General features: G+C 66.3%; 52 protein-coding genes and 1 pseudogene (2 of these 53 only partly in view). 28 read left to right on the plus strand and 25 right to left on the minus strand.

The window, feature by feature from the left end; translation table 11 throughout:
- The 4 genes from AC5RWX_RS08610 to AC5RWX_RS08625 all read left to right on the plus strand — a co-directional run.
- Positions 1-33: the final stretch of an ABC transporter substrate-binding protein gene (locus AC5RWX_RS08610; protein WP_494097269.1), read on the plus strand. Its footprint begins 867 nt before the window's first position; 33 of the gene's 900 nt are visible here — the last part of the coding sequence; its start codon lies beyond the left edge, outside the window; it ends in the stop codon at positions 31-33.
- Between the two features lie 83 nt (positions 34-116).
- On the plus strand, positions 117-1,148 hold the full coding sequence (locus AC5RWX_RS08615) for an amino acid ABC transporter permease (protein ID WP_493939422.1): 1,032 nt from the start codon (positions 117-119) through the stop codon (positions 1,146-1,148).
- Between the two features lie 2 nt (positions 1,149-1,150).
- Complete coding sequence (locus AC5RWX_RS08620) at positions 1,151-1,894, plus strand: amino acid ABC transporter ATP-binding protein (RefSeq protein WP_493944541.1); 744 nt, start codon at positions 1,151-1,153, stop codon at positions 1,892-1,894.
- A gap of 1 nt (position 1,895) precedes the next feature.
- Positions 1,896-2,651, plus strand: coding sequence for a type 1 glutamine amidotransferase (locus AC5RWX_RS08625; protein WP_493939420.1), 756 nt, complete (start codon positions 1,896-1,898; stop codon positions 2,649-2,651).
- A gap of 73 nt (positions 2,652-2,724) precedes the next feature.
- Here the strand turns inward: AC5RWX_RS08625 and AC5RWX_RS08630 are convergent, their stop codons facing one another.
- Complete coding sequence (locus AC5RWX_RS08630; protein WP_493939419.1) at positions 2,725-3,366, minus strand: TetR/AcrR family transcriptional regulator; 642 nt, start codon at positions 3,364-3,366, stop codon at positions 2,725-2,727.
- A 102-nt stretch (positions 3,367-3,468) separates the two neighbouring features.
- On the opposite strand from AC5RWX_RS08630, the gene AC5RWX_RS08635 reads away from it, so the two are divergent.
- Complete coding sequence (locus AC5RWX_RS08635) at positions 3,469-4,512, plus strand: agmatine deiminase family protein (protein ID WP_493939418.1); 1,044 nt, start codon at positions 3,469-3,471, stop codon at positions 4,510-4,512.
- Complete coding sequence (locus AC5RWX_RS08640) at positions 4,512-6,230, plus strand: amidase (RefSeq protein ID WP_493939417.1); 1,719 nt, start codon at positions 4,512-4,514, stop codon at positions 6,228-6,230. Before AC5RWX_RS08635 ends, AC5RWX_RS08640 begins: the two co-directional genes overlap by 1 nt.
- A gap of 37 nt (positions 6,231-6,267) precedes the next feature.
- On the opposite strand, the gene AC5RWX_RS08645 is transcribed toward AC5RWX_RS08640, so the two are convergent.
- Positions 6,268-7,161 carry a LysR substrate-binding domain-containing protein gene (locus AC5RWX_RS08645; protein ID WP_493939465.1) on the minus strand — a complete coding sequence of 298 codons (894 nt, stop codon included), beginning with the start codon at positions 7,159-7,161 and terminating at the stop codon, positions 6,268-6,270.
- 130 nt (positions 7,162-7,291) lie between these two features.
- On the opposite strand from AC5RWX_RS08645, the gene AC5RWX_RS08650 reads away from it, so the two are divergent.
- Positions 7,292-8,632 carry an MFS transporter gene (locus AC5RWX_RS08650; RefSeq protein WP_493939416.1) on the plus strand — a complete coding sequence of 447 codons (1,341 nt, stop codon included), beginning with the start codon at positions 7,292-7,294 and terminating at the stop codon, positions 8,630-8,632.
- Positions 8,633-8,716: 84 nt separating this feature from the next.
- Positions 8,717-11,053, plus strand: coding sequence for an arylsulfatase (locus AC5RWX_RS08655; RefSeq protein WP_493939415.1), 2,337 nt, complete (start codon positions 8,717-8,719; stop codon positions 11,051-11,053).
- Between the two features lie 62 nt (positions 11,054-11,115).
- Here the strand turns inward: AC5RWX_RS08655 and AC5RWX_RS08660 are convergent, their stop codons facing one another.
- Positions 11,116-12,096 carry a formylglycine-generating enzyme family protein gene (locus AC5RWX_RS08660; protein WP_493939414.1) on the minus strand — a complete coding sequence of 327 codons (981 nt, stop codon included), beginning with the start codon at positions 12,094-12,096 and terminating at the stop codon, positions 11,116-11,118.
- A gap of 78 nt (positions 12,097-12,174) precedes the next feature.
- Between AC5RWX_RS08660 and AC5RWX_RS08665 the strand changes: the two genes are divergently transcribed.
- Entirely contained in the window at positions 12,175-13,005 is an 831-nt protein-coding gene (locus AC5RWX_RS08665; protein WP_493939413.1) for a helix-turn-helix domain-containing protein, read from the plus strand.
- Positions 13,006-13,014: 9 nt separating this feature from the next.
- Here AC5RWX_RS08665 and AC5RWX_RS08670 read toward each other — a convergent pair whose 3' ends face one another.
- The 3 genes from AC5RWX_RS08670 to AC5RWX_RS08680 form a co-directional block, all read right to left on the minus strand.
- Positions 13,015-13,542 (minus strand): VOC family protein, encoded by a 528-nt coding sequence (locus AC5RWX_RS08670; RefSeq protein WP_493939412.1) that lies wholly within the window; start codon positions 13,540-13,542, stop codon positions 13,015-13,017.
- Between the two features lie 178 nt (positions 13,543-13,720).
- The gene (locus tag AC5RWX_RS08675) at positions 13,721-14,497 is read right to left on the minus strand and encodes a VOC family protein (RefSeq protein WP_493939411.1); all 777 of its coding nucleotides are present in this window, start codon (positions 14,495-14,497) and stop codon (positions 13,721-13,723) included.
- A gap of 86 nt (positions 14,498-14,583) precedes the next feature.
- Positions 14,584-15,174 (minus strand): TMEM175 family protein, encoded by a 591-nt coding sequence (locus tag AC5RWX_RS08680; RefSeq protein WP_493939410.1) that lies wholly within the window; start codon positions 15,172-15,174, stop codon positions 14,584-14,586.
- 574 nt (positions 15,175-15,748) lie between these two features.
- Here AC5RWX_RS08680 and AC5RWX_RS08685 point away from each other — a divergent pair.
- The 6 genes from AC5RWX_RS08685 to ligM all read left to right on the plus strand — a co-directional run bounded on the left by AC5RWX_RS08685 (position 15,749) and on the right by ligM (position 21,532).
- Complete coding sequence (locus AC5RWX_RS08685) at positions 15,749-16,483, plus strand: PIG-L deacetylase family protein (RefSeq protein WP_493939409.1); 735 nt, start codon at positions 15,749-15,751, stop codon at positions 16,481-16,483.
- Positions 16,480-17,175 carry a 4-carboxy-4-hydroxy-2-oxoadipate aldolase/oxaloacetate decarboxylase gene (locus AC5RWX_RS08690; protein WP_493939408.1) on the plus strand — a complete coding sequence of 232 codons (696 nt, stop codon included), beginning with the start codon at positions 16,480-16,482 and terminating at the stop codon, positions 17,173-17,175. The genes AC5RWX_RS08685 and AC5RWX_RS08690 overlap by 4 nt, the downstream gene beginning before the upstream one ends.
- Positions 17,165-18,334 (plus strand): 4-oxalomesaconate tautomerase, encoded by a 1,170-nt coding sequence (locus AC5RWX_RS08695; RefSeq protein WP_493939407.1) that lies wholly within the window; start codon positions 17,165-17,167, stop codon positions 18,332-18,334. The genes AC5RWX_RS08690 and AC5RWX_RS08695 overlap by 11 nt, the downstream gene beginning before the upstream one ends.
- Positions 18,331-19,293, plus strand: coding sequence for a VOC family protein (locus AC5RWX_RS08700; RefSeq protein WP_494062762.1), 963 nt, complete (start codon positions 18,331-18,333; stop codon positions 19,291-19,293). Before AC5RWX_RS08695 ends, AC5RWX_RS08700 begins: the two co-directional genes overlap by 4 nt.
- Before the next feature lie 51 nt (positions 19,294-19,344).
- Complete coding sequence (locus tag AC5RWX_RS08705) at positions 19,345-20,025, plus strand: GntR family transcriptional regulator (RefSeq protein WP_493939405.1); 681 nt, start codon at positions 19,345-19,347, stop codon at positions 20,023-20,025.
- 100 nt (positions 20,026-20,125) lie between these two features.
- On the plus strand, positions 20,126-21,532 hold the full coding sequence (gene ligM, locus AC5RWX_RS08710) for a vanillate/3-O-methylgallate O-demethylase (protein ID WP_493939404.1): 1,407 nt from the start codon (positions 20,126-20,128) through the stop codon (positions 21,530-21,532).
- 140 nt (positions 21,533-21,672) lie between these two features.
- On the opposite strand, the gene AC5RWX_RS08715 is transcribed toward ligM, so the two are convergent.
- Entirely contained in the window at positions 21,673-23,178 is a 1,506-nt protein-coding gene (locus AC5RWX_RS08715) for an aldehyde dehydrogenase family protein (RefSeq protein ID WP_493939403.1), read from the minus strand.
- A gap of 179 nt (positions 23,179-23,357) precedes the next feature.
- Positions 23,358-23,540, minus strand: coding sequence for a hypothetical protein (locus AC5RWX_RS08720; protein WP_493939402.1), 183 nt, complete (start codon positions 23,538-23,540; stop codon positions 23,358-23,360).
- Positions 23,541-23,612: 72 nt separating this feature from the next.
- On the opposite strand from AC5RWX_RS08720, the gene AC5RWX_RS08725 reads away from it, so the two are divergent.
- Both AC5RWX_RS08725 and AC5RWX_RS08730 read left to right on the plus strand, forming a co-directional pair.
- Entirely contained in the window at positions 23,613-25,076 is a 1,464-nt protein-coding gene (locus AC5RWX_RS08725) for a protein adenylyltransferase SelO (RefSeq protein WP_493939401.1), read from the plus strand.
- Between the two features lie 183 nt (positions 25,077-25,259).
- Entirely contained in the window at positions 25,260-25,961 is a 702-nt protein-coding gene (locus AC5RWX_RS08730) for an endonuclease/exonuclease/phosphatase family protein (protein ID WP_493939464.1), read from the plus strand.
- Positions 25,962-25,994: 33 nt separating this feature from the next.
- On the opposite strand, the gene AC5RWX_RS08735 is transcribed toward AC5RWX_RS08730, so the two are convergent.
- Positions 25,995-26,732, minus strand: coding sequence for a polysaccharide deacetylase family protein (locus AC5RWX_RS08735; RefSeq protein WP_494097270.1), 738 nt, complete (start codon positions 26,730-26,732; stop codon positions 25,995-25,997).
- A 179-nt stretch (positions 26,733-26,911) separates the two neighbouring features.
- Positions 26,912-27,919, minus strand: coding sequence for an EamA family transporter (locus AC5RWX_RS08740; RefSeq protein ID WP_494097271.1), 1,008 nt, complete (start codon positions 27,917-27,919; stop codon positions 26,912-26,914).
- Positions 27,920-27,965: 46 nt separating this feature from the next.
- On the opposite strand from AC5RWX_RS08740, the gene AC5RWX_RS08745 reads away from it, so the two are divergent.
- Positions 27,966-28,463 (plus strand): MarR family winged helix-turn-helix transcriptional regulator, encoded by a 498-nt coding sequence (locus AC5RWX_RS08745; RefSeq protein WP_493939398.1) that lies wholly within the window; start codon positions 27,966-27,968, stop codon positions 28,461-28,463.
- Positions 28,464-28,669: 206 nt separating this feature from the next.
- Complete coding sequence (gene treS, locus AC5RWX_RS08750; RefSeq protein ID WP_493939397.1) at positions 28,670-31,075, plus strand: maltose alpha-D-glucosyltransferase; 2,406 nt, start codon at positions 28,670-28,672, stop codon at positions 31,073-31,075.
- Between the two features lie 155 nt (positions 31,076-31,230).
- Here treS and AC5RWX_RS08755 read toward each other — a convergent pair whose 3' ends face one another.
- The 4 genes from AC5RWX_RS08755 to AC5RWX_RS08770 all read right to left on the minus strand — a co-directional run bounded on the left by AC5RWX_RS08755 (position 31,231) and on the right by AC5RWX_RS08770 (position 34,417).
- On the minus strand, positions 31,231-31,827 hold the full coding sequence (locus AC5RWX_RS08755; protein ID WP_493939396.1) for an NADPH-dependent FMN reductase: 597 nt from the start codon (positions 31,825-31,827) through the stop codon (positions 31,231-31,233).
- Positions 31,828-31,978: 151 nt separating this feature from the next.
- Positions 31,979-32,797 carry a hypothetical protein gene (locus AC5RWX_RS08760; protein ID WP_494097288.1) on the minus strand — a complete coding sequence of 273 codons (819 nt, stop codon included), beginning with the start codon at positions 32,795-32,797 and terminating at the stop codon, positions 31,979-31,981.
- 224 nt (positions 32,798-33,021) lie between these two features.
- The gene (locus AC5RWX_RS08765) at positions 33,022-33,369 is read right to left on the minus strand and encodes a GNAT family N-acetyltransferase (protein ID WP_493939395.1); all 348 of its coding nucleotides are present in this window, start codon (positions 33,367-33,369) and stop codon (positions 33,022-33,024) included.
- Positions 33,370-33,403: 34 nt separating this feature from the next.
- Entirely contained in the window at positions 33,404-34,417 is a 1,014-nt protein-coding gene (locus AC5RWX_RS08770) for a pirin family protein (protein ID WP_493939394.1), read from the minus strand.
- An 87-nt stretch (positions 34,418-34,504) separates the two neighbouring features.
- Here AC5RWX_RS08770 and AC5RWX_RS08775 point away from each other — a divergent pair, with 87 nt between their 5' ends.
- A complete protein-coding gene (locus tag AC5RWX_RS08775) occupies positions 34,505-35,128 on the plus strand; it encodes a DedA family protein (RefSeq protein WP_493939393.1) in 624 nt (207 codons plus the stop codon).
- A gap of 47 nt (positions 35,129-35,175) precedes the next feature.
- On the opposite strand, the gene AC5RWX_RS08780 is transcribed toward AC5RWX_RS08775, so the two are convergent.
- Together AC5RWX_RS08780 and AC5RWX_RS08785 are read right to left on the minus strand one after the other, a co-directional pair.
- On the minus strand, positions 35,176-36,450 hold the full coding sequence (locus AC5RWX_RS08780) for an ArgE/DapE family deacylase (RefSeq protein ID WP_493939392.1): 1,275 nt from the start codon (positions 36,448-36,450) through the stop codon (positions 35,176-35,178).
- A 132-nt stretch (positions 36,451-36,582) separates the two neighbouring features.
- On the minus strand, positions 36,583-37,353 hold the full coding sequence (locus AC5RWX_RS08785) for an MFS transporter (protein ID WP_494097272.1): 771 nt from the start codon (positions 37,351-37,353) through the stop codon (positions 36,583-36,585).
- Between the two features lie 253 nt (positions 37,354-37,606).
- Between AC5RWX_RS08785 and AC5RWX_RS08790 the strand changes: the two are divergent.
- Positions 37,607-38,194, plus strand: a pseudogene (locus AC5RWX_RS08790) (MFS transporter); the annotation flags it as partial.
- On the opposite strand, the gene AC5RWX_RS08795 reads toward AC5RWX_RS08790, so the two are convergent.
- A complete protein-coding gene (locus tag AC5RWX_RS08795; RefSeq protein ID WP_494097289.1) occupies positions 38,092-38,661 on the minus strand; it encodes an RsbRD N-terminal domain-containing protein in 570 nt (189 codons plus the stop codon). The pseudogene AC5RWX_RS08790 and the gene AC5RWX_RS08795 sit on opposite strands and share 103 nt — an antisense overlap.
- A 162-nt stretch (positions 38,662-38,823) precedes the next feature.
- On the opposite strand from AC5RWX_RS08795, the gene AC5RWX_RS08800 reads away from it, so the two are divergent.
- Positions 38,824-40,518 carry an amidohydrolase gene (locus AC5RWX_RS08800; protein ID WP_493939389.1) on the plus strand — a complete coding sequence of 565 codons (1,695 nt, stop codon included), beginning with the start codon at positions 38,824-38,826 and terminating at the stop codon, positions 40,516-40,518.
- Entirely contained in the window at positions 40,515-41,768 is a 1,254-nt protein-coding gene (locus AC5RWX_RS08805; RefSeq protein WP_493939388.1) for a M20 family metallo-hydrolase, read from the plus strand. The genes AC5RWX_RS08800 and AC5RWX_RS08805 overlap by 4 nt, the downstream gene beginning before the upstream one ends.
- A gap of 18 nt (positions 41,769-41,786) precedes the next feature.
- Here the strand turns inward: AC5RWX_RS08805 and AC5RWX_RS08810 are convergent, their stop codons facing one another.
- Genes AC5RWX_RS08810 through AC5RWX_RS08825 form a run of 4 tightly spaced genes read right to left on the minus strand, consistent with a single transcriptional unit; the run spans position 41,787 to position 45,603 of the window.
- On the minus strand, positions 41,787-42,230 hold the full coding sequence (locus AC5RWX_RS08810) for an ATP-binding protein (protein ID WP_493944523.1): 444 nt from the start codon (positions 42,228-42,230) through the stop codon (positions 41,787-41,789).
- A complete protein-coding gene (locus tag AC5RWX_RS08815; protein ID WP_493939386.1) occupies positions 42,223-42,555 on the minus strand; it encodes an STAS domain-containing protein in 333 nt (110 codons plus the stop codon). The genes AC5RWX_RS08810 and AC5RWX_RS08815 overlap by 8 nt, the downstream gene beginning before the upstream one ends.
- Positions 42,539-44,488 (minus strand): glycosyltransferase family 2 protein, encoded by a 1,950-nt coding sequence (locus AC5RWX_RS08820; protein WP_494097273.1) that lies wholly within the window; start codon positions 44,486-44,488, stop codon positions 42,539-42,541. The genes AC5RWX_RS08815 and AC5RWX_RS08820 overlap by 17 nt, the downstream gene beginning before the upstream one ends.
- Entirely contained in the window at positions 44,485-45,603 is a 1,119-nt protein-coding gene (locus AC5RWX_RS08825) for a SpoIIE family protein phosphatase (RefSeq protein ID WP_493939384.1), read from the minus strand. The genes AC5RWX_RS08820 and AC5RWX_RS08825 overlap by 4 nt, the downstream gene beginning before the upstream one ends.
- Before the next feature lie 84 nt (positions 45,604-45,687).
- Between AC5RWX_RS08825 and AC5RWX_RS08830 the strand changes: the two genes are divergently transcribed.
- The gene (locus AC5RWX_RS08830; RefSeq protein WP_493939383.1) at positions 45,688-47,418 is read left to right on the plus strand and encodes a sensor histidine kinase; all 1,731 of its coding nucleotides are present in this window, start codon (positions 45,688-45,690) and stop codon (positions 47,416-47,418) included.
- A 99-nt stretch (positions 47,419-47,517) separates the two neighbouring features.
- On the opposite strand, the gene AC5RWX_RS08835 is transcribed toward AC5RWX_RS08830, so the two are convergent.
- Positions 47,518-48,741 carry a glycine cleavage T C-terminal barrel domain-containing protein gene (locus tag AC5RWX_RS08835; protein WP_493939382.1) on the minus strand — a complete coding sequence of 408 codons (1,224 nt, stop codon included), beginning with the start codon at positions 48,739-48,741 and terminating at the stop codon, positions 47,518-47,520.
- Positions 48,742-49,173: 432 nt separating this feature from the next.
- Here AC5RWX_RS08835 and AC5RWX_RS08840 point away from each other — a divergent pair, with 432 nt between their 5' ends.
- Positions 49,174-49,695: a CarD family transcriptional regulator gene (locus tag AC5RWX_RS08840; RefSeq protein WP_493939381.1), complete on the plus strand. Its 522-nt coding sequence runs from the start codon at positions 49,174-49,176 to the stop codon at positions 49,693-49,695.
- 119 nt (positions 49,696-49,814) lie between these two features.
- On the opposite strand, the gene AC5RWX_RS08845 is transcribed toward AC5RWX_RS08840, so the two are convergent.
- Positions 49,815-50,618: a pullulanase X25 domain-containing protein gene (locus tag AC5RWX_RS08845; protein ID WP_493939380.1), complete on the minus strand. Its 804-nt coding sequence runs from the start codon at positions 50,616-50,618 to the stop codon at positions 49,815-49,817.
- Positions 50,619-50,763: 145 nt separating this feature from the next.
- Positions 50,764-51,804, minus strand: a complete 1,041-nt coding sequence (locus AC5RWX_RS08850) for an NAD(P)-dependent alcohol dehydrogenase (RefSeq protein ID WP_493939379.1) — start codon at positions 51,802-51,804, stop codon at positions 50,764-50,766.
- Between the two features lie 103 nt (positions 51,805-51,907).
- On the opposite strand from AC5RWX_RS08850, the gene AC5RWX_RS08855 reads away from it, so the two are divergent.
- Positions 51,908-52,606, plus strand: coding sequence for a TetR/AcrR family transcriptional regulator C-terminal domain-containing protein (locus AC5RWX_RS08855; RefSeq protein WP_493939378.1), 699 nt, complete (start codon positions 51,908-51,910; stop codon positions 52,604-52,606).
- A 152-nt stretch (positions 52,607-52,758) separates the two neighbouring features.
- Here the strand turns inward: AC5RWX_RS08855 and AC5RWX_RS08860 are convergent, their stop codons facing one another.
- Positions 52,759-55,353 (minus strand): ATP-dependent Clp protease ATP-binding subunit, encoded by a 2,595-nt coding sequence (locus AC5RWX_RS08860; RefSeq protein WP_493939377.1) that lies wholly within the window; start codon positions 55,351-55,353, stop codon positions 52,759-52,761.
- Between the two features lie 202 nt (positions 55,354-55,555).
- Between AC5RWX_RS08860 and AC5RWX_RS08865 the strand changes: the two genes are divergently transcribed.
- Both AC5RWX_RS08865 and AC5RWX_RS08870 read left to right on the plus strand, forming a co-directional pair.
- A complete protein-coding gene (locus AC5RWX_RS08865) occupies positions 55,556-55,975 on the plus strand; it encodes a LexA family protein (protein WP_493939375.1) in 420 nt (139 codons plus the stop codon).
- A protein-coding gene (locus tag AC5RWX_RS08870; RefSeq protein ID WP_493939374.1) for a Y-family DNA polymerase crosses the window boundary here: on the plus strand, positions 55,968-56,297 show its beginning. 978 nt of this gene lie beyond the right edge of the window; the window shows 330 of its 1,308 coding nt (coding positions 1-330); the start codon lies at positions 55,968-55,970; the stop codon falls past the right edge of the window. Before AC5RWX_RS08865 ends, AC5RWX_RS08870 begins: the two co-directional genes overlap by 8 nt.

Consider the following 56,297-nt stretch of genomic DNA (forward strand, 5'->3'; position numbering starts at 1 on the left):
GCCACGATCCCCATTTGGGACGACATCAAATGACGGGTGTTTTCCCGCCCATAACTTCCTCCCCTCGGACGGGAGGCGTAAAAGACGCCAAGCCTGCCGATGCAACAAGTACGGTATTGCTGGCCGCCACCGTCGTCTTCATTTTGGCCCTCGGCCTAGCTGCCTACACCGCGGCGATGTTGAACGCGGCCGCGGTAGAAGGGCTCTGGACCATCATCCTGACCAGCGTCGGGGCCGTACTCGTGGCGCTGGCCCTTGTGACAGGAATCCCGCTCGTGCGCGGGCATCGTTACGCCAGGGCAGGTGCCGCGGCGCTGGGGGCCGGCGACCTGGTGGAGGGACGGCGCTTACGGTTCCGGGGAGCCAACTGTGGCTGGATCACGCTCGGTTCGTCGATGCCGGTCAGCATTGTCAGCGTCTTCGTGTTGTTCCTGCTGGCGAACGATCACGCAGTCCAGTCCACCTTCTTCGACATCTCCTTCATGGCGCAGAGCTTGGGCGACGTGGCCAAGGCCTTCACCAACAACATCATTATTGCCGTCACGGCTGAGTTGTTCGTCCTGATTTTCGGTCTGGTCATTGCCATCGCAAGGATGGCGCCCGGCCAGGCCGGCAGGCCCATCCGCTGGCTCGCGATGATGTACGTGGACGTGTTCCGCGCGATCCCATCGATTATCGTCATTTACCTCATCGGGTTCGGGCTGCCACTGGCCAACGTGCCGTTGCTCAGCGATATGAGTCCCATGTGGGCGGCGATCTTCGCGCTGACCTTGACCTACAGCGCGTATGTGGCCGAAGTCTATCGGGCTGGCATTTCAAGCATTCATTGGTCGCAGGTATCGGCGGCCCGGTCGCTCGGGCTCAGCTACGGCAAGACTCTGCGTTTCGTCGTTGTTCCGCAAGCGTTCCGGCGCGTGTCGCCGCCGCTGCTCAACGACTTCATCGGGCTGCAGAAAGATACCGCGCTCGTCACGATCATCGGAACGGTGGACGCATTCACGCAGGCTAAAACGTACGCCAGCAACTACTTCAACCTGTCATCGGTCACCGTCGTCGCGATTCTGTTCATCCTCATCACTATTCCGCAGACCCGGTTTGTTGACCGGCTCCTGGAGCAGGACGAGAAAAAACAGCGGCTGCAAGGATAATCATGCCCTTTCTTGAAATGAACAGCGTGGTCAAGGCCTATGGAGACAACATTGTCTTGCGCGGCGTCGACCTGCACATCGACAAACACGAGGTTGTCTGCCTCATCGGCGCTTCGGGTTGCGGAAAGTCGACCCTGCTGCGCTGCGTCAACGCGTTGGAAACAATCCAGGGCGGAGAAATCCATTTGGACAACGACGTCGTGTCCGGTGAAGGGATTGACGTCAATGCCTTGAGGCGCAGGGTGGGCATCGTCTTCCAGAGCTTCAATCTATTCCCCCACATGACGGCCCTGGACAACGTAACTCTCGCCCCGATCCGGGTATTGGGAGTGGCGAAAGCGGAAGCGGAGAAGCAGGCAAACGAACTGCTCGCGCGGGTGGGATTGGACCACAAGGCCAAGGCCTTTCCGGATCAGCTGTCCGGTGGCCAGCAGCAGCGGGTGGCCATCGTGCGCGCGCTGGCAATGAATCCGGACGTGCTGCTGCTCGATGAGATCACCTCCGCCCTTGATCCGGAACTAGTCGCCGAGGTGCTGAACATCGTCCGGGATCTGGCCAACGATGGACTGACTATCCTCATGGCCACCCACGAGATGTCATTCGCCCGGGAAGTCTCCAGCCGGGTGGCATTTCTCCATGAGGGGCAGGTCTTGGAGGTCGGGCCGCCCGAACAGATTTTCGGCAACCCGGCGGAACCCAGGACGCAGGAATTCCTGAAGAAAATCATTGCTGCAGGGAGGCTCTGAGATGTCCGCAGCCGCCGAAGGCGGCAGGCTCAAAATCCTCATCGTCGAGCACGAACGCAGCGCCGACGCAGCGCTGGTCGGCGAACGGCTGGCCCGGGCCGGGGTGGAAACGACCGTCGTGGGGCCGGAAACTGCGCACTCAGTGCCCACTTCCAGCGTTGGCTGCGACGGGATAGTCGTGCTAGGTGGCACGCCAGGACCCGTTGACGACGAGACCGCACCGTGGCTGCCTGGAGTCCGCGCCTTGGTGAAGGACGCCTTGGTAAGGCAGGTCCCGCTTTTGGGAATCTGCCTCGGCGCCCAACTGCTCGCCCATGTCGCCGGTGGACGAGTGGACACGATCGCCGCCGGACCGGAGGTCGGGCTTGTCGAGATGCACCTGACTCCCGAGGGGGCCGCCGATCCGCTGCTTCACGGCCTCGACGGACCGCTGCAGGCGCTCCAATGGCACTGGCTTGAAGTGGCCGTGCTTCCAACGGGATCTGTCGCCCTGTGCTCGAGCGACGGATGCCGCAACCAAGCGTTCCGGGTCGGCCCAAATGCTTGGGGCGTCCAATTCCATCTGGAAGCAGTCGCCCGCACGGCAAGTCAATGGAGCCTTGAGAGCGGGGACATTCTGGCTGATCTGGGCATAAACCCGGAGCCAGATATTATTGCGCGATTCACTAAAGCCGAACCGGCGCTCCGAGAACTGTGGTCGCTTGTCACAGACCGCTGGATCGAAGTGGTCCGCGACCACGCGCACGTGGACGCGTAACCAAGCTGTCCCGGAGTACGTGCTGGGGCCCCAGCACAGCCGTGGCGAAGGAAACTTCTGAACACGGCGCCGCTTATATGCCTGCAACTGGCGGAGCGGCTGGCAGCAATGACGACGAGGCTGCGCCCACCATCACCTCGACGGCGCGGGCGAGGTGGGTGTGGCGGTCTGCGACGCCGTTCCAGCGCACCAGGGCCTGGGCGTTCAGCCCATCGATCATGCCCAGGATCTGCCACGCCACGGATTCCGCATCCTGTGTGGTGAAGTCGCCGGATGCAACGCCGGCGGCAATCAGGTCCCGGACGACCGCCTGCCAAGCATCCATCTGGTCCCGCACGCTCACCGCCAGCGCCTCGTTGCGGCGGCCCAGCGACCAGGCCTCCACCCACACCGCCGTCACATCGAGGCGGTGTTCGTCGAGAAGGGTCTCGAGCAGCAGGCTAAGGCCCTGCCGCGGCGTCGGCATCCCGGCCACCAGCGCGGAGACCTCGTCGGTTTCCGCAGCAACAATGCTGGAGAATGTCGCGGCCACCAGCATGTCAACGGAGGGGTGGTAGTGCGCCACGAGGCCCGGGGCAACGCCGGCACGCTGGGCGACGTTGCGCAGTGTGATGGCGGAAAGTCCCTGATCCAAGGCGATGTTCCGGGCAGCTTGGGCGAGCTCCGCGGCGCGTTCGACCGGTGCTTTGCGCAGGGCTTGTCGGGTGTTTGACATCACAAACCAGTCTAAAGTACCTTGCTCGTTATTGATCAGTTGATCAATAACGATGCCGGCAGGAAGCAAGGCCTTCCGAGCGCAGCGACAACAGGGGGTTCCATGACGTGGCGCATGCCGGCGGAGACTGCGCCGCACGAGCGGACCTGGATGGCGTTTCCCCGAGAAGGGCTGACGCTGGGCGAGGACGCAGCCTCGGCCGAGGAAGCCTATGAAGCCTGGACCGCCGTGGCCCACGCCGTCGCTGAGTTTGAGCCGGTGGCCATGGTGGTGGACCCGACCGAACGGAAGCGTGCCGACCGCATGTTGGGCAGCGGAATCGAACAGCTCGAAGCGCAGTTGGATGAGTTCTGGATGCGGGACATCGGACCGACCTTCGTGGTCCACGATGCGCGTCCCGAGGTGCTCGGCGCGGTGGACTGGACCTTCAACGGTTGGGGCGCACCGGCCTGGGCCGAGTGGGAGAAAAGCCGCGAGATCGGGAGGTTCGTTGCGGCGCAGGCCAATGCCGCTCTGGTCACCTCCTTGCTGGTCAACGAAGGCGGCGCCATCCATGTTGACGGCGAAGGCACGGTGCTGGTGACGGAGACCGTCCAGTTGGACCCCGGCCGGAATCCGTATGCGGACAAGGAGAGGGTCGAAGCAGAACTGGCCCGCACCCTGGGCACCACCCACACCGTGTGGGTGCCGCGTGGACTGACTAGGGACTACGAGGACCTGGGCACGCGCGGCCATATCGACATGGTGGCTGCCCTGCCCGCGCCGGGACGGCTCCTGCTGCACAGCCAGAACAACCCGGCACACCCCGACTTTCAGGTGACCCGGTCGCTGAGGTCCTTCTTCGAGACCCAGGTGGATGCGGCAGGAAAACCTTTCGACATCATTGAATTGCCCGCGCCAGAGACGCTTCAGGACGACGGCGGGTTCGTCGACTGGAGCTACGTCAACCACTTGGTGGTCAACGGGGGTGTGATTGCCTGCGGTTACGGCGAGGAACGGGCGGATGCGCTTGCAGCCGAAATCCTTGCCGAAGCCTATCCCGGCCGCCGCGTGGTCACGGTGGATGCCCGGCCCATCCTGGCCCGTGGTGGCGGTATCCACTGCATCACTCAGCAGCAGCCCAAGCTCGGCGCAGCGGCGGCGTGATGGGCGCGTTCGACGTGGTGGAGGCCTCGATTGCGCAACTGCGCGAGGCGCTGGAGACCGGGCAGACAACCAGCGAGGAAATCACCCAGGCCTACCTGGCGCGCATTGCCGCCTACGACCAGTCCGGCCCCCGGCTGAACGCCGTCGTCGTCATGAATCCTGCGGCGCTCGCGGAGGCCCGCGCTTCGGATCAACGGCGCTTTAGCGGCGAAACGCACGGCCCGCTGGACGGAATTCCCTATACGGCCAAGGACAGTTATCTGGCCACAGGTCTCACCGCCGCAGCCGGCTCGCCCGCCTTCGAGCACTTGGTAGCCCAGCGCGACGCGTTCGCCATCGAACGCCTGCGCGCGGCCGGAGCCGTGCTCATCGGGCTGACCAATATGCCGCCAATGGCCAACGGAGGCATGCAGAGAGGCCTCTACGGGCGTGCCGAAAGCCCTTATAACGCCAACTTCCTCACCGCAGCCTTCGGGTCCGGTTCGTCCAACGGGTCCGGGACGGCGACGGCGGCAAGTTTCGCTGCCTTCGGACTTGCCGAGGAAACCTGGTCCAGCGGGCGTGCCCCGGCGTCGAACAACGGGCTCTGTGCCTACACCCCCTCACGCGGCGTCATTTCCGTGCGGGGCAACTGGCCGCTGGTTCCCACCATGGACGTGGTGGTGCCGCACACCCGCTGCATGGCCGACCTGCTTGAGGTGCTGGACGTTATCGTGGCGGACGACCCGGAAACGCGCGGCGACTTCTGGCGCGCCCAGCCCTGGATGCCCATCCCTGCCGCCTCGTCGGTCCGGCCCGACTCCTATCCCGGCCTTGCGCCCCGCGGACTGCAGCAGGCACGCCAGATGCTGCAGGGAAAACGCTTCGGCGTCCCGCGCATGTACACCAACGCTGACCCCGAGGCCGGCACCGGCGAACAGTCCGGCATCGGCGGTGCCACCGGGCAGCGGATCGAGACCCGGGCATCGGTCATCGAGCTATGGGAGGCCGCACGGCGGGACCTCGAGGCAGCGGGCGCAGAGGTGGTCCCGGTGGACTTTCCGGTCGTCTCCAACTATGAGGGCGATCGGCCGGGCGCCGCCACGATCGGCACCCGCGGGCTGGTCAGTCCCGCGTACCTGCGACGCGAAATCCTGGATCTCTCCGCGTGGGCATGGGAGGACTTCCTCGCGGCCAACGGGGACCCGGCACTCCATTCCCTGGCCGGCGTGGACGGTGCGCGGATTTTCCCGCACCCCGAAGGCGCCCTGCCGGACCGCTACGACAATTTCGACGACATAGCGGCTTATCCTGCGCATGTGCGGGAACACGGCGTCTTGTCCTTTACCGACATTCCCGATTTGGCCGAAGGACTCCGGGGACTGGAAGAGACCCGCCGGCTTGACCTGGAAATGTGGCTGGACCACCACAGACTGGACGCGGTCATCTTCCCTGCGGTAGCCGACGTTGGCCCCGCGGACATGGATACCAACGCGGCCGCGGCCGATCTTGGTTGGCGCAACGGCGTCTGGGTCGCTAACGGCAATCTGGCCCTGCGCCACCTCGGCATCCCTACCGTCACCGTGCCCATGGGCACGACGGCGGACATCGGCATGCCCGTGGGCCTCACCTTCGCCGGGCGCGCCTATGACGACAACACCCTGCTGGCCTTGGCGGCCGCCTTCGAAGCCACCGGTTCCCGCCGCACCGAGCCGCCGCGGACCCCGCGGCTGGGCTGAAAGCCTGGATCCGTTCCCTGGGATGGGGTGCGCCGTGTCAGGGAGCCGGCTCGGGGCGGGCCGCCTCGGCCTGGCGCAGCACCTCGACGGCAGCGGCAACCCGACGCGGGGGAGTGTGGCCGGCCGGCAGCAAGGCAACGATGGCGTTGCGGGCGTGCTTGTCGGCGATCGGCCGGTGCACCACCTGCAGCCCGTCAAAGGTTGTGCCGTCCACCGGAGGGCTGTTGGCGAACGAGTAGCCAAGGCCGCGGGCGACCATACTGCGGATGGTCTCCATGTTGGCGCTGGTCCAGCGCACGTTGAGTTCCAATCCGGCCTGGCGGGCCACGGTGGTCAGCCGTTCGATGGTCGGCGGAACGTCCAGCAGGATCGCAGGTTCGGCGGCGATGTCTTTCAGCTGCACGGCGGGCTGTTTCGCGAGCCGGTGGTCTTGCGGCAGTACCACCTGGAGCTGAATGTCCTTGATGGGCTCCCGGTGAAGATCGTCGTCGGCCTGCAAAGCGTAGACCAATGCGACGTCGAGCCGGCCTTCGCGCAAGCCTTCCTGAACGGCTCCCGCAGAGCTTTCGGTGAAGCGCAGGTCCACCTCCGGATGGTGTTTGGTGAAGTGCTCGGCAAGCGGCGGCACCAGCCGCGGCGAGAGCGTCTGGCTGCAGCCCACCCGCAGCGGGCCGCGGATCTGTCCCAGGTTGTCGGAGATGGACGCGGCCGCTTCGGTCACCCGTTCAAGCACCGCCCGGGCGTGTGCGGCGAACTCGATTCCTGCCGGCGTCAGCGCGACCTGGCGTGACCGGCTGCGCACCAGCAAGTCAGCTCCCAAGGACTTCTCGAGTTGCGCGATGGCCATCGAGGCAGCAGCCTGCGAGGCGTGGCAGGCCGCCGCTGCTGCGGTAACAGACCCGTGGTCCACCACGGCGACAAAGTATTCCATCTGTCTCAACGTCAGATCCGACATAAGCCCTCTTGATGCATCGTATTGGAACAATTGATTTTCTATATTATGTGTTCTGCAGCACACTTGAAGCAATCAGGCCCGACCCCAACCCTTCGAGGAGTTCCACGTGCAGCAAACCAGCAACACCAGCACGGCGGTAAAGGCTCCGGCAACGCAGCCGGAAGCAAAAGATTCGCTGAACACGCGGGAGATGCGGCGCATCCTCTCGTCAAGCTTCGTTGGCAGCGCCATCGAGTACTACGACTTCATCCTGTACGCCACGGCGGCGTCGATTGTCTTCGGGCACGTGTTCTTCGCCAATCTCGGCGATGGCTTCGCGCTCTTCGCCTCCTTCGCAACGCTGGCGGCCGGCTACGTGGCCCGCCCGCTGGGAGGCGTGGTCTTCGGCCACTTCGGTGACCGGATCGGCCGCAAGAAGATGCTGGTGCTTTCCATGCTGATCATGGGTGTGGCCACCATGATCATCGGCATGCTTCCGCCGACGGCACAGGTGGGGATCGCGGCCCCGATCGCTCTGGTCATCCTTCGTCTGGTCCAAGGCGTCGCGGTGGGCGGCGAATGGGGCGGCGCCGCATTGATGGCCCTCGAACACGCGCCGAAGACCAAGCGCGGCTTCGCCACTTCCTTCGCGAACGCCGGCGGACCCGCCGGTGCCATTCTGGCCACGCTGGTGGTCTCCGCGGTCTCGGCTGCCACCGGCGACCAGTTCCTGGAGTGGGGCTGGCGCATTCCGTTCCTGCTCAGCGCCGTCCTAATCGTCGTCGGCATGGTGATCAGGCTGAAGGTGGCCGAATCGCCGATGTTCGCCAAACTGGAGGACGCGAGCGAGAAGCGCAAAATGCCGCTTCTGGATGTGCTGCGGAACCACCCGAAGGCCGTGGTCCTGGCGCTCGTGGCCACGATGAGTTTCTACTGCTGCCAGGGTTTGCTCACCGTCTGGGGCGTCTCAGTGGCGGTGGAGAACGGTGTGGACCGCTCCGGGGTGCTGAACTGGAAGGCCGCCGGCGCGGTGATGACCCTGATCGTGACGTTCTGGGCCGCCCGGATGAGCGACCGCGTGGGCCGCAAGAAGATACTGGTGATCGGCGGCATTACCGGCATCGTCCTCGCCTACCCGCTGATCACGCTGATGGACAACGGCACCATGTGGGGCTTCGCGGTCGCCATCGTGGTGGGCAACGGCCTGGTCCAGGGGCTGCTGTACGGGCCGATCGGTGCCTTCGTTGCGGAGCAGTTCCCCACCCACGTGCGCTACACCGGCGCTTCGCTCGCCTACCAGGGAGCTTCGGTTCTCGGCGCCGGCTTCACGCCGATGATCGCCACCGGCCTGGTTCTCGCCGCCGGTGGAGGAATCACGCTCGTGGCAGCCTTCTGGGCCGTGGTCATCGCCGCGGGCACGGCGGCGGTTTTGATGACCCGCGAAAGCCACCGGGCCGAAATCGGCTGACCCGAACGCCGTTGCACTAACCCCAGCCGTCCACCGAAGCTGCTTTGCGGCGGGGTGGACGGCGGCACCACCGAAGGAAACACCATGAACGATCATCTCCACAGCGGGCCGCACCCGGTGCGCGACTACGCCGGGTTCGAAGGCACCGTTGCGCAGAAAGCCAGCGAGTCGGTCGCGGCGTGGAAGCCGGCCACGCGCGCCCGCGAAGGTGCGCCGAACGTTGTCGTGATGTTGATGGATGACATGGGCTACAGCGACATCGCCCCGTTCGGCGGCGAGATCGACACCCCGGCGCTGGCCGAGATCGCCGAGCACGGCTACCGGCTGGGCAATTACCAGACCCCGCCGATGTGCGCTCCGGCGCGGGCCGCGCTGCTGACCGGCATGAATCCGCACCGGGCAGGTTTTGCCTACGTGCCGCACATGGATCCGGGCTTCCCGAACTCGGCCATGGAACTGCCGGCGGATGCGCCGACGCTGGCGGAGAACTTCCGGGCGGCCGGGTACGCCACGTTCATGGTGGGCAAATGGCACCTGACGGTGGAGTCCAAGATGCACGACGCCGCGGAGAAGTCCTCGTGGCCGGTGCAGCGCGGCTTCGACCGCTACTACGGCTGCATGGACGGCTTCACCTCGCTGTTCCACCCGCACCGGCTGGTACGGGACAACAGCCAGGTGGTGGTGGACGAATACCCGGAGGACTACTACCTTACCGATGACCTGACCGACCAGGCGCTGGGGATGATTTCCGAGTTGCGCGGCAGCGACGCGGACAAGCCGTTCTTCCTCTACTTTGCGCACACCGCCGTGCACGGACCGGTCCAGGCCAAGGCTGCGGACATGGAGAAATACCGTGGCCGGTACGAGTCCGGCTGGGACCACATCCGGTCGCAGCGGTTCGCCCGGCAGGTTGAGCTGGGGCTGTTTCCGGAAGGCACCCGCTGCGCCCCGCGCAATACCGAGCCCGGCGCCGACGTGGTGCCGTGGGATTCGCTCAGTGCCGAACAGCAGGCGCTGTTCGCGCGCTACATGGAGGCCTACGCCGCAGCGGTGGACAACGTGGACCAGAACCTGCGCCGGCTGACGGACCACCTGAAGGCGCTGGGCGAGTATGAGAACACGATCATTGTGTTCACCTCGGACAACGGCGGCACGTCCGAGGGCGGCGACACCGGCACGCGCAGCTACTTCAGCCGTTTCTCCGCACCGCGCTCCGGGCTGCCCCAGGACTGGCAGCCGGACGTGCCGCGGGATCCGGAGCTGATCGGCGGCCCGCAGACCTACGTGCACTACCCGCGCGGCTGGGCCTACGCGTCCAACACCCCGTTCAGGATGTACAAAACCTTCCCGCATGCCGGCGGTGTCCGGGTGCCCATGCTGCTGTCCTGGCCTGCCGGCCTGCCCCGCACCGCGGACGACGACGGCGTCCGCCACCAGTTCGCGCACGCCGTGGACATTGGACCCACCCTGCTGCAACTGGCCGGCGTCGAGCCGCTGGCCGAGCGCAACGGGCTGCCGGCACGGGAAACCGACGGCGTGCCGTTCGGCAACTGGCTGCGGAATCCCGCGGAGGCGTCAAGGCATACCGTGCAGTACACCGAGCTCAACGGCCGCCGCGGTTACATCGCGGGGAGCTGGAAGGCGATTGCCCCGGAGCCCAACGGTCCCGGCTGGAAGCAGGACGGCTGGGAACTGTACGACCTGGCAGCCGACCCGACCGAGCTGGACAATGTGGCCGCGGAACATCCGGAGAAGGTGCGTGAGCTGGCGGCGAAGTGGGAGGCCGATGCCTGGTGGAACCAGGTCTACCCGCTCAACGACGACGGCTCGTTCAACCGCAACCGGCCGGCCAGCGAACTGCTCCTGGAACAGCCGGTGACGTTGTACCCCGGCGCGCCGACGCTGGAACGCTACCGCTCCGCCAAACTGGTCCGGCTGCGCTCCTTCACCATCGACGCGCAGGTGGAGATGGCGGACGGTGACGGCGGCGTGCTGGTGGCGCACGGCGACCAAGGCGGCGGCTACGTACTCTTCGTCGAGGACGGCCGGCTGGTCCTGACCTACAACGAATACGGCGAGGTCAAACGCATCGGCGCCCCGATCGAAGCCGGGCTCCATGAGATTCGGGTGGACTTTGCCGCGCTGCCCGACTTCAAGTGGGCGATCAGCCTGCAGGTCGACGGGCGTCAGGTGGCGGTCCTGCCCGAGGTCTTCCAGCTGACCGGAATGGCCCCGTTCGCCGGAATCAGCGTGGGCCTGGACCGCGGCGGCCCGGTGGACTGGGAGCTGTCCCGGCGGCACGGCTGCTACCGCTTCAGCGGACGGCTGCACCATGTCCGCTACACCCCGGGGCCCAAGGCAGACTACAACCCGGAACAGATCGTGGAACTGGACCGCGCGATGGTCGCCGCTTTCGAATAACGACGGCGGTGCCCGGCTGGCGGAGGCACGTCACCTGCCGGCGGCTGCTGCTGCCGACCTGCTCAGGCTGAGATGGTGCGGAAGCCGATGTTGCTGGCCGCCGAGTCCGGGGTGTTCTTGGAACGGGCCGCAACCCGGTAGCGGTTGCAGTACGAATCGTGGCACAGGAACGAGCCGCCGCGCATCACCCGGCCCTGCCCGATGGTGGGGCCGGGCGGGTTCTCCGCCGGGGACTTCCGGTAGTACTTCGGCAGGAACCAGTCGGCGCACCATTCCCACACGTTGCCGCTGGTTTCATAGAGACCAAAGCCGTTCGGCGGGAAGGTGCGCACCGGAGCCGGGCCGAGGAAGCCGTCGTCGAGCGTGTTGCTGGTGGGGAAGGTGCCTTGCCAGATGTTGCAGTGGTGTGTCCCGTCCGGCTGCAAATCGTTGCCCCACGGATAGCGTGCATGCTGCAGGCCTCCGCGGGCGGCGTACTCCCACTGGGCTTCGGTTGGCAGCGCCCGGCCCGCCCATGCGCAGTACGCCATCGCATCGTTCCAGGACACCTGGACCACGGGGTGGTCCGACACGTCCTGCCAGGACGATCGGGGCCCGTGCGGATGGGCCCAGTCGGCACCCCGGACCGTGACCCACCACTGCAGGCCCTCGGCTCGGCCCAAGATATCAGCGTCATCGGCGGCCACGAGCAGATGGAACACCGCCGAGTAGCCGTAGACCTCGGACTCGGTGCGGTAGCCGGTGGCCGCGACGAAACGATGGAACTCTGCGTTGGTCACGGCTGTGGCGTCCACCGTGAACGGGGACAGCGCTACCTCGTGGACCGGGCCTTCGCCGTCCTCCGGGTAGCCCTCGTCGAACGCGTCGCCCATCAGGAACCGGCCGCCCGGCAGCGACACCTGTTCGATGGTCCGCTCCCGCCGGTTTCGCTGAGCAGCATCGGCTTCCGCCGGTGCTCTGTGGCCGGTTCCCCCGACGACGGCGGCGGTGGACTCGGGTGCGGCGTCGAGGCCCGGACGGGCCGGGCCGTGGCAGCAAGACATGGGACTCCTTCGCAGGCACTTCCTTTCAGGATAGTGCCGGGCCAGACTGGGCAGGCCCTCCGCGGCTACGATCGCAACATGAGTGTGCGGCCGACCACGAAGGGGCACCTGACGCCGGGTGCCGGGTCAGTGGTGACCAGGTTTCCGGCGCGGGCGGATGTGGCTGCTTTCGTGCGTCAGGTCTGGATCCCGGAGTGGGCTCTGCCGCCGGGGGAGCAGGCTGAGCAGTTGGTGCTGGGCTATCCGGCCAGCAATGTGGTGGTGGAGCCTCACGGCGTCGCGGTCTACGGGCCGACCAGCCGGGCGTCCACCAAGGTGCTGGCCGGCAGCGGGTGGGCGGTCGGCGCGCTGCTGAAGCCCGCCGGCGTGCGCCTGTTCACCGAGCGGCCGGCGGAACTGCTGGACGCGGAAGCCCCGGTAGAGGCGGCTGCCCTGCACCGGTCGATCTGCGAGGTGATGGGAAAGCCGGGGGTGCCAGTCCGTTCCGGGGCGGCCGATTCCGCTGGGTACCGGGTCCGCGCTGCTGATCTGCTTCAGGATTACGTGCGGGCGCTCGCGGCCCACCGGTTCGACGACGGGATGTCCGACGACGCCGCGCTCGCCAACCGGATGGTGGAGCTGATCGACGAAGGCGACATCCGGTCGGCGCCGCAACTGGCCAAGGCATTGCATCTATCCGAACGCAGCGTGCAGCGGCTCGCGTCCCGCTACGTCGGGATGTCGCCCGTGCTGATGCTGCGTCGCCGCCGCTTGCAGGACGCCGCCGAGCGCGTCCGGGCCGAGCCGGCAACGGATCTCGGTGAACTCGCTGCCGAGCTCGGTTTTTCCGATCAGGCGCATTTGACCCGGGAGTTCCGCCAGGTGCTGGGCTTTACGCCGCGCCACTACCCGGGCTCGCCGGAGAAATAACCCGTCGGGTTAGGCTTCTCCGGCCGCCATCGACTCCGCCCATTCGGCCACGCGACGGTTGGTCTCTTCCGGCGACAGGTCCTCCACACGGGTCGTGATGGACCAGCGGACGCCGAAGGGATCGCGGATACTGCCGTACCGGTCGCCGGACACGAAGGTGTTCACGTCCTCGCGCAGCTTGGCGCCGGCCGCCACGGCACGCTCCACCGCGGCATCCACGTCCGAAACGTAGAGGCCCAGCGAGTAGCAGTCATTGTCGCCTTCGGGCGAACCGACCAGATGGTAAGCCGGATTGACCTCGCCGAGTTGCAGGCAACCGTTGCCGAAATCAAGGGTCGCATGAACGACGACGGGGTTGCCGTCCGGACCCGGCATATCTGTCCGGTCCAGCAGCTTGGCCCCGAAAACGCGGGTGTAGAAGTCGATAGCGCCCGCAGCGTCTGTGAGCGCGATGAACGGTGTCAAGGAAGTCATGCCGTGCGGGACTCCGTGGTCGGTGTATTCGCCGTGGGCGGGTTGCGTGGTGTTGGTCATCATTCCTCCAAGCTAGGTGCGCGGCCGGTGTCCGGTCTTGAAGATTTCCGCCACGCTGCGGGAACCGCACGAACACGGCGGCGCGCACATAGGGCCCGCGGCCAAGGCGGGCGCCCGACCGGCCGCCGGGCACCGCCGTCGTTATTAAACACAGTGGTGCCGTGTTGGGTGGGCGGCCGGATTACTGCCGAGGCAGGCTCTGCGCGACCAGGAATACGGTGCCGGTGGGGTCGGTCAGCGTGGCCATGCGGCCGAAGGGCGAGTCCTCGGCAGCTTGGACCACGCTGCCGCCCAGAGCCGTAGCCTTCTCGACGGCGGCGTCGGCGTCCTCCACCGCGAAGTAGACACGCCAGTGGGCGGGGACGCCTTCGGGCAGCCAGGCGCTGGCGTCCATGATGCCGGCTGTGGCGTTCTCGCCGGAGCCAAGGGTGGTATAGCGGAATTCGTCGGTGTCGCTTAAGACCTCGGTGTCCCAGCCGAAGACGTCCTCGTAGAACTTCACGGTGGCGGGGTAATCACGCGTGAAGAGCTCGTGCCACGCGGGGGCGCCGGGCTCGGCGGCCAATTGGTATCCGGTGTGGCCGGCGAACTCCCACAGGCCGACGGCTGCTCCGCCGGCATCGCCGATCAAGGCCATCTTGCCCTGCTCCGGAACCTCCATGGGCTCCATGTGGACCTGGCCGCCGTGGGCAGCGGCCGCCCGGGTGGCGGAGTCGATGTCCTCCACCCGCAGGTAGGTGGTCCAGACGTCCGGGTAGTCGGAGCCTTGGCTCTGCATGATGCCGGCAACCGCCTGGCCGTCCTTGAAGGCCATGGTGTAGCCGCCGTATTTTTCCTGGTCCCCGACCTCGTACGTCCAACCAAAAATTTCGGTGTAGAACTGCTTGGCCTTCTCCGGATCGGAGGTCATCAGGTCGACCCAGCAGGGGGCGCCGGGGCTGAAGGTGGGCTTGGGCATGGAGTGCTCCTGTTCAGCGGAAGTGTGGTGGAGACATGCGCGAGCTTACTCGGGGGCGCACCGCAGCGGCAATGGACATTGGCGCCTTAGTCTTCCTGTTCCTGCCGGGCCAGGAAGCGCTCCACCCTGCGGTCCGGAATCAGCCAGATGCACGCCACCACCGTGTAGGCGGCGATGCTGGCCAGGGGCTGCAACAACGCCAGAGCGATACCGAAAACGTAGATGGCAGGGGAGACCTTGGCTTTCCAGTCCCGGCCCAGCGCCTGCGCCAGTGCGCCGTCGTGGCCCTGCTGCCGGATAAGGCTGGTTTCCAGAAGGAAGTAGGCGAGGGCGGCCAGCAGCAGGTTGAACCCGTAGACCAACACGGGCACTGTGACGAAGCCCGTTTCATCCATCCACCGGGTAGTGAACGGGAACAGGGACAGCCAGAAGAGCAGGTGCAGATTCGCCCAGAGGACGGTGCCGTTGATCTTCCCGGCGAGATGGAGCATGTGGTGATGGTTGTTCCAGTAGATGCCCACGTAGACAAAGCTCAGCAGGTAGCTGAAGAATCCGGGGGCCTGCTCGAAGAGGGCCTGCCAGGTGGGTTCTCCGGGCACATGGAGTTCCAGCACCATGATGGTGATGATGATGGCCAGCACGCCGTCGCTGAAGGCTTCCAGCCGGCTCTTGTTCATGACGGAACGTCCATGCACGAAATCATCGTCGCCACATCCGCGGATGGGAAGTGCGGTGTCGGGGAGGTTCGCCGGGCTTCGTCATCTCGGCTTCGGGTCCGGACGTTGGGCACTTAGGGCGTGGAACGTGCGCTAGCAGGGCCTGCGTGCGGCGGCGGCGGGTGTCGGGCGGCATACGTGTACAGGATGCGCCACATTGCCGCGGAATGCATAGCGACTCTGCCGCTTGATGGATGGAGGACCCTGAGTTTGCAGCTCCCGCACGGTGTCGACCACCAGCGACCCTTAGTCTCCTCGGCCCAATGTGGCGCATCCTGTACGCCGGCAGTGGCCCGAGCAGGGTTCCCGCTCCCGGGCGCACCCTACTCTCCCGGACGCCGGTCGCCGCTCCCGGGCGCACCCCACCCTCCCGGACGCAGGTCCGCCGCTCCCGGGCGCACCCTACTCTCCCGGACGCCAGTCGCCGCTCCCGGCGTACCACACCACCCCACGGCAATCTGAAACCAGAATTGTTGACAATCTTGGTTTGCGGTGATTCACTTCACACACACCAGTCCGAGTGCAAGGAGAATTCGTGAACAACACCGAACCGGCTCTGCTGGTGGTCAGCGCCCATGCCGGCGACTTTGTCTGGCGGGCGGGTGGAGCGATCGCCGCCGCGGCGCAGCGGGGCGAGCGCGCCGTCGTCGTCTGCCTGTCCTATGGGGAGCGCGGCGAGTCCGCCAAAGCCTGGCGGGAGGGCAAGGGCCTGGAGGAGATCAAGGCGATCCGGCGCGAGGAGGCGGAGAATGCGGCGGTGGTGCTCGGCGCGGAGGTCCGGTTCCTGGATGCCGGCGACTACCCGCTGGTGCCCACCCGCGAACTGGTGGACCAGCTGGTCCAGATTTACCGCGAGGTCAAGCCGACGGTGGTGCTGACCCATCCGCTGGTCGACCCCTACAACGGGGACCACCCGGCCGCCGCGCGGATGGCGCTGGACGCACGCGTGCTGGCGCAGGCCATCGGCTACGACGCGCCCGGCGATCCGCTGGGCGCGCCGCCGGTGTTCTTTTTCGAACCGCACCAGCCCGAACAGTGCGACTTCAAGCCCAACGTGTTGCTGGACATCACCGAGGCCTTCGCCGCCAAGCGCAAGGCGATGGAGTGCCTGGCGGCGCAGCAGCACATGTGGGACTACTACACGGACCTGGCCACCCGGCGCGGCGTGCAGGTCAAGCGCAACGCCGGCCCCAACCTCGGCTTCCCCACCGACACCAAGGGCGAGGCGTACATGCGCTACTACCCGCAAGTGACCACCGAACTGGCATGAAAAACGTCATTGTCACCAACCCGCCTCGGGCCGAGCTGGCCGCTGTCGATGCGCTCGCCGGCTTCGGCGTGGCCACGGTGCACGAGGCGATGGGCCGCACCGGCCTGGCCGGCCCGCAGTTCCGGCCGATCCAGTCCGGGGTCCGGGTGGCCGGCACCGCCGTGACCGTGCTCTGCTGGCCCGGCGACAACCTGATGGTCCACGCGGCCATCGAACAGTGCAAGCCCGGGGACATCCTGGTGGTGACCACTACCTCCGAATGCACCGACGGGCTGTTCGGCGAGCTGTTCGCCACCGCGCTGCAGTACCGCGGGGTGCGCGGCGTGGTCACCAGCACCGGCATCCGCGACGTCGCCGAACTGCAGGCAATGGGCTTCCCGGCATGGTCGGCGGCCGTGCACGCGCAGGGCACGGTGAAGGCCAGCGCCGGGGCGGTCAACGTGCCCATCACCCTGGGCCGGATCACGGTGCGGCCCGGCGACGTGGTGCTGGCCGACGACGACGGCGTGGTCTGCGTGCCGCGGCTGGACGTCCCGGCCGCGATCGAGGCATCGAAGGCGCGCGAGGCCAAGGAGGAGAAAACCCGGTCGGTGTTCCGGGAGGGGACGCTGGGCCTGGACTACTACGGTCTGCGGCCGCTGCTGGAGAAGCTCGGCGTGCAATATGTGGCGGCTGAGGACTATGACGGCTGATCACGACGGCGGCACCCGGGTTCCGCGCGCGGGGTCGTCTTCCGGCGGGCCCCGCAACAACGACGACGGCGTGCGCTGCCTGCTGATGCGCGGCGGCACCTCCAAGGGCGCCTACTTCCTGGCCGACGACCTGCCAACCGACCCGGCCGAGCGGGACGACCTGCTGCTGCGGATCATGGGCAGCCCGGATGCCCGGCAGATCGACGGCATCGGCGGGGCGCACCCGTTGACCAGCAAGGTGGCGGTTGTTTCCCCGTCGACCGATGCCGCCACGGACGTGGACTACCTGTTCCTGCAAGTGGCCGTGGAGGAGGCCGCCGTCACGGACAGCCAGAACTGCGGCAACATCCTCGCCGGCATCGGCCCCTTCGCCGTCGAACGCGGACTGGTCCCGGCGCAGGAAAGCACGACGTCGGTGCGCATCCGGATGGTGAATTCGGACAGCATTGCCACGGCAACTTTCGCGACGCCCGCCGGCCGGGTGGACTACCGCGGGGACGCGGCCATCGACGGCGTGCCCGGCACGGCGGCGCCCATCACCTTGGACTTCGCCGACACCGCCGGCTCCTCGACCGGAGCCCTGCTGCCCACCGGCCACACCAAGGATGTGGTGGACGGCGTCGAGGCTACCTGCGTGGACAACGGCATGCCGTCGGTCCTGATGCGGGCCTCCGACCTGGGCGTGTCCGGCTACGAGAGCCCGGCCGAACTGGAAACCAACACCGAACTGGCCGGCCGGCTGGCCCGGATCCGGCTTCAGGCCGCCAAGCTGATGGGCATGGGCGATGTCTCCGGTAAGACGGTGCCCAAGCTGGTGCTGCTCGCGCCGCCGCGCAACGGCGGAGCGGTGGCCACCCGCAGCTTCCTGCCGGTACGCTGCCACACCTCCATCGGCGTGCTCGGCGGCACCACCGTGGCCGCCGGCATCCAACTGCCGGGCGCCGTCGGACATGAACTGGCACGGCTGCCCGCGGAGGGCGGACCGCTGCGGCTGGAGCATCCCACCGGCTTCCTGGACGTTGGCGCCGACCTGGAAGAGGGGCCGGCCGGCATCACCACCAAGTCCTCCACGGTGCTGCGGACAGCGCGAAAGCTGTTCGACGGCACCGTTTTTCCCCGCGAACACACCCACCAGCACCCACGTGAAGGATCAGCATGAAACCCCACCACCGCGATATCGCCCATCTCGGCAACATCGAGCTCTTCACGGACAAATTCGACGAGAGTTACTGGTTCTTCAACGACCTGCTGGCCATGCGCGAAGTCGGACGCGCCGGCGATTCGGTCTTCCTCCGCACTTGGGACGACTACGAGAACTGGAGCATCAAGCTCACCCCGCGCGCGGCCTCCGGCGTCGGACTGGTCGCGCACCGGGCGGCGTCCCCTGAGGCACTGGAACGGCTGGTCGCTTCGATTCAGGACGCCGGACTCGGCGGGGACTGGCAGGACGGGGAATTCGGCGTCGGCCCGTCCTTCCACTTCACCGACCCGGACGGGCACCCGATGTCCGTCTACTACGAGACCGAGTGGTACCAGGCCTCGGACGACAAGCCGGCGCTAAAGAACCAGGCCTCCCGCTTTCCCGGCCACGGGGTCAACGCCCGGCGGCTGGACCACATCAACTATCTGGCCGCCAACGTGGAGGAGAACGCCAAGTTCTCCGCGGAGGTCCTCGGCCTGAAGGACAGCGAACTGATCCGGCTGGACAACGGACGCACCGCGGCACACTGGTTCCGGTTCGGCCAGAAGTCCTACGACCTGGTCTACTCCGCGGACAACCTGGGCGCCTCCGGGCGGCTGCACCACATCGCCTTCGCCCCGGACACCCGGGAAGACATCCTCAAGGCCGCCGACATCTTCCTGGAGAACGGCATCCACATCGAGTCCGGCCCGCACAAGCACACCATCAACCAGACGTTCTTCCTCTACGTCTACGAGCCGGGCGGCAACCGCATCGAGTTTGCGAACGCCGGGGCGCGGCTGCTGCTGGCACCGGACTGGGAACCGGTGGTCTGGAGCGAAACGGAACGCAAGAAGGGCCAGGCCTGGGGGATGCAGACCATCTCCACCTTCCACACCCACGGCACGCCGCCGATCGATGTGCCGGACGAGCACTGAACACCGGGAGGCTACGTTATTGACAGCAACTGTGTCAGCACACTAACCAGCATGGAGCAGCCACGCGTGAACACCACCCCACCCGCCGTCCCGAAGTCCACCGACTCAGCCGCCGTCGTCGCCGGCTTGAAGAGGGCAATTGACCGGGGCGAACTGGTCCCCAACCAACGGTTGGTGGAGGCGGACATCTGCGCCGAGTTCAACGCCAGCCGGGCCACCGTCCGGGCCGCGCTGGCGGAACTGACGCTGGAGGGGTTGGTCGAGCGGATCCAGAACCGGGGCGCCCGGGTGCGCGCGGTCTCGGTGGAGGAAGCCGTGGAAATCACCGAAGTCCGGGCCGCGCTGGAGGCCATCTGCGCCGCGAAGGCGGCAGAGCATGTCACCGACGAGGACGTGCAGGAGCTGCAGGCCCTCGGCCGGACCATGAGCCAGGCCGTGGAGACCGGCGACCTGCTGCAGTATTCGGAATGCAACAAGACGCTGCACCGCCGGGTGATTGAACTGGGCGGGCACCACACGGCGGCGGCCCTGATCGCGCGGCTGCGCGGCCAGAGCGTCCGGTTCCAGTTCCGGCTGGCCATGCAGCCGGGGCGGCCCTCGGTCTCCCTGCCCGAACACTTGGAGATTGTGGACGCCGTCTGCGCCAAGGACCCGGAGCGGGCCGCAGCGGCCATGGAAAAGCACCTGAAGAGCGTTGCCACTGCCATCATGCGGGCGGAGCCCGGCAGCTGAGTCATGCCGGTTCCCCTGCCACCTGCAACCGAACAACATGCCTCCGTTACGGGGCATCGGACAAGATACGCCGGCCGCGGCCGGCGGGGAGAGGGGAATCATGAGTGCACAGAACCTGCAGCAGGTCCTGGACCAGGCCGGCAATACTGTCGAGCTGCTGCGCAATTCGCAGATCGGCGCCTACATCTATCCGGTGGTGGCGCCGGAGTTCACCAACTGGCGCAGCGAGGTCCGGGCCTGGCGGGACACCGCCGTGCTGTACGACCAGACGCACCACATGGACAACCTGTTCATCAAGGGCCCGGATGCGCTGAAACTGATCTCCGACACCGCGGTCAACTCGGTGGCCAATTTCCCGGTGAACAAGGCAAAGCAGTATGTGCCGACGACGCCGTCCGGGCACGTGATCGGCGACGGCATCCTGTTCCACGAAGCCGAGGACCAGTTCGTCTACGTGGGGCGCTCGCCGGCCGCCAACTGGCTGCTCTTCCACGGGCAGGCCGGCGGGTACAACGTGGAGCTGGAGGTGGACCGCCGGTCGCCGTCGCGGCCGATGGGCAAGCCGGTGCAGCGCAAGTACTGGCGCTTCCAGATCCAGGGTCCGAACGCCTGGCAGATCATCGAAAAGATCAACGGCGGCCCGGTGGAGCAGCTGAAGTTCTTCAGCATGGACCACATGCAGGTGGCCGGGGCGCAGGTGCGCACATTGCGGCACGGCATGGCGGGGGCTCCGGGATTAGAACTGTGGGGGCCGTACGAATCCTACGACCGGGTCCGTGAAGCCATCTTGGCGGCCGGGCAGGAGTTCGGCATGTTGGCCGTCGGCGCCCGGGCCTATTCGTCCAACACGCTGGAATCCGGCTGGATCCCGTCGCCGTTGCCGGCCATCTACTCCGGCGAGGAGCTGCGGCCCTACCGGGAATGGCTCGGCGCCGACAGCTACGAGGCGGTCAATGCCGTGGCCGGCAGTTTCGTTTCCGACAAAATCGAGGACTACTACCTGAACCCGTGGGAGCTGGGCTATGGCTCCTTCGTCAAATTCGACCACGACTTCATCGGCCGCGAGGCGCTGGAGAAGATCGACCCGGCTGAACAGCGCAAGAAGGTGACGCTGGCCTGGAACGCGGAGGACATGACCAAAATCTTCGCCTCGCTGTTCGACACCGAAGGCACGCCGTACAAATACTTCGACCTGCCCAACGCCAACTACGGGTCCTCGAACTACGACTCGATCGTGGACGCCGGCGGCACGAACGTGGGCCTGTCCCTGTTCACCGGCTACAGCGCCAACGAGAAGAGGGCGCTGTCCCTGGCCACCGTCAACCCAGACGTGGAAATCGGCACCGAGGTGAAGGTGGTGTGGGGAGAGCCCGACGGCGGCACGCGCAAGACCACCGTGGAGCCGCACCAGCAGCTCGAGGTCCGCGCGGTAGTCAGCCCGGCACCGTACTCGGTCACCGCCCGCAACGAATACCGCGGCGGCTGGCGGACGGCCCAGGACGTCTGACCGGAGGCCCTGCGCCCGGCCGCGGCACAGCTCCGAGCGAACGGGCCGGTTCCCCTGCTGGGGGAGCCGGCCCGTCCAGTGATCGGACGGGCGGGGACAGCCGTTTGCCGCGCGCTGCCGGCCGTCCGCCGTCGTTGTTGTTAGTGGCCTGCGGCTGCGGCCGCTTCATCCAGGTGCGCCACGGAGCGGGTGTCCTGGAAGGCGCGGACGCCTTCGATGCCCTGCTCGCGGCCAAAGCCGGAATGCTTCATGCCGCCGAACGGTGCGCGCAGGTCCAGCCGCGTGGCCCCGTGGTCGTTGACCCAGACGTAGCCGCAGACCAGCTTGGCCGCGACCTCGTTGGCCTTGTCCTTATCCGCGGTCCACACCGAACCGCAGAGGCCTGCCCACGTGTCGTTCGCGGCCGCGATCGCGTCCTCCTCGCTGTCGAAGGGGATGATCGGGACGACCGGACCGAACTGTTCCTGGGTGACCACGCGCAGGGACGGATCCGGGTCCACCACCAGCGCCGGCTTCAGGAAGTTGCCGCCCTGCAACGCGGGGTCGGAGGGGAGTTCGCCGAACTCGCGGACGTCTGCACCGGCTGCCTTGGCCTCGGCGATGAGCTCTTCGACGAACGTCTTCTGCGCGGGCTGGTGCAGCGGCCCCATGGTGGTGCCTTCGTCCAGGCCGTAACCAATGACGGCCTTCTCCAGCCTTGCGGACAGCCCGGCCACCAGTTCCTCCATCCGCGAGCGGTGCACGTAGACCCGCTTGGCGTTCATGCAGATCTGCCCGGTGGTATCAAAGACCGCCGCATACAGCCGGTCCAGGTGCGTGTCGTCCAGAATGGCGTCATCGAGGAAGACCGCCGGGTCGTTGCCGCCCAGCTCAAGCGTGACGCGGGTCAGGGACTTGGAGGCCATCTCCATCATCTTCTTGCCGCCGCCCACGCTGCCGGTGAAGCAGACCTTGGCCACGTCGTCGTTCTGGATCAGGCCGCCCATCTCGCTGTCATGGCCGGTGACGATGTTCAGCACACCCGGCGGCAGCTTCTCCGCCACCCGCTGCACTACCCGGGTGATCGCCAGCGGCGTGGTGGGCGGTGGCTTCACGATCGCGGTGTTGCCTGCCAGCAGCGCGTGCGGCAGCGAGGCGCCAAGGATGGCGATGGGCCAGTTGAAGGGGACGATGATGGTCACCACGCCCAGCGGCTGGTAGGCCACCGAGGTGGTCACCGGAATGCCGGGCGCCGGTTCGAGGACCTTGCCCTGGTCCACTTGGTCGGCGAGGGAAAGGGCCAGCTGGAAGCGGATGTCGAAGACCAGAGCGTCCACCCAGGCCTCCATCCGGATCTTTCCGTTTTCCTGGGACAGGATGGCCGCGTCCTCGTCCCGCAGATCGGCAAGGCCTTCGATCGCTGCGGCGAGCTGGGCCGCGCGTTCTTTCGCGCCGAGGGCAGCCCAGGCCGGGAAGGCGGATTTCGCCGCGGCCACGGCGTCGGCCACATCCTGCTTGGACGCGGCAGCGGCGTAGCCCACGACGACGTCGGGCTTGCCCGGGTCCGCCACGGCGTAGGTCTCACCGTTGGTGCGGACTTCACCCCCAATGTAGAGCCCCGTAGTGACCTGGGTGGTTTGGCCTGGTGTGCTTGCCAAATCAGTCATCTCACAACACCTCTCTGTGTTTGCCATCCGGTCCCATGCCGGAAGGAGGAGGGCGCCAGGCCGTGGCCGTCCCGGCCGCCGAAGGAGAGCAGCTTGGCATCGGGTGGACAGGCCTTGATTCCCCTCCTTTCAGCTTTGCCTATCTGCGAAGGGACTGCTAGGGGTAGCACGCCTTATTTTCAGTAGCCCCGGTACGGATTGTGGTTGGCGTCCCCGCGGCGGCCATGGTCATAGCCTTCCTGCCAGGCTTGCTGCACGGAAGCCACCAGCCCGGCCAGCAGTTCGTACGTGGGGTGGTCCGGCCCAACCCAAACCATTTCTTCTCCGGCCCGGTTGAGGATGTCGAGGATCTGGTTGCTCATGGTGGCCTTCCTGTGGGCTCTGGCCCCCGTTCGGGGTGACGCCGTATCCGCTGTGGTAGTTATTCTTGGAGGATGAGTGCTCCAGCACAATCAATCGTGGAATTTGATGGTCGCTTCGCCCGGGAGCTTGCGGAGTTGGCCGTTCCATGGCGGGCGCAGCAGGTCCCTGACCCGCGGCTGCTGATTCTCAACGAACCGCTCGCCCACGAGCTGGGATTGGATCCGGCCGTCCTGCGCAGCCCCGACGGCCTGCTCCTGCTGACGGGCAACCTCATTCCCGCCGGCGCCACTCCGGTGGCACAGGCTTACGCCGGCCACCAATTCGGCTGGTACTCTCCCCGGCTGGGCGACGGGCGGGCCCTCCTGCTGGGTGAGATCACCGATGAGCAAGGCCGTCTGCGCGATCTGCACCTGAAGGGTTCCGGACCCACGCCCTTCGCCCGGAGCGGTGACGGCCAGGCCGCGATGGGCCCGATGCTCCGCGAGTTTGTGATCAGCGAAGCGATGCATGCCTTGGGCATCCCCAGCACGCGCTCCCTCGCCGTCGTGACCACGGGGCTGCCGGTCTACCGCGAGACCCAGGTGCAGGGGGCAGTTCTTGCCCGGGTGGCCAGCAGCCATCTGCGGGTGGGCAGTTTCCAGTACGCGCGGGCCACGGGCGACGACGGTCTCCTGCGCCGACTCGCCGACCATGCAATTGCCCGCCATTATCCTGCCGCTGCCGACGCCGAGCACCCCTATCTGGCGCTGTTTCAAGCGGTGACAGCTGCCCAGGCCTCGCTGGTGGCGCAGTGGATGCTGGTGGGGTTCGTCCATGGAGTAATGAACACGGACAACATGACCATCTCCGGTGAATCCATCGACTACGGGCCCTGCGCCTTCATGGATGCCTTCGATTCCGCGTCGGTGTACAGCTCGATCGACGAGGGCGGACGTTACGGGTACGCCAACCAGCCCCTCGCCGCCGAGTGGAACCTCGCCCGTTTTGCCGAGTCCCTCCTGCCACTTTTGCACGACGACCAGACGGAGGCTGCCGCACTGGCGTCAGAAGCACTCCGCGCCTTCAGGAGCGAGTACAGCGCAGCGTGGTCGAAGGGCGCGCGGGCCAAGATCGGCCTGCACGGCGACGTCGACCCGACAGCGTCCTCAAGGCTAGTCAATGACGTGTTTGACCTGCTGCAAGAGGGCCATGTGGACCACACCTCGTTCTTCCGGAGCCTTGGCGCGGCTGCCCGGGGCCACGCCGAAGCGGCGCGGCGCCTGTTTCCGAACCCGGACGGGTTCGACGAGTGGATGACGCGTTGGCGTCCCTTCGAACCGGATGCCGACCTGATGGACCAGGTCAATCCCGTCTACATTGCGCGCAACCACTTGGTCGAAGAGGTGCTCGCCTCCGCGGAGGAAGGCGACTTGACCCCGCTGACCAGGCTCCTGACCGCGGTGACCAGCCCTTACGACGAGCGCCCCGGGCTGGAACGCTATGCCGCCGCACCGCCGGAAGACTTCGGCGCTTACCGGACTTTCTGCGGGACCTAAGGGCTGGCGCGCTGTCTCTTGCCGCAGTGCGTAGAAACGCCCCGCTCTCGCTTGCGTACGGGGAGCGACTGGAATCCGCTGCTTCATACCTCCGGCAGACGGAGCCTGTGTGGCTCACCCAGACTGGCTCGGTAGGATAAGCCGCAAGCAACAACTACCTCCGCCTGGAAGGGTGATCCCTTGTTGAAAGCTATTAGCTACAACCTCCGGAAGCACAGTGCGAGCGCGGAACTCGAAGCTTTAACCGACCGCTACGAAGTAGACGTCATGTGCCTGCAAGAAGCGGACACAGAGAAGCTCCCGGACAAGCTGGGCCATCTGCAATTGGCTGATTCAACTAAGGGGAACAGGCTGGGCCTGGCCATCTATTACGACGAGAAAAGATTCTCCGCAGTAGAGACGAACACCTTCGAACTCAAGAAATCGTTGCACGACTACGTGCTGGCGCCGGCCCACGAGCGGCTGCTCGGGGTCAAGATGGTAGACAACGAAAGCAAGCATGAAATCGTCGTCGGCGACTTCCACGCCGCCCCGCTCACGGCCACCAACTCCCTGCGCCGGCACCAGATCAAGGCCGGACACGAGGCCCTGCTGGGGATGGGCGGTCCGGGCCTGCAAATGACGTTGATGGTGGGAGATTTCAACTACCCCTTCTTCACTAAAAACCTGGTGGAGCACCTCAAGGAAACCGGCTATGCCCTGACCCTGAGCAACCGCAGAACCTACACGCGCTACAAGCTCTTCCGCGGCCACTTCGATTTCGCCACGTCGTTGGGGCTGGATATCCAGAACGTGGAGACCTTGCCGCGCGGCCAGTCGGACCATCTGCCGATCCTGGTGACTGCCGAATACGTCGACGAAATCCGGACCGCGCGCGCCAGTTGACAGTCCCACATCGGCGGAGCATCCAGCCGGCAGCTAGCAAGGCAGCTTTGACGGCAGCTTCACAGGACTGGTGAGGACTGAGCCTTTATTGTCCTTGCCGCGATAAGCCCGGCACACCTTGAGGCCTCGGTCGGCCAGCTTGGACTTCATCTTGCCGATGGCATCCGGGTTGAAGCCGTTCCACTGCATATGCATCAGAATGGTGCCGCCCTTGGTGGCTATCTTCGCCACGCTGGAAACCACCTGCGCTTTTGTTTTGCCCAGGGTGTCATAGCTGCCCCTGGTCCACAGCCAGGGCTTCATGCCGACCTTCCGGTAGCCGCAGCGGACCGAATCGTCGATTCGGCCGTACGGCGGGCGGCCGTAGTTGGTCACGACGCCGGGGGCACGCAGTTCGCGGGCCACAGCGGCGCAGCTAAGCGTCTTCATATCCTGGCGGTGGTTGATGCTGTGGTTGATGACGTATTGGCCGTGCGAGCGGGCCAGCTTCACCAAGTCGACGCCGTATTTCCTCTTGTACTTCTGCAGGCATCCGCCGGTGGGGGCAATGACGAGTCCGATGCTTTTCTTTTTGGCGTATTGAACGACCTTTGTGAAAGAGGTCAGGGTCCTCGGGCAGTCGTCATAGCTCAGCACCACGCGGCTGGTGTGGTTGGGTCCCCGCGCCTCGCTTTGAGTCCAATGAATGGCGGCCTGGGCACTGGGCACGAACCCGGCGGTGAGCAGACCCAAGACAGTGGCCAGGACAAGCAGCATTCGGCTGGTACGCATGGCGCACCGTCCTTCCCCCAAACACCGTACGGCCGGAACTGAGGTTTGCCAGTTCGTGGGGCTCGCGCGGCTACGCGCCATTTTGGGGCAGATGCGCTGGAAAGGGCAAGAGGGTAGGCCCCCTCATTTAATCCAGGCTCATCCCGACCGTCCTACGCTCCGAGTCCACGGCCCCGGTTTCATTTCAGCCCTCGGCGCATCCATCCGTGCAGCGCCTCGCCGGAAGCGCTAGATCTGGCCAGTTGCGGTTGCACCCGTTCCTGGTTTCGACCAGGGACTGCCGTTCGAGGCACTCCGTTCGGCGGTCCGACGGCCGGTGCGTGCCCCGCCGTCGTCCTTCGCCGCAGATTGGCGGCCACGAGGGTGCCTAGGATCAGCAGGGCGCCAATGATCTGGCCCGGGAAGAGCTGTTGGTGCAGGAGCAACCAGCCGGCGGATGTGGCGACCACTGGGCTCAACAGCCCCAGCAGCGAGGCGCTGAATGCGGGCAGCAACTGCAGCCCGCGGAACCACAGCGCATAGGCCAGCGCTGTGCCCACCAGGGACAGGTACAGGTACCCGGCCACGTTCGGCCCGGTCAGCTGTGCAGGCAGCGGGCCCTCGGCGAACAGGGCCAAGGGGACCAGCAGTAGACCGCCGGCCGTCAGTTGCCACGAGGTGACGGCCAGGGACGTAGCTGGCTGCCCCCACTTTTTGGTCAAGACCAGGCCTGCGGCCATGGACGCGGTTCCGCCCAGCGCCGCCGCCACGCCCAGAGCGTCGAGCCTGGCTTCGGACTGGAGTACCAGCAATGCCACGCCGGCCAGACCCGCGGCTGCGGCGGCAATCTTGGCCGCCGTCAACCGTTCGCCGATCCAGCGCGAGGCCAGGACCGCCACCAGCAGAGGCTGGACTGCGCCGATGGTCGCGGCCACACCACCGGGAAGCCGGTGGGCCGCGATGAAGAGCAGTGCGAAAAACACGCCGATGTTCAGTGCGCCGAGCAGGGCTGCTTTCCACCACCAGTCGCCGCGAGGCAGCTGGCGGGCCGCCAGGAGCAGGATGAATCCGGCAGGCAGCGCCCGCACGGCAGCGGCCAGGAAGGGCTTGTCCGGCGGCAGGAGCTCGGTGGTCACCGCATACGTGGTGCCCCATGTCAGCGGAGCGATGCCGGTCATTGTCAGAAGCACCCATTTATTGCTAAGCACTTAGCCATTATAGCTAAGTGCTTAGCAATAACCTAGGCTGGGCTGCATGGAAGATCAGGTAGTAAGGATCCTTGAGCAGTGGACTGCGGAACGCCCCGATCTGGATGTCTCGCCCATGGCGGTGATCGGGCGGATTTCCCGGGCCGCCCGGAAGATCGACGCCGTCCTTGCCGCAACCTTCGCCCGCCATGATCTGGACTCGGCAAGTTTCGACGTGCTGGCCACACTGCGCCGGTCCGGCAAGCCGTACACGCTGAGTCCCCGCCAGCTGACCGAGAGTGCCATGGTCACGTCCGCGGCCATCGCGCAGCGATTGAACAGGCTGGAAGAGAGGCAGTTGGTTGCCCGGGCCCAAAACCTCAATGACGGCAGGGGAAAGCTGGTCACCCTTACGCCCGCCGGATTGGACCTGATCAACAAAGCGCTGCCGGACCATGTGGACACCGAACACGCACTGCTGGCCGGTTTGACCCAGAAGGAACGCAACCAGCTCGCGGGATTGCTGGCCAAGGTGGAGCAAGCAGCCACCGAGGCTTCTCGATAGCGAGAGCGCCCCGGCGAAGTTCCGTTCGAGAGTTCTGCCTGGATCGTCCAGCGTCGCTCCGTATACGACGCTTCATGGTCGATCTTCGGGCGGCTTTGGCGGTCCTTGCCGCGGCGCGGGGGTAGTGATGGCACCGCCCGTCTGGCAGTGTTGGAAGCAAGCCGGTCTGGAATATTCCAGAAGTCCTGCACGAAGGAGATGACGCCATGAACGATTCGGTTCCTGGGCACGATGTTCTTGACAGCACTAACCTTGACGACAGCGGTGCTCCCGCCGTCGCAGAGGGCGGCAGCACCGCCGTCGAGCCGGAGGTCGACCCGGAGCTGGATCCAGAGGTTGAACCGGAGGTCGAGCCCGAGGCCGAACCGCAGGTTCCGGAAATCACGTTCGACGAGCAGTTCTACCCGGCCCGCCCGCGCTCGCTGCGGCCGACGGCCCGGCGCCGGCATTTTATGCCCGGCCGCCCGCCGTTCGACCCGGATGCCCGCAACAGCGTCTACGTGGAGTGGCTGCGCAACCAGTCCATGTTGGGCGACGCGAAGGTGCTGGCCCGGCAGCTGTCAGGGCAGGCCAGCATGTGGCAAAACCCTTACGCCTATCCGGATCCGCGGGCCGCGGTGGAGAAGGCCTCGGTCTGGTTCACTGCCTACCCGCTGTCCCTGATCACCCGGCCCGGCCAGACGTTCCTGGCGGCACTGGGCGATTTGGACTTGTGGGAGGCGTTCCAAGAGATCGGGATCAAGGCCATCCATATCGGCCCGGTGAAGCTGGCCGGCGGCCTGACCGGCTGGGACCACACCCCCAGCGTGGACGGGCATTTCGACCGGATCAGCATGGCCATCGACCCGCTGTTCGGCACCGAGGACGAGTTCCGGCGCATGTGCGAAGTCGCCACCGAGCACGGCGGCACCATCGTGGACGACATCGTGCCGGGCCACACCGGCAAGGGCGCCGACTTCCGGTTGGCGGAGATGAACTTCCGCGACTACCCGGGCATTTATCACATGATCGACATTCCCGAGTCGGACTGGGACCTGCTGCCCGAGGTGCCGGAAGGGGAGGACTCGGTCAATATCGACGTCGCCACCGAGCGTGCCCTCCAGCGGGCCGGCTACATCATCGGCGAGCTGCAGCGGGTCATCTTCTACGAGCCGGGCGTGAAGGAAACCAACTGGAGCGCCACGCCGCCGGTCCTGGACACGCACGGGAAGCCGCACCGCTGGGTGTACCTGCACTATTTCAAGGCCGGCCAGCCCTCCATCAACTGGCTGGATCCCACGTTTTCCGGCATGCGGCTGGTGATGGGCGACGCGCTGCATTCCTTGGTGGATTTGGGCACCGGGGCGCTGCGGTTGGACGCCAACGGGTTCCTGGGCGTGGAGAAAAGCGCCGAGGAAACGCCGGGCTGGTCGGAAGGGCATCCGCTCTCCGCTGCGGCCAACCAGATCATCGGCAGCATGGTCCGCAAGGTCGGCGCTTTCACGTTCCAGGAATTGAACCTCAGCATTGACGACATCAAGGCCACGTCGGAAACCGGTCCGGATTTGTCCTACGACTTCGTCACCCGTCCGGCGTACCACCATGCCCTGGTCACCGCGGACACGGAGTTCCTCCGGCTGACCCTGCGGCTGGCCATGGAGATCGGCATCGACCAGGCGTCGCTGGTGCACGCGCTGCAGAACCACGACGAGCTGACCTACGAACTGGTGCACTTCACCACCAAGCACAAGGACGACCTCTACGAGCTCGACGGCGAGGAGCTCACCGGCGCGGAGCTCGCGCACAAGGTGCAGCAGACGCTGCGGGACGGGATCACCGGCGAGGCCGCGCCCTACAACCTGGTCTTCACCGCCAACGGCATCGCCTGCACCACCGCCAGCGTGATCACCGCGGTGCTTGGCATTACCGAGCTGGACTCCATCACGGAGGAACAGGCGGCTGAGGTCCGGAAGGTGCACCTGCTGCTGGCCATGTACAACGCGCTGCAGCCCGGTGTGTTTGCGCTCTCCGGCTGGGACCTCTGCGGAATCCTTCCGCTGGACCGCAGCAAGGTGGCCCGGCTGATGTCCCGCGGGGACACCCGCTGGATCAACCGCGGCGCGCACGACCTGATGGGCTTCGATCCGTCGGCGCAGACGTCAACGGCCGGCATGCCGATGGCGCGGGCACTGTATGGCACGCTGCCCGAGCAGCTGGAAGACGAGTCGTCCTTTGCGCGGCAGCTGACACGGATCCTGGCCGTCCGCGACGAGTACGGCATTGCCAAGAGCGCGCTCATCGATGTCCCCGACGTCTCCCACCGCGGCATGCTGGTGATGGTGCACCAGTTGGTCGACGGCGGACAGGAGGTCACGGTGCTGAACTTCTCCGGCCAGGAGGTGGCCGGCACGGTCCGCTCCGAAGCGCTGGAGTTGGGGTCGGAAGTGACCGACGCATTCAGCGGCGATGCCATCGGCACAGTGGACGACCTGCACAGCTTCTACCTGCAGCTGGGACCCTACGAGGGGACGGCACTGCTCGTCAGCCCGCCGCCGGCTGCGGAGGACATCGACGACGGCGGTGCCTCCGAAGAGTTCGACGCCTACGACGAGGGGCCGGAAGTTTACGACTGAGCGGCTCTGACGATCGCTGATGCCACCCCAGAGGATTGACCGTAGCGATAACGCCCCCAGAAACAGGGGCGTTATCGATACACCGATCGGAGGGGCTCAGTCATCAAGTCGACGGGGCGGGCCATTCGACGGGTGGGGCCAGTCGACGCGGCGGGCTATTTATCGGTGTCCGGGTCGCCGATGTGGCCGGGCGCGTTGACGGCAAGGACCCGTTCGACAAAGGCACCGTACTCCGCCATGTAGTGGCTCAGGAAGCCCTTGGTCGATTCGTCTTTGACCTCGCCGTCCTCCCCGTAGACCTCCGGTTTGAAGGCGATGTACACCTCCGGCGCGTTCAGCTGCGGAGCATCCAGAAAGCTCAGGACACCGCGCATGGAGGATTGCATCACCGCAGTGCCGATGCCGCCGGGAGAGGCGCCGACGATGCCGGTGGGCTTGCGGGCGAAGGAGTTGGTGCCCCACGGCCGGGAGCCCCAGTCGATGGCGTTTTTCAGGGCTCCCGGAATGGAGCGGTTGTACTCGGGGCTGACGAACAAGATGCCGTCGGCGGCTTCGATGGCATCCTTCAGCGCCCTGCCCTCGGGCGGATAGTTGTTGTCATAGTCCTGGCTGTACAGGGGCAGGTCCCCGATAGGGATTTCGTTGAACTCCAGGCTGTCAGGAGCCAGCTTGATCAGAGCCTTCGCGAGTGTTCGGTTGATGGACGTGCTGGACAAGCTGCCGACAAAATAGCCGATCTTGTAAGTGGGCATGGGATTCTTCCTTCCCGGCGGCCGGCACAGGCCGGCCCGTGGATCCTTTGGCCGCGGACGCCCCAAGGAGGCGGCCCGACATCCGCAAGGCTACTGCGATCGCAGAAGCCCGGTAACCCTGCCAGCCGGCAACACCCGGACGACGGCGGAGTTAGATTTCCCAGTCGCCCAAGCCGCCGCCGCCGTCGCCAAAGAAGCCACCGGCACCGTCGCCGAAGAGGCCGCCGAAGCCGGCGTTGTCCGCAAAGCCCTCCCCGGCGGACGCAACGCTGTCGCCGATGCCGTCCGCCGCGCCGGCGATTCCCTCCCCGATGCCGGAGAACCCGTCCAGCAGGGGACCTGCGATGGCCGAACCGACGAAGCCGGCGGCCACACCGGCGAGCAGCCCGGCGCCCAAACCGCCGGCGGCACCGGCGGCTCCCGCTGCCAGGCTGCCGCCGCCGCGTCCCGATCCGCTCCGGCCGAGGATCCGTTCCATGAAGCCCGGTTGGGCTACCTCGGCACGGGTGGCGGCCCTGGCCAAAGTTTCCGGCCGGTCGGAGGCGGCCCGCTCCGAGGCAGGAAGCTGGCGGTTGAGATCGTCCCGGAGCATGGCGCGCTGCTGCGGGGTCAGGCGGGCGAAGGCTTCGGCATGGGCCCGCTCCATATCCTGCGGCGGGGCCGTCTGAAGCATGTACTTGTACTTGGCGATGGCCGCCTGGTCGGCGTCACGCCCGGCGCTTTGGCCAGCCCTGCCGGCATGCGGCTGCGGCGCCGATGGATACTGCTGTCCGTCGTAACCGCCGCGCCGGTCATAGCCGCCATCGTTGTATCCGCGGTCCTGTCGATATCCGTTGCCGGGCTGCTGGCCGTAGCCGGCTCCGGAGTCCTGCGGCCGGTTCTGGCGCTGCTGACCGGTCCGTTGGGCCAGCTGCTCTTTGGCATACTGGACCGCCATGGTTTTGCCCTTTTGGACCAACTTGTCGAACATTCCCACGTCTTGCTCCTCGCCTGCCCGGGTTCATAGCCGGGACACGTTGCCTGATCATCTCTCGCCTTAACAACTGGCGGGCACCGGCGTCAGTTCCGGTGGGTCCGGATGCTGGGACGAACGGCACGAATCCAGGGGTGGACATCCGGCCGCTTTCAAGGATGGACATCCTTGAAAGCTGCGGCGGAATCGAAAGCTGCCGCCCTTGCCGCCGGGCACTCCGGCTAGCTGCTGAGCTCTGCGACCGCTTGGAGGTGTTCCGGGCGGACGGGAACGGTATTCGGCTGGTATTCCGGATGCTTTTCCACATAGGCCTTGAAATAGGGGCAGACGGTGACCGCGGCCACGGCTGCGGCAGAGGTGTCTTCGAGCGCGTAGCGGGCCAAGCGTCCGGCGAGCCCCTGGCCGGAGTATTCCTCCTTGACGGTGGTGTGGAAAAAGATCCGTTCCGGACCCGTGCTGCCCTCGAAGGGCAGCCAGTGGGCCTTGCCGATGACCTTGTCTCCGTCGATCAGTTCGTAACGGTGGCGTTCGGCGTTGGGGCGGACGGTGATCGTCGATTCGGATTCCATGCTGTCTCCTGTAGGTGGGGGAGCGTCATGCAGGTCAGCCGCGGGGGCGCAGTTGGACGGTTGGCAGCGTTGGCGCAGGGAGAGGGGCCGGCGTCCCCTCCGGGTACGGGCCAAACCGGGGATAGGGGGTACCGTCCGGATAGGTGCCACCGGCTGGTTCCGGGGCTGGTTCGACGTCGATCTCGGCCTGCCAGGCGGCGCGGTAGGCGACGATCTCGTCGTGGCTCCTTCCCACGAAGTTCCACCACATAATGATCTGCTCGCCCAGCGGCTCGCCGCCGATCAGCAGCACCCGTGCCGGGACATCACCCGCCTCCAGCACCACGCGGCCGCGGCCGGGGGAGAGGTAGACAAGGTGGTCTACGGGTACCTCCTCCCCGTCCAGCCGAAGGTCGCCGGTATCCAGCAGGATGCCGTGTTCGAAATCAGGGTCCAGGTCTAGTTCCAGCCGCGATCCGGCCCGGAGGACCGCTTCTGCGCCAAGCAGTGGCGGGGTGCGCGTATTGACCGGGGAGGTGGAGCCGGCCAAGCTGCCGATGAAAACCCGGAGTTCGGTTCCGTTGCCGACAACGGGTTCCGGCGCATAGTGCTCGAAGGTCGGCGGCATGTTCCGGGTCGATTCCGGAAGCGCGAACCACAACTGCGCGCCGTGCAGGAGGGTGGTGTCCGGTGTCGAGAATTCCTGGTGGGAGATGCCGCGGCCGGCAATCATCAGATTCACCTCGCCCGGACGCACGATCGCTTCAAAGCCGGCGGAATCCCGGTGTGCGATCTTGCCCGAGAACAGCCAGCTGACGGTGGCCAAGCCGGTGTGCGGGTGCCGGGGAACGTGCATGCCGCCGCTCTGCGAGACCAGATCCGGCCCGTAGTGATCGAGGAAGCACCAGGCCCCGATCAGGCTGCGCCGTTTCTGCGGCAGGGTCCGACGAACGTTCATGGCACGGATCCCGCCCAGCGGCACATCCCGTGGAGTCAGGACTTCCACGTCGGCGGCCTCGGCTTCCAACGTGCAGACCACTTCCCGTGGTGCAGTCTCCATGTTGCTCATGGCCTAAGTCTAGGCACCAGCACGGTTGAAGCACCCGTGCGGCATCCGTTGGTACTTCCGCCTGTGTGCTTCGGAGAGGATAGAGGGATGGAGGAACTCGGCGAACTGCTGCGCAGCCTGGATTACTGGTGGATCTATCTTGCCGGGGCGTTAATCGTGACCGTGTCCGCCATGGTTCCCCCGGTGCCGAGCACCACGCTCTTTGTTGCGCTGGGTTCGCTGTCGGTGCATACCGATCAACTGAACCCTTACCTGCTAATGGCTGCCATGCTGGCCGGAGCGGTGGCGGGTGACGCGGCGACTTTCGTGTTGGTGCGGCGCTTCAACCTCCCGGAGCGCAAGGTCTTCTCCGGAAACCACTGGCAATCCGGCTTCCGTGCCGCCCGGACCCGGCTGGGGCGCAAAGGCCTGCCACTGGTGCTGACGTCCCGGTTTGTGCCCTTGGGGCGGCTGACGCTCAATGTGGCGGCTGGGATGATTCCCCAGCCCGGCCGCCGGTTCCTGACACACTCCGCCATTGCCGGCGTGCTGTGGTCCGCCTACTCGGTGGGCGTCGGTGCCCTCTCCGGTGCCTGGCCCCAGCTGAGCACAGAGTTCGCCGTATTGCTGGCCATTGCCGTGTCCTTGGTGCTGGGAACGGTGATCAACCACGTGGTGTCGTGGTGGGAGGGCCGGCAACTGCCCGAATTTGTCCGGAAACGGGGCGACTAGACGGATGCCGCCGACACCGGCCGGAACCGGTGTCGGCGGCAAAAGCCCTATCCCCGCTCTTTCACCCCGCACCAGTTGGCGATGAACAGCGCGATGCTTTTGGTGATGCGGCGGACTGATTCGACGGAGACACGCTCGTCAAAGCCATGGATCGCTTCGGAGATCGGTCCGTATACCAGCGTGGGAGTGTCGGCGTAGAGCGTGAAGACGCGTCCGTCGAGGTAGCCGGGGGTGGTGAAGCTGCCGAGCTCGCTGTCGAAGACCTGCTGGTGCGTGCTCTGCAACAGGGTCTCGGCCTCACTGCCCGGTTCCAGGACGTAGCCCTCGGAAAAGAATCCGGTCTTGGTGGCGACGGCATGGATGGGCGCCGGCCCGGTCCCCAGCTGGGCGAGGCGCTCCTGCAGTTCGTTCCAGGCTTGTTCAGCCGGGGTGCCGGGGTAGATGGCCGCCCGCACATCGAATTCGCACCACGCGGGAACACTGGAGGGCCAGTCGCCGCCGGCGATTTGCCCGAAATTGAAGTTGATGGGGTGCTCCAGGTCCTCGAAAAAGCGGTGCTGGCCGCGGTCGGCGTTCCACTTCTCCTCGACCTCGCGCAGAGCGGTCATGGCGGTATAGGCGGCGTCAATGGCGTTGAAGCCGGTGCCCATCTCGCGCGGATGGGTCGGGCTGCCGGTAACCCGCACCTTGAACCAGAGCACGCCGACGTTGGCGCGGACCAGCATGTCCTCTTCGGGCTCGGGGATGATCACGGCATCCGCCCGGTAGCCGCGCATGAGCGCGGACAGTGAACCGTTGCCGGTGCATTCTTCTTCGACCACTGACTGGAAGTGGATGCGGCCGGCCGGTTCCAGACCGGCGGCCCGGACGGCGTCGAAAGCGAAGAGATTGGCGGCCAGTCCGGCCTTCATGTCACCCGCGCCGCGGCCGTACATCCAGCCGTCGATGATGGGTGCGTCCCAGGGGGAGCGGGACCAGTGTTCTTCCGGACCCTCCGGCACCACGTCGACGTGCCCGTTCAGGATGAGCGAGCGGCCGGCTTCGGAGGCGGGGAGGTAGGTGCCGACGACGTTCGTCATGTCCTCGTAGGAGACGGTGACGGGCCCGAACCCGTGGTGCGTAGCGAGCTCCTCGGGGTCAAGCTGCCAGCGGTCCATGTCCAGCCCGCGGGCGGCCATGGCCGAGTGCAGCAGGTCCTGGGCACTGCCCTCCTGGGTACGCAGCGACGGGTGCTTCACCAATTCCTGGGTAAAGGCCAGCTGGGCGTCGAAAGCGGCGTCGACGGCTTCGAGGATGCGTCGGGACTGTTCTTCGGTGATCATCCATTGCTCCTTGGTATGACGTGGGGGAGCCGCCTGGTTGGGCGGCTCCCCCACGGTTGTTGAAGAGTGCTGCTGACGACGGCGGTGCTTGCCGGCCGTCGGGACCCGCACCTGTTGGGGCGGGAAGCGGGTCTAGGCGTCTGCCACGATCTGCTTGTCCTTGACCCGCATCCGCTCGCCGAGGAATCCGCCGACGGCAGTGAGCAGCGCGATGATGGACAGGATCATCGCTGCTCCCCAGGACGCGTTGCCGGAAACACCGAGCATGGCGGTGGCGATCATCGGCATGAAGCCGCTGGTAGCACCGGCGATGTTGTAGCCCAGGGCAACACCGGAGTAGCGCAGCTTGGCCGGGAACAGTTCGGTCAACAGTGCGCCGTTGACCGCGTAGGCCACGGCAATCAGCATGATGCCCAGGGTGATGGCCAGGGTGATCAGCAGCGGGGACTTGGTGTCGATCATCGCGAAGATCGGGAAAGCCAGGATGGCGGTCAGGATGCCGCCCCACATCGTGACCTTGCCCGGCCCGATTTTTTCCGCAAGCCGGCCCATCAGGATGGTGACGAAGATCTGCGCGACGGCGGCGACCAAGGTGGCGTTGACCATGACATTGCGGTCCACACCCAGGGTGTTGGCGCCGTAGCTGACCGCGAAGGTGGTGATCATGTAGAAACCGCCGACCCCGAGCAGGGCCGCCAACACGGCGACGAACAAACGCCCGCCGGCGTGGCGGAAGACCTCGAGCGCCGGCACCTTGGCGGTGTCTTCCTGGGCAAGCAGGTCCTTGAAGATCGGGGATTCCTCGACCTTTAGCCGGATCCAGAGCGCGACGAGCAGCATCGGAATGGCCAGCAGGAACGGGATCCGCCAGCCCCAGGCGTCGCAGGTCATCGGGCTGGACATGACCGTGCCGGCCCAAGCCGCCTTGGCACTGGTTGCCCTCGCGGACTACAAAAACTGAGGCAATTTGTGAATAAGCACAATCCACCCTTGTCAAACCGGTGAGTATTGTCATTGTTTAGGCTATTGGCACTCCCCTACAGTCGAGAGGTACTTCACAGCTCTACCGCGGGATGTCCTCCGTTCAGGGCCATTGGAATTATCGGGCTGCCGCTCCATCACCGACGCCGGCCCACACAGCTTGAAAGGCAACCTCGTGACGACGCCGCAATCCCTCAACACTCCCGGCTCCCCGCCGACAGTTTCCGGCAAGGACGCGGGCAAAATTGCCCGCGCCGCCTTCGTCGGGACAGCCCTTGAGTGGTATGACTACTACCTCTTCGGCACTGCCGCGGCTCTGGTGTTTAACCGACTGTTCTTCACGGACCTGGACCCCACCGCAGCCCTGCTGGCCTCCTTCGCCACCTTCGGCGTGGGCTTCGCGGCCCGCCCCATCGGCGCCGTCCTCTTCGGCTACATCGGTGACCGCTACGGGCGCCGTCCCGCGCTACTGACAACGATCGTCCTGATCGGCGTCGCCACCGCCCTGATCGGCCTGCTGCCGGACTTCGAGGCCATTGGCCTGGCCGCACCGATCCTGCTCGCCGTGCTGCGCCTGGTCCAGGGCCTGGCCGTGGGCGGCGAATGGGGCGGCGCGGTGACCATGGCCGTCGAGCACGCCCCGGCCGAAAAGCGCGGCCGCTACGCCGCCTTGGTCCAGATCGGTTCGCCGGTCGCCACCTTGATGGCCTCCGCCGCGTTCACCCTGGTGCTGCTGTTCCCCTCCGAGACCTTCGACTGCTGGATGCTGCTGATGTATGTCTCCACCGTGTCCAGAACGCGGTCCATGTTGGCCACCAGGATCTCGGTGCCGTGCCCGCGCGCCACCCGTTCAAGCCCTTTCCACAGGACCCTGAAGTCGTTGCGGACAGCGCTGAGGAAGGCCTCCAGCGGAACTCCCTGGCGGGCCCGGCGCGCGGCGACATCCCGCGGCAGTGAGACAAGATCAGCTGGAAGTTCCAGCCCGGCGAGCAGGAACAGGAACCTCTCCATGGTGTCTACCGCGGTCCGGCGCACATCCTCGTCCGGCACTAGAGCTCCCTCGTAGGAGATGCTGGCGAAGCGCTCCAGGAAGTCGCTGACCAGCGAATCGCGTTCCTGCCAGAGGCGCTGGATCCGTTCCGTCCACTGAGGCTCCGCGGACGGGTCGGGATTGAAGTCCCGAGGCGGCCCGGCGCGGTGTGGAAGGACCTCTGCTGGCGACTCGCTCATGGACCCATTTTATGCAATCGCCTAATTCTTTTGAAAGATATGGCGTCATTTAGCCATTGAGCGCGACATTACTCCAGTGTTGAATGGACGTGGCGGCCCGGCATGGCCCCGCGCGCCAACTATCGCTCCGGGCACGCCGCTGCGAAAGAACGAAGAGGACTCATGCTCGTCGATCTCCTGATCCGCAACGCCCGCATTCTGACCCAGGATTCCGAACAGCCGCTGGCTGAAAGCCTGCTGATCCACGACGGGAAGGTGCTGGCACTAGACGTCGACCAGCAGAGTGTTCCCCGCGCCCAAAGGGTTATCGACGCCGCTGGCGCCGTGATTGTCCCCGGCTTCAATGATGTGCACGCCCACAGCGTGTGGTTCGGGCTCGGCCTGATGGAAGCGAATCTTGGCTCCGTCGCGAGCCTCGACGAGGCCTACGCGGTGATAGCCGACGCTGCCGCTTCGCTGGCGGAGGACGAGTGGGTGGTGGCCTCGGGCTATAGCCCGCTGCTGCACCACGGCGCACAGCCTGACCGCGACCGGCTCGATGCTGCCGCCGGCGGCCGCCCGGTCTGGATCAAGCACTCGTCCGGCCACGCCTGCAATGTTAACGGCATCGCCCTCGACCTGATCGTGGAACGCGGGGCGGACCTCGCTGCGCCGATCGACGGCGGCGTCGTTGCCAGAGATGCTGAGGGCCGGCCCACCGGGCTGCTGGAGGAGAACGCCATGCGGCTGGTGCAGGACATCATGCTGCCCTACCCGCTGGCCACCATCGAACGTGCGCTGGACCTGGCGACGTCCCACTACCTGACCGAGGGCATCACCAGCGTCACGGACGCCGGCATCGCGGGCGGATGGATTGGCTACTCGCCGCGTGAATTCGGCGCCTACCAGAGCGCGCGCGATAAGGGCCTGCTGAGCGTCCGCATGCAACCGATGATGGTTTTGGATGCCCTGCATCGGGTTCCGGGACACAAGGCAGACCCCGACTCCCGCGGGCTTGACGCCGGCATCCGCACCGGCCTGGGTGACGATTGGCTCCGGCTGGGCCCGGTGAAGATATTCAGCGACGGATCGCTGCTGGGCAGCACCGCGTACGTCACCGAAGAGTACGTGGGCTGCCCGCATAACCACGGCTACCTGCAGATGGACGCCCAAGAGCTGCGGTCATCCTCGCTCGAGGCCTACCGGGCCGGATGGTCCATCGCCATGCATGCTATCGGCGACCATGCCGTGGACCACGCGATCGACATCATCACGGAAGCCCAGGAAACGTACGGCCGCAAGCCGCTGCCCAACCGGATCGAGCACGGCGGCGTGGTCCGGCCAGAGCAGCTGGACCGGATTGCAGCGGCCGGGATCGTGCTGGTCCCGCAGCCGCATTTCATCACGGAGTTCGGCGACGGCATGGCCAGGCTGCTGGGACCGGAACGGACGGCGACGTCCTACCCGGCCAACAGCCTGCTGAAGCGCGGCGCCACGCTGCCGGGAAGCTCGGACCGTCCGGTGTCCAACGGCCGGCCGCTCGATGTGATGCAGTCGTTCGTCCAGCGGCTGACCCCCTCCGGCGAGATTTACGGTCCGGGCGAAAGGATCACCGCGGCTGAGGCGCTAAACGCTTACACCGCCGGCTCCGCCGCGGCTACGGGAACTGACGGGACCAGGGGGCGGCTGATGCCGGGAATGCTGGCCGACCTGGTCTTCTTGGACCAAGACCCCACCGCCGTCGACCCTTCGCAGATCAGTGCCACCCAGGTGCTGGCAACGATGGTTGGCGGCGAGATCCGCTTCGGCGCAGAACACTTCCCGGCGCAGGAAGACCGGGACTCAGCGATGGCATCGACCGGGGAGGAAACCCGATGAGCACCACCAACCAGGAATTCTTGGCTGACTTCGCCGCCATGTCCGGCTTCGGCGCTACCGCCGGCGGCGGCGTAGACCGGCAGGCGGGCACGACGGCGGACCACGCCACCCGCCGCTGGTTCGGCGAATGGCTGGCCCAGCATGGCTTTGCCGAAAAAGTGGATGCCGCCGGAAACCAGTTCGGCACCCTTGACCTTGTTCCCGGCGCTCCCTACGTACTGCTCGGATCGCATCTGGACTCGCAGCCTCTGGCCGGCCGGTACGACGGCGCCTACGGCGTGCTGGCGGGGGCCCACGCGGCGGCCCGCGTCGCAGCCGATGCTGCTGCCGGCGGGCTGGACCCGGTGTACAACATTGCGGTGGTCAACTGGTTCAACGAAGAAGGCAGCCGTTTCACGCCCAGCATGATGGGCAGTTCGGTGTTCACCGGAAAACTGCCCCTGGAACAGGCATTGGCCACCGCTGACCCGGCCGGGACCACCGTTGCCGAAGCCCTGGCCGCGGATGACCGCAGCACCGGCTCCGACGCGCCGGTGCTGGCGGACGTGGCCCGGTACGCCGAAATCCACATCGAACAAGGCAAGAACCTCGAGGAAACCGGCACGCAGGTCGGAATCGTGGACCGCACCTGGGCGGCCAGCAAGTACCGCGTCACAGTCGACGGCGCGCAGTCACACACCGGCTCCACCCGGATGGAGGACCGCCGGGACGCCCTGTACGGAGCCGCGCTGGTCATCTCCGCTGCCCGGGATCTGGCCGCCGAGTTCGCGCCCGGGCAGCTGCACACGTCGGTGTCCGAGATGTACGTGCTGCCCAACTCGCCGGTGACCATCGCGCGGCAGGCGGTCATGAACCTGGACCTGCGTTCACCGGACGAGGAGGTCCTGGCCCGCGCCGTGGAGTTGCTGGACAAGCGCATCGCCGACGCCGAGGCTCTCTCCCGGACGGACATCTCGCTGGTGCAGACGCACCGGTGGGGCCTGGTTTCCTACCAGCCCGCGGGAGTGGCGCTGGGGACCGCCAGCGCGGAGCAGCTCGGCTTCAGCCACACGAAGATCATGACGGTGGCGGGGCACGACTCCACCAACATGAAGGATGTGGTCCCCACGGTGATGCTCTTCGTGCCCAGCGTCGACGGCATCTCGCACAATGAAGCAGAATTCACCCGCGACGATGACGCCCTGCGCGGCGTGGACCTGCTGACCGAGGTCACACGGCGGCTGGTCCGCGGCGAGCTCGCCGCCGACTAACGGTCCGCCGGCGAGTGACTAACGGTCCGCCGGCGACTGCTCGGGGCTGTGGCGGCAAAGAACCCAGACGTTGTCCTCGCCGTGGCGCTCGAAGGTGACCGTGCTGACCAGAGCATGGATCAGGTTGAGCCCCCGGCCGGACTCGGAGTCGTCGTCGACTTCTGGCGGATTCGAGATGCCGGGGCTGGACGGTGCAGCGCCGATTTCGGAAATACGCGCCTCCAGTCGGCGGGACCAGATGGTGATGTCAACGCCGAGCTGCAGGGGCGTTTCCGAAGCAGGGACGGCGTGTTGGACCACATTGGTGGCGGCCTCGATGACGGCAGTCGAGAAGGCCATGCGGTCCATTTCCGGAACGAAGCCGGCTTTTAGCCACAGCGCTTCGAAATCCTCGTGCAGGGCCTCCACGGTTTCCGCCGTGGCCAGCCCTTGGCGCGAGCTCCGGGCCAAGACCTCAGTCATTGGAAAAGGCCGCATCGACGCTGTCATACGGGGTCAACACCCGGTGCATGCTGGTCAGCTCCAACACCATCTTGACCTGCGGCTGCACGTTCGCAATGCGGAGGTCGCCTCCGGCCTGGCGGGCGATCTTCAGGCACCCGATCAGGGCCCCGAGGCCGGAGGAGTCCATGAATTCCGTGCCCTCCATGTTGACCACCACATGATGGCTTCCTTCGGCCACGACCGCTGCCACCACCTCGCGGAGCAGGGGAGCTGCGACCATGTTCAGCCTGCCGCTGCCGTTGACTTCGGCATAGGCAGGCGTGGTCTCAACGGTGAACTGCATCAACGTTCCTTTCGTCGGGCGTGAACCCTTTGTACCTGACAGCTTTGAACAGCACGCTCAGGATCAGCAAATCGAAAATGACCCAGGCCACGTTCACCAAGGTGCCCACCGGTTCGTTCAGGCCGGCGGCAAGTCGTGCCGCTCCTACCACCAGGGCGGCAACCAACAGGGCGATGGCGACCAACTGGGGGACGATCAGGTTCCAGCTGCCGCCTTCGGACTGGCGTGCCTTGGGGGTGACGGCAAAGCCGAGGGGGCGTCCGAGCCAGACGTTGCGGGCCGCCGTCGTGCATGCCTTGATCCAGGTGGGGAAGAGGGCCAGGCTGTACTGCTGTCCCCGCCAGGTGCTCACTCCCTTGCCCACTACCGCGAACAGCAGTTGGTTGACCACCATGAACGGGATGAAGCGGATGAAGAAGTCGGTGCTCAGGCTGCTCACGGGCAGGATGCCCAGAGTGAGATAGATGACCGGGGCGGCGAAGTAGACCACGGCGGCAAACCCGCTGAGGTAGCTCCACATGGTGGAGAAGTACATCAGCCGCTGGCCGAGTTTCAGCCCGCGCTGCAGCAGTGGGTTTTCGCGCAGCATGACCTGGATGGTGCCCTGGGCCCAGCGCAGCCGCTGGGTGAGCATGGTCTTGAGGTCCTCCGGAGCCAAACCGTGGGCGAGGACCTCGTGGTGGTAAACGCTTTCCCAGCCCATCGCGTGCAGCCGCATCGAGGTGGCCATGTCCTCGGTCACCGAGATGGTGGCCAGCGGCATCACCGGCTGGGCCTCGTCGGGCCGCTCTACGGAGACCGCGTCCAGCACCGCCTGCACCGAGCCCAGCGCCCCCAGCGGGGACCAGTCCCGCTGGGACATCCGTTCCACCGCCCCGTCCAGCTGGTCCGGTTCAGGCGGCGTGCCGCCTAGCTCCATGGCGGCAATTTCGGCCAGGTCCGCTTCCAGGACAGCGAAGTTCTCGGCGACCAGTGCCCGCACGGCGGCTTCGACCTTATTCCGCAGCTCGTAGGTGATCTCACTGAGCGAACCGCCGCCCCGGAGCTTCGCGCGGGCCGCGTCGGTGGCCGCTTCCACCTCGTCGAGCAGGCCTGCAACCAGCGGATCGGCCGCTTCCGGAGAGCGGCGGGCCTTTCGGAGGGCGCTGCGGGCTCCGGCCAGAGCGCGGTGGACGCCGCGTTCCACCTCCCTCACGTAGCCGGCCAGACCCAGCTGCATCAAAGCCTCACGCCGGAGCAGGGCGTTGGAGCCGCAGAAGAACGCCGCGTTCCACCCGTCCTTGCCCTGCTGGATGGGCCCATAGAAGAGCGGGGCCTGGCTGCCCAGCGGGTCGTCGGCAGGAACGTTGCTGAAGTACTGCGGGGTTTGGACCAAGGCGACCCGGCGCTGGTTGAAGTACCCCAGCGTCTTGTCGAGGATGTCGGGCTGGGGGATCTGGTCGGCGTCAAGGATCAGAAGGAACTCCCCCTGAGTCATCATCAGCGCGTTGTTCAGGTTGCCGGCCTTGGCGTGCCGCGGCTTATCCGCCCAATCGCCGCTGCGGGTCAGGTAGCCCAGTCCATGGCGGGCCGCCAGTTCAGCCAGTTCGGGTCTGGCGCCGTCGTCCAGAATCCAGGTGCTGTGTGGATAACGGATGTCCCTTGCCGCCAGCGCCGTGGTCATGACCAAGTCCAGCGGCTCGTTATAGGTAGTGATGAACACGTCCACCGTGGCATCCGCCGGCGGGGCCGGCGGCACCTTGCGTTCGCGGACCCGCCACACGCCCAGGCCAAAGAGCCCCACATCGATCAAGCTGTAGGTTTCGGCCAGGACCAGGGGGACAGCTATCCACCAGGCGGACCAATTAAGGGAGTCCAACCAGCGCCAGAGCAGATAGTTGGTGCCCAGGATGACCGTCAGAACGACGAGCAGACGGATGGCAAAAGGTCTCACGCCGCGACCACGGCGGTCTTCTCGGCTGGGCAGCGCCGCACCATCACCGCTGTGACGTCGTCGGCCACCGCCGTGCCGGCCACGTCCAGCACGGCGTCGCACACGTCTTCCGCCGAGTCGCGCCCAGCCGCCACAGCTGCCACCGCATCCATGGCCGCATCCACCGAATCGAAGGCGTCGAGGAGTCCGTCGCTGAGAACCAGAAGGGAATCCCCGGGCGCCAGCAGCAGCCTGCCAGCGGTCCACGTAGTTCCGGGCACCGCCCCCACCGGCGGGCCGCCCGACGGCAGGCGGCGCAGGCCGCCGTCGTACAGGTGCAGCCCCAGCCCGTGCCCTGCATCCACGTAATCCACGGTTCCGCTGCCTGCGTCCAGCCGGGCATGGAAGATGGTCACGAAGGAGGAGGACTGGGCCAGGTCCCACTCCAGCGCTTGGCTCGCCGCTTCGAAAGCCCGGTTGAGGTCCGCATACCGGTTGGAGGAACGCAGCACCGCGCGGACGGTGGCGGCGATCAGGGCGGCACCCATGCCCTTGCCCATTGCATCCGCGACGGTGACTTGCAGGCCGTTTTCGGTGGCGGACCAATCGAAGAAGTCGCCGCCCACGTTGCGGGTGGGCCGGCACCGGCCGGCCATGTCGTAGTCCTGGATCCGCAGCGGTTCGCCGGGCAGCAGGCTGCGCTGGACCTCGGCCGCGCGTTCCTGGTCGGCGCTGGGAGCCGGATCGACCGGCTGGGAGCGCGGGCGGCGGAACAGCGCGGCGATCCGCGCCTGCAGCTCCCGGGGGCTGAACGGCTTGCTGATGTAGTCGTCGGCGCCCGTTTCCAAGCCGCTGAGCCGGTCAACTTCCTCCACGCGCGCGGTAATCATCAGAATGTAGGCGTCAGAAAAAGCCCTTACCTGGCGGCATACTTCGATGCCGTCCAGATCGGGCAAATTCAAATCCAAGGTGATGAGATCGGCGCCGCCGGCCCGGATTAATTCAAGTCCGTCCTTGCCGGTTTCCGCTTCCACCACGGTGAAGCCTTGCTCGGAAACAATCTGGGCCAGCAGCCTACGAATGTCGGCGTTGTCCTCGACTATGACGGCGCGGCGGTGGGTGGGGACTGCTGGCATGCTTTTATTAAGGCGGTTATCTTCTCGTTTGTCACTTCCGTCACTGCAGAAACCGCCCGTGACGACGATATTGGAGTCGCCGCCGTGGAAAAAATCCTCGATGCACTGATCTTAAACCGGGTGAGGTTTCACAAGCTCTCGCTGCGCGGGCGCGTCGTGATGAGCCAACTGCCGCTGTCTATCACCATGTTGTTCCTGTGGGCGGGAACGTGGATCTTATACCCGCCGCTCCTGGCGGACCCGCAGTTCGGGCTGAGCATGGTACTCAACGCCGTGCTGCTGGCGGCCTGCTTCCTCGTGCCCTGGGAGAAATTGCCGTACCCGTCGTTTCTGGTCATCCCCCTTCTGGACTTTGTCCCGATTGGGCTGCTGCGCGAAGGTACCGGGTCCATCCTGACCGGGGTGGGGCTGCTGGCCGCCTTCCCGGTGATTTGGTTGGCGGCTTCGGGACAACTGCCGAAGCTATCGGTGATCGTCGGCGCACTGGCCTCGCTGGCGATGGTCTGGATCCCTGTGTTCTTGGGGGACTCCGCCGTCACCTCCAAAGCCTTGGCCCACCCGTTGCTCATTCCGTTCATGATGCTGGCCATCGGAATAACGATCCGGGTGATGACGGCGAGCATGATGGAACAACAGCGCGTGGTCGAAGCCAAGGACGCGGAGCTGCGCAGCCTGCTGGACGCCAGCGGCAAGCGGGAACGGCTGCTGTCAGCCGTTGTGAGCGCGGTGAATGTGGGAGTCCTCGCCGTCGATGAAGAGGGCAACACGATCCTGCGCAACCGCCGGCAGGAAGAGCTGCGCCGGTTGGCGCTCCCTCCGGGGGAGGAGGAGGCGCCGGAGTCCCGGCTGGAGCTCTACACCGACGGCGGCAGTACGTGGATCCCCGCCGAAGACCGGCCGATCAGCCGCGCCGTGCGGGGCGAGTCGTTTTCCGAGTACCTCCTGTGGATGGGCCGGAAACCCCAGCAACGGGTGCTCTCCACGTCCGCACGGGCCATGGTTGACGACACTGGCAGGCGGGAAGGTTCCGTGCTGGCCCTCAGCGACGTCACCGAACTGGTGGCCGCGGTGGAAGCGAAGAAGGATTTCCTGTCCAGCGTGTCGCACGAGCTGCGCACCCCGCTGACCTCCATCCAGGGGTACGCCGAGTTGCTGGCCATGGCGCCGGACTTGCCGCCGAACATGGTCTCGGGGCTGGAGACCATCACCAGGAACTCGGAGCAGCTGCTGAAACTGGTCAACGATTTGTTAGGCACGGCGGCCGGATTCTCGGAGCTGCAGCCGGTGCAAGCGGACCTCGGAGATATTGCCGCACAGGCCGTCGCCGCAGCCGAACCGAGGGCTGCCGGCGGCGGAGTCACGCTCACCACGCAGTCGCTGGGGGACTTGGCGGTAGTTTGCGACCCGGCGCGGGTCCGGCAGGTGTTGGACAACCTGATTTCCAATGCCATCAAATACTCTCCGCAGGGAGGAGACGTCACGGTCAGCTGCGTCGGAGGCGACGGCTTGGTGGAGTGCCGGGTTGCAGACACAGGGATGGGCATGAGTGCCGAAGAGAGCCGTAACGTGTTCACCCGGTTTTTCCGCAGCCCAACGGCCCGCCTCGGCTCCATTCCGGGCTTGGGCCTCGGGCTTGCCTTGTCCAGGGACATCGTGGAACGGCACGGCGGGACCATTGGTTGCGTCAGCGAGCCCGGCGCCGGCAGCATTTTCACGTTCACCCTTCCGGTAGCTGGGCCGCCGCGCCGGGGTGAATCCGGCCAAGGCAGCCCCAGCGACCGGGTGGTCCCGGCCGGCGCACCGCCGAAATCCTGATTACCGGCCGGGCTCCAAAAGGTGCAAACAACGACAGCGGAGCTCACCTGCGCTCGTGCGCTCCGCCGTCGTATGGGGTTGGCTGTGCATCGGCTGCGTTCAGTCCTTGGGTGTCTCCTTGCTGGGATCGAAGAAGGGTTTCTGCACTACCGTGCCTTCGCGGATTCCCTCGGGTGTGTGGATGGACAGCGAGGTGCCCTCTTCGCTGAGGTCGAACGGCACCATGGCCAGGCCGATGTTGCGTTCCAGCCGCGGCGAGTTGCAGGCGCTGGTGACTTCGCCGACCTGCGCGCCGCCGCCGCCGACCGAGACCGGGAATGGCTCGATCATGGAGCCGTCGTTGTAACTGCCCAGCGGTTCGCCGTCGATGTCCACTCCGACCAGCAGCCGGTCGATGCCCTTCTCGCGGATGCGGCCGAGCGCCTCTTTCCCGACGAAGTCCGCCTTTTGGTCCAAATCCACCATCCAGTCGTAGTCGTAGCCGACCTCCAGCGGGTTGGTTTTGAGCGTGATGTCGCAGCCGTAGGCGAGCATGCCTGCCTCGATCCGGCGGATGTGGCAGGGGCCGATGACGCGCAGGTCGTGCGGCTGGCCGGCTTCCCAGACGGTGTCCCAGAGGCGGCCGGCGTTTTGGGTGGCGTTGTATAGGTAAATTTCGTAGCCGATTTCCCCGGTGTAGCCGGTCCGGCTGACCACCACGTCCATGCCGTTCAGCGTGTGGTGCTGCATGTAGTAGTACGGCATGTCCAGGATCTGCGGGCCGAACAGGTCGGACATCAGCCCCTTGGCCTTGGGGCCTTGGACCTGGACCGGGGCCACGTCCACTTCTTCCACCGTGACGTCCCAGCCGCCGGCGTGCGCCAGGCCCATGGCCCACAGGTGCACGTCGCTGTCCGCCAGTGACAGCCAGAACTTGTTCTCTTCTACGCGCAGAATGATCGGGTCATTGATGATCCCGCCGTCGGCCGCCGTGATGAAGGCGTACTTGCATTGGCCCACCTTGCACTTGCTGAGATCGCGCGGGGTCAGCATGTTGGTGAAATCGAACGCCTGCGGGCCGCTGATCTGCAGCTGCCGCTCCACTCCGACGTCCCACAGGGTAACGTCGTTCAGCAGCGACCAGTACTCGCTGACCGGATCGCCGTAGTGGCGCGGATGGTAGGTGTGGTTGTAGACGCTGTAGGCCGCGACGCCGTGCTCCCGCGACTTCCAAAAATAAGGGGACTTGCGCAGCCGGGTGTAGAGCGTAATGGCCGGATGGGGATTGACGCGTGAATCCGTGCCGTTGAACGGGGCGGAGCCCGAATCAAGAATCTCCGACATGAATGCTTCCTCCTTCGAGGTTCTGGCGCCAGCCGGACCTGAAGAGGTTGCGCAGGATGCGCAGCTCTGCGCCATGTGAGACATGGTGGCAGCTGGTTAACGGACCAGTCAAGGGTTCCGGCCGACCCTATGTGGGCACTCCTCCGGGGGGTTCTGACTGGAGCCGGGGAGGCGGGGGCGCAGCCCCTTGTTCCCTAACGTTTCAAGGAACATGGACCCTCGGCGTGAGATAATGGAGATAGCCAAGCTCGCGGGTTTCGGGCGTCTCCATCCGTGTGGAGACGATTCGGTCCGCGCGCTCACCATACCGTTCCTCCGGGCATTTGCACCGGGGTTTCCGTTGGTGGGACGACCGTCTGGCGTGAGGGCCCTCGGGGCACTCCGTCCACTGATGTCGAGTGTGGCGCTCGTGCAGAATCAGAGGACTCTTGAATGCAGTTTGCTGAAGGTCAAACCCTTGTCCATCCCCACCACGGTCCGGCCGTCGTCCGCGGCATCAGGACCCGGCACTCATGGCAGAACGCCGAATGCCGCTACGTCATGCTGGAAGTCAAGGACTCGAACCTCACTGTCGGCGTCCCGGTCGAGAGCGCCGAAGAAGTAGGACTGCGCACCGTCTTCGATGAGGTGCAGATGGCAGCCCTGTTCGAGGTGCTCCGTGCTCCCTGCCGCGAAGAGGACCCGCAGTGGTCCCGGCGTTTCAAGGACAACCAGGAACGCCTGCGCACCGGCGACGTCTTCGTCATCGCTGGCCTGGTCCGCGATCTGTCCCGGCGCCTGCGGATCAAGGGCAGCATGTCTCACGCCGAGAAGGACATGCTGCAGTACGCCAAGAAGCCGCTGGTGACGGAGATTGCCCTCTCCCAAGGCATTGGTCTGCAGGAGGCCGAACAGATCCTGGACGCGGAGGTAGCCCTGCCGGTTCCCGCGGCGTCGCAGTTGGTCAGCGCCTAGCAAACGTACGACGGCGGCCCGCACCTGGCCCTTTCCCTCACCTCCGGGTGCGGCCCAACAGCGTCAGAACAGCGCCGGCCGGGAAGATTCACGTCTTTACCCGGCCGGCGCCTCCTGCTTTAGGCAGGAGTCAGCTGGGACGCGGGGGACAGATCGCGGCTGCTGTGGTCGTACGCGATGGCGACCGGACCGCCGTCGTGCTGGAACTCGTGGTTGGCTCCGTCGAGAAGGCCGAAGGCCCCGTAGTTTTCCTCCCACGATCCGTTGAGCGCGAACTTGAAGGCATACCGGCCCGCAGGCAGTTCGCCGTCCAACCGCCACAGCCCGTCGCCGGGCTCGAAGCGCATCTGCACCGCGTCCGCGGCCGGATCCCAGTCCCGCTCGGCGCCGAGCAGGACACCGAAATCGCCGACTACCGCTACAGATGCCGGTTGGTCGCTGGGGTGTTCCGGCTCCGCCACCGCAGCGGTCGCGTCGGGCAGCGCGGAATCGGCCTCCTCCGCCGCCGCTGGTCCCTCCGGCGCTGGTCCCTCCGGCGCTGATCCTTCTGGCGCAGCGGGAAGCTGGGCTTCCGCCACTGGTGTCGGCTTTTCGGGCAGCGGGGTTCCTGCCTCGAGAGCTTCTGCGAACTCGGATGGGCTGGGGAAAGCGGCGATGGCCCGCAGCCCGTCCTCGGTGATGGCCCAACCGCCGCGGCCCTTGGACATCCAGCCCACCTTGACCAACCGGGCGGTCGCCGTCGTCAGGTTCTTAAAGCCGCGCGGCACGCCGCCGCTAAGCAGTTCCTGTTCGTGGGCGGTCGGCGGTACCCGGCGCAGCGCTTCGCTAACGACTTCGCGGGCATCGGGGCGAGTGCCGTTGGTGGCCGCGTCGGCCAAAATCTCAAGGACGGGTCTGAGTCGAAGATGGGCAGTGTTGGGCATAGCCGTGGCTCCTTCGCGGTGCAGCCGTAACGGGTGACGCTCCCAGTCTGGAACCCGGCCGTGTGAAGCGCCACTGTTTGGCGGTGTGTGTCGGAGCTGCTGATGCTTTTTTGTCCGTTGTCGAGGAGCAAGCCTGGCCGGGTGGCTAGATGGTAATGACGGCTTTGCCCCGGACCTCGCCGGCGTCCAGGCGGCCGATTGCCACCGGCATCTGCTCCAGCGGGTAGGTCCGGTCGATGCTCGGTGCCACCCCGCCCGCGGCGATCAGTTCACTCAACCGCTCGAGGTCGGCGGCGTTTTGACGCGCCATGAACATGACGAAACGTTGCCGGCTGAAGAGCGAGAGGAGCATGCCGCCGATCGGCCGGAACAACCCACCGGTCCAGCGGTCGCCGTGTTCGCCGCCGACGATGACTGCCGCACCGCGAGGAGCCAGTGCCCGGCGCAGGCGCTTCAGCGACGGGTTGCCGGCCGTGTCCACGATCAGGTCAAAGCGGCGGCCGGCAGCGGCGAAGTCCTCGCGGGTGTAGTCGACGACGGTTTCGGCGCCGAGGCCGCGCACCAGATCCGCTTTGGCGCCGCTGCACACGCCGGTGACTGTTGCGCCCATGGCGACGGCGATCTGCACGGCGTAGCTGCCCACGCCTCCGGAAGCGCCGGTGACCAGGACGTGCTGCCCGGCTTGGAGTTTGCCCGCGTCCCGCAATGCCTGCAGGGCAGTCAAGCCGGAGACCGGAAGCGCCGCCGCCTTCTCGAAGCTCAGAGCGGCCGGCTTCAGGGCCAGCAACGCCTCGGAGGCGACCGCGTACTCCGCGAAGGAGCCCTTGCCGAAGCCGAAGACCTCGTCACCGACGGCGAACCGCGTGACCGCAGCGCCCACCGCGGCCACCGTTCCCGCGACATCAAGCCCCGGAATGGGATTCCTGGGAGCCCGCCACCCTGAAACGGCGCGGACCGGGTAGGGCAGGCCGGTGGCCATATGCCACGTTCCGCGATCCAGCCCGGCCGCACGGACCCGGATGAGCACCTGGTTCTCGGCAATCTCCGGCACCGCCACGGTGGCCGGATGCAGGGCGTTCGCCAATCCGTACTCGTACTGCACAATGGCGCGCATGGTGCGCGCTTGTGGGGCGGCGCTGCTCGGGGGCGTCTGGGCTGCCGGAGCGGAGGATTCTTTCGGTTCCATGGGAGCTTCCTTCTCGAGGATGTGGACGGGGTGACGGCTGGCTCTGTCGTACTTTGTACGAAGTTATCGTACAAAGTACGAGAATGCTATAGTCTGCGGAACAATGAATGAAAAAACCGCTGGTCCCCCCGTGGAACGCGTTCCGCTCAGCCGCGAACGCGTCTTGCAGTCCGCCATGGCCATTGCCGACGGCGGCGGGCTCGCCGGGCTGACCATCCGCTCGCTGGCCCAGGCCCTGGAGACCAAGCCGATGTCCCTGTATCACTACGTGCGCAACAAGGACGAGATCCTTGATGGCATTGTGGATGCCGTCTTCAACGAGATTGAGCTGCCGGTGCCGGGCGGCGAGTGGAAAGCCGAACTTAAGCGCCGGGCAGCATCAGCCCGGGAGGTGCTGCGCCGCCACCCCTGGGCGATTGCCCTGATGGAGTCCCGGACCGTGCCGGGGCCGGCGAACCTCCGCCACCATGATGCGGTGCTCGGCACCCTCCGCGCCGCTGGCTTTTCGCTTCCGCTGGCTGCGCACACCTACGCCCTGCTGGACGCCTACGTGTATGGCTCAGCGCTACAGGCGGCGGCGTTGCCGTTCGATGGACCGGAGAGCTTGGCGGACGTCGCCGGGCCGATGGTGGAAATGTTCAGCGCCGGGGACTATCCGCATCTGCGCGAGTTTGCGCTGCAGCACGTGCTGCAGCCCGGCTACGATTTTGCCGACGAGTTCGACTTCGGTCTGGATCTGATCCTTGACGGCCTGGCCGCCCATCTGCCGGATCACGGGGGCGTGGAGGCAGGGGAGACCTAGCCGGCAAAGGGTTTGGTCCCGGCCGCGTGTTCGGGGAGGTTGGATCGGCCAGTAGATTGCGCACAAGCGAGTGAGGGCGGGGCGCCCATCGACGAAATGGTCGAAGGGAGCGCCCCGCCCTTTGTTGAAAGCGAACCCGGGTTGCCAGCCGGCTACGCGGCGGCGGCCAAGCTATCGGCTGCCACGTGGAGTCCGCCCTCTCCGGCGGTCACGCGGATGCGGCCGCCGTCGGCCACCGCTTCGGCCACCAACAGGTCCGCAATCCGGTCGTCCAGTTCGCGCTGGATCACGCGGCGCAGCGGCCGGGCTCCGTATTCCGGTTCGTAGCCGGCCTCGGCAATCCAGTCCACGGCGGCCTCGTCCACCGCCAGCGAGATGCCCTGGGCGGCCAGCCGGGCCTCGGACCTGCGCAGCTGCAACCGCACGATGGAACGCAACTGCTCCTTCTCCAGCTTGCGGAACAGCACAATCTCGTCGATCCGGTTCAGGAACTCCGGCCGCATGGCCTCGCGCAGCCGGCCCATCACCCGGGCGCGCAAATCCTGCTCGGAGGCGAAGCCGTCCACGTTGTTGTTGGAGGTGAAGCCCAAGGATCCGGTCTTGCTGGCCAGGAATTCCGAGCCGAGGTTGGAGGTCATGATCACCACGGTGTTGCGGAAGTCCACCGTGCGGCCCTGCCCATCGGTGAGGCGTCCGTCGTCGAGCACCTGCAGCAGCAGGTTGAACACGTCCGGGTGCGCCTTCTCCACCTCATCCAGCAGCACCACCGAGTACGGATGCCGGCGGACCCGCTCGGTCAGCTGGCCGGCCTCGCCGTAGCCGACGTAACCCGGAGGGGCGCCGACCAGCCGCGAGACCGTGTGGCGCTCGCCGTATTCGCTCATGTCGAAGCGCACCATGGCGTTCTCGTCACCGAACAACGACTCCGCCAGCGCCTTGGCCAGCTCGGTTTTGCCCACGCCGGTGGGGCCCAGGAACAGGAAACTGCCCACGGGCCGGCCTTCGTCGCCCATGCCGGTGCGGTTGCGCCGCACGGACTTGGCGATGGCGGTCACCGCATCGTCCTGCCCGATCACCCGGGCATGCAGGTCCTCCTCCAGCCGGGCCAGCCGCTGCCGGTCGCCCTGGGTCAGCCGGGCGGCCGGGATGCCGGTGGCGCGGGCAATGATTTCGGCGATCTCCGCCTCGCCCACCACATCGGAGGGTGCGACGCCGCGGCTAGCGCCGCCGTCGTTGTCCTCCCTTGCCTGGGTGGCTGGCTGGGCTGCTGAATCGATCTTCGCCTTCAGCGCCTCGATCTGATCACGCAGCGTGGACGCGTCCTCGTAGCGTTCCTCTGCAACGGCCGCGTTCTTGGCAGACTCCAGCGCCGCCAGTTGGCCGCGCAGCGCCTCCACGTCAATGCGGGGGCCGCGCCGCAGGCTCAACCGGGCGCCGGCCTGGTCGATCAGGTCGATCGCCTTGTCCGGCAGGAAACGGTCGGTGATGTAGCGCGAGGACATCTCGACGGCGGCCCGGATGGCTTCGTCGGTGTAGGTCACCTGGTGGTGCTCCTCGTAGCGGTCCTTCAGGCCGGCCAGGATCTGCACGGCGTCCTCGATCGAGGGCTCGCCGACCATTACCGGCTGGAACCGGCGCTCCAGGGCCGGATCCTTTTCCACCTTGCGGTATTCGCCCAGCGTGGTGGCGCCGACCAGGTGCAGCTCGCCGCGGGCCAGCCGGGGCTTCAGGATGTTGCCGGCGTCCATGCCGCCCTCGCCGCCTCCGCCGGCACCGACCACGGTGTGCAGCTCGTCGATGAAGACGATCAGCTCGCCGCTGGCGGCGCTGATTTCATCCATGGTTTTGGTCAGCCGCTCCTCGAAGTCACCGCGGTAGCGGGTGCCGGCCAGCATGCCGGGCAGGTCCAGCGAGATGACGCGCTTGCCGTGCAGTTGCTCCGGAACGTCGCCGGCCACGATCGCCTGGGCCAGTCCTTCAACGATGGCTGTCTTGCCGACGCCGGCCTCGCCGATCAGGACCGGGTTGTTCTTGGTGCGGCGGGCCAGGATCTCGATGGTTTGCGCGATCTCCTCGGCGCGGCCAATCACCGGGTCCAGTCGGCCCTCGCGGGCCTGTGCGGTCAGATCCAGGCCGAACTGGTCCAGCATGGGGGTCTCGGAGCCGGGGTTCTGTTCCTGCTGGGTGCCGGCGCTGCCGCCCGGGCCGGCCTGGGCCTGGGCTGCTTCTGCCGCGTTGGCCTGCTGCAGAGCCTGTGGGGTGACGCCGGCACCGGCCAGGATCTGGCCGGCTGCGGCCTCCTGGTTCAGGACGAACGCGGCGAACAGGTGCTCCGGGTCGATGTAGGTGGAGCCGAATGCCCGGGCCACCTGGTGCGCATCCAGCAGGGCGCGCTGCGCCGACGGGGTCAGTGACGGCGCCTCGCCGATTGGCTCGGCCTTTTCCGGCAGGCTCTGCTCGGCGGCGCGGACGATGTCCTGCGGATCAGCGCCGGTCAGCTTGATCTGGCCGGCAGCCGGTTCCTGTTCAGCCATGACGCGCAGAATGTGCAGCGCATCCACCTCCGTGTGGCCGAGGCCGGCGGCGAACGCGGCTGCCTGTGCCAACACTTCATGGGTGCGGCGGCTGAGCAGCCGGGTGATGTCGACCGTGCGGCGGGACTGCGCCGCGCGCTGGCCCTGCAGGTAGCGGACCAGGAACTCGTCAAATGATCCGTTGCCGGATGCGGGTCCGAAGAACAATGGCATTGATGATCCTCCCGTGGACTTGAGTGCCTTTCGCTCATGTTAACGCCTTGGGGTGCAGTTTATTCCAGAAGGTGGGGAAAGTTGAGTCAGGCTCGCTCATGTCGCGAATTGCGCGGGCAAACTATGCGGCGCCTGCCCTGCAGTCGAAGGAAGCGGAATGCTACTGTTGTCTTCGAAGCTTTGTTCGAAGAGGGGGCTTGTCATGTTCGGTTTGGAGCGGCCCTCCGGCACGTCTGCCGGCCCGGAACTGGGCGGCGGGACGCCCGAAGACGCCCGCGGCTTTCCCTCCCCGGCACGGGACTACTTCCACGGCGGCATCGACCTGAACCGGCACCTGATCCGGGACCGGACCAGTACCTTTGTGATGCGTGTGGCCGGAAACTCGATGGCGGCGGCCGGAATTTGTGACGGCGATGAGTTAATCGTGGACCGGTCGCTGGAGCCGCGCGATGGATCGGTGGTGATTGCCGTGCTGGACGGCGAGCTGGTGGTGCGGCGGCTGCATCTGGCCGCCGATGGGGTGCGGCTGCAGACGGACGACGGCGGCGCCCCCACCGAGGTGCGCGAACTCGGCGACCTGAGCATTTGGGGCGTGGCGACACGCTGCCTGCACCATGTCTAGCCAAGGACGGGCCGAAGCGACGACGCTGCGTGAACGGATCGCACTGGTAGACGTGAATAACTTCTATGTCTCCTGCGAACGGGTGTTCGATCCGTCGCTCGAGGGCCGCCCCGTCGTCGTGCTGTCCAACAATGACGGATGTGTGGTGGCGCGCTCCGAGGAGGCCAAACAGCTGGGGCTGAAGACCGGCACGCCTTGGTTCCAGGTGGCGCCACGTGCCAAAGCCTGGGGGCTGGTAGCGAAATCCAGCAATTACGAGCTGTATGGAGACCTGAGCGCCCGGGTAATGGAAGTGTTGGGCCGGTTCGGCGCCTGGCAAGAG

Source organism: Arthrobacter sp. SPT-J7, from assembly GCF_059089965.1.

Coding starts and splice junctions, on each gene's coding strand:
- AC5RWX_RS08715 (WP_493939403.1), bottom strand. CDS start 23,178: ATGACTGATTTGGCAAGCACACCAGGCCAAACCACCCAGGTCACTACG.
- AC5RWX_RS08795 (WP_494097289.1), bottom strand. CDS start 38,661: ATGAGCGAGTCGCCAGCAGAGGTCCTTCCACACCGCGCCGGGCCGCCT.
- AC5RWX_RS08745 (WP_493939398.1), top strand. CDS start 27,966: ATGGAAGATCAGGTAGTAAGGATCCTTGAGCAGTGGACTGCGGAACGC.
- AC5RWX_RS08720 (WP_493939402.1), bottom strand. CDS start 23,540: ATGAGCAACCAGATCCTCGACATCCTCAACCGGGCCGGAGAAGAAATG.
- AC5RWX_RS08865 (WP_493939375.1), top strand. CDS start 55,556: ATGTTCGGTTTGGAGCGGCCCTCCGGCACGTCTGCCGGCCCGGAACTG.
- AC5RWX_RS08765 (WP_493939395.1), bottom strand. CDS start 33,369: ATGGAATCCGAATCGACGATCACCGTCCGCCCCAACGCCGAACGCCAC.
- AC5RWX_RS08670 (WP_493939412.1), bottom strand. CDS start 13,542: ATGATGACCAACACCACGCAACCCGCCCACGGCGAATACACCGACCAC.
- AC5RWX_RS08755 (WP_493939396.1), bottom strand. CDS start 31,827: ATGCCCACTTACAAGATCGGCTATTTTGTCGGCAGCTTGTCCAGCACG.
- AC5RWX_RS08665 (WP_493939413.1), top strand. CDS start 12,175: ATGAGTGTGCGGCCGACCACGAAGGGGCACCTGACGCCGGGTGCCGGG.
- AC5RWX_RS08675 (WP_493939411.1), bottom strand. CDS start 14,497: ATGCCCAAGCCCACCTTCAGCCCCGGCGCCCCCTGCTGGGTCGACCTG.
- treS (WP_493939397.1), top strand. CDS start 28,670: ATGAACGATTCGGTTCCTGGGCACGATGTTCTTGACAGCACTAACCTT.
- AC5RWX_RS08620 (WP_493944541.1), top strand. CDS start 1,151: ATGCCCTTTCTTGAAATGAACAGCGTGGTCAAGGCCTATGGAGACAAC.
- AC5RWX_RS08630 (WP_493939419.1), bottom strand. CDS start 3,366: ATGTCAAACACCCGACAAGCCCTGCGCAAAGCACCGGTCGAACGCGCC.
- AC5RWX_RS08835 (WP_493939382.1), bottom strand. CDS start 48,741: ATGTCGGAGATTCTTGATTCGGGCTCCGCCCCGTTCAACGGCACGGAT.
- AC5RWX_RS08825 (WP_493939384.1), bottom strand. CDS start 45,603: ATGCCAGCAGTCCCCACCCACCGCCGCGCCGTCATAGTCGAGGACAAC.
- AC5RWX_RS08800 (WP_493939389.1), top strand. CDS start 38,824: ATGCTCGTCGATCTCCTGATCCGCAACGCCCGCATTCTGACCCAGGAT.
- AC5RWX_RS08660 (WP_493939414.1), bottom strand. CDS start 12,096: ATGTCTTGCTGCCACGGCCCGGCCCGTCCGGGCCTCGACGCCGCACCC.
- AC5RWX_RS08695 (WP_493939407.1), top strand. CDS start 17,165: ATGACGGCTGATCACGACGGCGGCACCCGGGTTCCGCGCGCGGGGTCG.
- AC5RWX_RS08860 (WP_493939377.1), bottom strand. CDS start 55,353: ATGCCATTGTTCTTCGGACCCGCATCCGGCAACGGATCATTTGACGAG.
- AC5RWX_RS08805 (WP_493939388.1), top strand. CDS start 40,515: ATGAGCACCACCAACCAGGAATTCTTGGCTGACTTCGCCGCCATGTCC.
- AC5RWX_RS08810 (WP_493944523.1), bottom strand. CDS start 42,230: ATGACTGAGGTCTTGGCCCGGAGCTCGCGCCAAGGGCTGGCCACGGCG.
- AC5RWX_RS08645 (WP_493939465.1), bottom strand. CDS start 7,161: ATGGAATACTTTGTCGCCGTGGTGGACCACGGGTCTGTTACCGCAGCA.
- AC5RWX_RS08725 (WP_493939401.1), top strand. CDS start 23,613: ATGAGTGCTCCAGCACAATCAATCGTGGAATTTGATGGTCGCTTCGCC.
- AC5RWX_RS08655 (WP_493939415.1), top strand. CDS start 8,717: ATGAACGATCATCTCCACAGCGGGCCGCACCCGGTGCGCGACTACGCC.
- AC5RWX_RS08625 (WP_493939420.1), top strand. CDS start 1,896: ATGTCCGCAGCCGCCGAAGGCGGCAGGCTCAAAATCCTCATCGTCGAG.
- AC5RWX_RS08845 (WP_493939380.1), bottom strand. CDS start 50,618: ATGCCCAACACTGCCCATCTTCGACTCAGACCCGTCCTTGAGATTTTG.
- AC5RWX_RS08855 (WP_493939378.1), top strand. CDS start 51,908: ATGAATGAAAAAACCGCTGGTCCCCCCGTGGAACGCGTTCCGCTCAGC.
- AC5RWX_RS08850 (WP_493939379.1), bottom strand. CDS start 51,804: ATGGAACCGAAAGAATCCTCCGCTCCGGCAGCCCAGACGCCCCCGAGC.
- AC5RWX_RS08770 (WP_493939394.1), bottom strand. CDS start 34,417: ATGAGCAACATGGAGACTGCACCACGGGAAGTGGTCTGCACGTTGGAA.
- AC5RWX_RS08705 (WP_493939405.1), top strand. CDS start 19,345: ATGGAGCAGCCACGCGTGAACACCACCCCACCCGCCGTCCCGAAGTCC.
- AC5RWX_RS08635 (WP_493939418.1), top strand. CDS start 3,469: ATGACGTGGCGCATGCCGGCGGAGACTGCGCCGCACGAGCGGACCTGG.
- AC5RWX_RS08760 (WP_494097288.1), bottom strand. CDS start 32,797: ATGTTCGACAAGTTGGTCCAAAAGGGCAAAACCATGGCGGTCCAGTAT.
- AC5RWX_RS08840 (WP_493939381.1), top strand. CDS start 49,174: ATGCAGTTTGCTGAAGGTCAAACCCTTGTCCATCCCCACCACGGTCCG.
- AC5RWX_RS08735 (WP_494097270.1), bottom strand. CDS start 26,732: ATGCGTACCAGCCGAATGCTGCTTGTCCTGGCCACTGTCTTGGGTCTG.
- AC5RWX_RS08815 (WP_493939386.1), bottom strand. CDS start 42,555: ATGCAGTTCACCGTTGAGACCACGCCTGCCTATGCCGAAGTCAACGGC.
- AC5RWX_RS08690 (WP_493939408.1), top strand. CDS start 16,480: ATGAAAAACGTCATTGTCACCAACCCGCCTCGGGCCGAGCTGGCCGCT.
- AC5RWX_RS08775 (WP_493939393.1), top strand. CDS start 34,505: ATGGAGGAACTCGGCGAACTGCTGCGCAGCCTGGATTACTGGTGGATC.
- AC5RWX_RS08680 (WP_493939410.1), bottom strand. CDS start 15,174: ATGAACAAGAGCCGGCTGGAAGCCTTCAGCGACGGCGTGCTGGCCATC.
- AC5RWX_RS08640 (WP_493939417.1), top strand. CDS start 4,512: ATGGGCGCGTTCGACGTGGTGGAGGCCTCGATTGCGCAACTGCGCGAG.
- ligM (WP_493939404.1), top strand. CDS start 20,126: ATGAGTGCACAGAACCTGCAGCAGGTCCTGGACCAGGCCGGCAATACT.
- AC5RWX_RS08785 (WP_494097272.1), bottom strand. CDS start 37,353: ATGTCCAGCCCGATGACCTGCGACGCCTGGGGCTGGCGGATCCCGTTC.
- AC5RWX_RS08780 (WP_493939392.1), bottom strand. CDS start 36,450: ATGATCACCGAAGAACAGTCCCGACGCATCCTCGAAGCCGTCGACGCC.
- AC5RWX_RS08700 (WP_494062762.1), top strand. CDS start 18,331: ATGAAACCCCACCACCGCGATATCGCCCATCTCGGCAACATCGAGCTC.